Here is a 57,281-nt window from a genome sequence, read left to right on the forward strand (position 1 = left end):
TGCAGGGCTGGACGCCGCCCGGCGTCCAGCCCTGCACGGGCGCCCCCGGCGCGATCGGGATGCCGCCCGGTCCGGGCGTCGTGGTGAGCTGGGCCCGCGCGGCCGTGCCCGGAAGGCCGAGCAGGACGAGACCGGCGGTGAGGCCGATCATGGCGGATCGCCGGCCGGTGGCGGCGGCGGCGATCGTCTCCCGAGCGGTTCTGCGCCGCGTCATCGCCCACCGCGTCATCGTTCCTCGACTCATCGTCTCTCGATTCATCCTGCCCCGGGTGGTCCCTGCCGGCCTGTCGCTCCGCCCGACCGCTTGGTTGACGAAGGTCAATCGCCGGCCGCCGGCCCGGTTCAGGCTGTGGCGGCCGGGCTCCTGTCCCGGTCTCGCGGGAACCGATCATGCCACACGACACCACGGTCCGGCGCATCGTCCTCGCCCTCACGACGAGCCTTTGGCTCGTCGCCGGGCCGGCCATCGCCGGCGACTTCTGGCGCTGCACGGAGGGCCGTTGGACGGCGGTCGGGCAACCGCGGCACCCGATGCCGGAGCATCCCTGCGGCACGCGCCTCGCGGTGCCGCGCGACCGGGCCGGCTGCGAGACCACCGGCGGCCGCTGGGGGCCGGCCGGGATCTTTCCGGCGCCGATCTGCCGGGTGCCGACCCGCGACGGCGGCCGTGTCTGCGCCGACAGCGGGGAATGCGAGGGGGAATGCCTGGCGGCGCCGACGCCGGCCGAGCGCGACAGGCTTCGCTCCGGCCGACCGATCGCCGCGACCGGCACCTGCACGCCGCACGTCCCGGTGTTCGGCTGCCAGGCGCGGGTGGTCGAGGGGGTCGTGCACGGCATCCTCTGCCGGGACTGAGCCGCTGCGCGCGCCTCGCGGCGCAGCGCCGGGCTCACGCCCATTCGGCGCGTGCCTCCGCGACGAGATCGACGCTGCCGCGCACCCCGATGTCATCGAGATGCGCGTCCAAAAACGCGGCGGCGCAGCGCCGGCCCTCGTCGCGCAGGAACTCGAAGAACTCGAAGTCGGTGGACATCCGGCTCGCCGCCGTGAGCTCGTGGCCGATCACGTCGAGGGCGATGCGGTGCAGATTGATCCGGCGATAGGCGCCCGGCCCGGTGCCGTGCGGCAGGCGTCCCTCGTCGATCAGCCGCGCGACGAACTCGATCGCGCGCACCTCCGCCAGGAGAGACGAGTTGAAGTTGATCTCGTTGACGCGATCGAGGATCTCGCGCGACGTCCGCGGCGTCGTCCGCCGTACCAGCGGATTGAGCTGGACGATCAGCACGTCCTCGGTGGCGGTGGTGTGGAAGAACGGGAAGATCGCCGGATTGCCCAGATACCCGCCGTCCCAGTGCGGCACGCCGTCGATCTCGACGGCGCGGAACAGCATCGGCAGGCAGGCGGAGGCGAGGATCACGTCGGCCGTGATCTTGTCGCGCGGGAAGACCTTGAGCCGACCGGTATGGACGTCGGTCGCCGAGACGAAGAGCTGCAGCGGCGCACAGGCCCGCACCGCCTCGAAATCGACGAAGCGCTCGATCAGCTCGCGCAGCGGATTGATGTCGAGCGGCCGCAAGTCGTAGGGCGGAAGGAAGCGGCCCAGCACGTCGAACCACATCCCGATCGGCGACGTCTCCAGCGGAACGAAGGACAGGAGCCGGTCGAGCACGGCCCGCTGCAGGGCCGGCAGGCCGCCGGCCGTGCTGACCGCCCGCCACAGATCGGCGAGCCGACGACGCGCCTCGTCGGGCCCGCCGCGGGCGAGCCCGTCGGCCAACATCACGGCGTTGACGGCGCCGGCCGAGGTGCCGGAGATGCCCTCGATCTGCACGCGGCCGTCGGCGAGCAGGTGGTCGATGACGCCCCAGGTGAAGGCGCCGTGCGCGCCGCCGCCCTGAAGCGCGAGGTTGACGCGCTTGGTCGCGCCGGACGACGCGCCGGCGGGCGGGAAGGCGGGTGATTCGGCCGTCATGCCGGGAGTCTACTCCGCCAGCGCCTCCTTGCGCTTCCTGAAAACGGTTGGCGACAGCAGCACCAGGATCAGCAGGGCGGCGAGGCCGAGCAGCGTGGCGCTGATCGGCCGCTGCACGAACACGGCGAAATCCCCGTCGGACAGCATCATGGCGCGGCGGAAGTTCTCCTCGAGCTGCGGCCCGAGCACGAGGCCGAGCAGCAGCGGCGCCGGCTCCGCCCCAACCTTGATGAAGAAGTAGCCGATCAGCCCGCAGGCCAGCATCAGCCAGATGTTGAAGACGCTGTTGGCGATGCCGTAGGTGCCGATGCAGCACAAGAGCGCGATCGCCGGGAACAGCAGGCGATAGGGGATCTTCAGCATCGACACCCAGATCCCGACCATCGGCAGGTTGATGATCAGCAGCATCAGGTTGCCGACCCACATCGAGGCGATGACGCCCCAGACGAGCTGCGGCTGCTCGGTCATGATCTGCGGACCGGGCTGGATGCCGTGCATCATCAGGGCGCCGATCATCAGGGCCATCAGGGCATTCGCAGGGATGCCCAGCGTGAGGAGCGGAATGAAGCTCGTCTGCGCGCCGGCATTGTTGGCGGCCTCGGGCGCGGCGACGCCCTCGATCGCACCGTGGCCGAACATCGCCTTGTTCTTCGAGATCTTCTTCTCCAGCGCATAGGCCGTGAACGGCGGCAGCGCGGCGCCGCCGCCGGGCAGCACGCCGAGGATCGAGCCGATCAGCGTGCCGCGCGTCATCGCCGGGAACGCCGCCTTCAGGTCGGCGAGGCTAGGGATCAGGTCGCGCACCTTCTGACTGACCACCTGGCGGACCGGCGGGCGCTCCAGATTGGCCATGATCTCGCCGAGGCCGAACAGGCCCATCGCGACCGGCACGAAGTCGATGCCGTCGCCGAGCTCGGCGACCCCGAAGGTCATGCGGGCGGCGCCGGACGAGACGTCGATGCCGATCAGCCCGAGCAGCAGGCCGAGCAGCACCATGGCCAGCGCCTTCATGACCGAGCCGTGAGCGAGAATCACGGCGGCGAGCAGGCCGAGCACCAGGAGCGAGAAGTACTCGACCGCCGTGAACTTCAGCGCCAGCACCGACAGCGGCAGGCTGAGCAGACAGATCACCACGGTGGCGATGGTGCCGGCATAGAACGACGAGATGGCGGCGATGGCCAGCGCCGGTCCGGCGCGGCCGTTCTGCGCCATCTTGTGGCCGTCCAGGCAGGTGACGACCGACGAGGTCTCGCCCGGCACGTTGACCAGGATGGCCGTGGTCGAGCCGCCGTACTGGGCGCCGTAGAAGATGCCGGCCAGCATGATGAAGGCCGAGGTCGGCGCCAGCCCGAACGTGAACGGCAGCAGCAGCGCGACGGTCGGGATCGGGCCGATGCCGGGCAGCACGCCGATGGCGGTGCCGATGACGACACCGATCAGGCAGTAGAGCAGATTGATCGGCTCGACCGCGGTGGCGAGGCCGAGCGCGAGATTGCCGAACAGGTCCATGGCGGTCGTCTCCTCACCAGGGCCAGATCGGCACCGGAAGCTTCAGGGCTTGGACGAACAGCAGCACGGCCCCGACCGCCATGGCGCTGCCGAACAGGATGGTCTCCAGTGGTCGCGTCTCGCGGCTGGCGAAGCCGGCGATCACGATCGTGACGACCGACGCGATCATTAGTCCCGCCGTGGTGACCAGCAGCGCGAAGGCGGCGACCGCCGCGAGGATGAACACGACGGCGCGCGGCTGCGGCGGCGTGATGCCCTTGAACGGCGCGACGAGCCCGCGCACGACGAAGAACAGGCCGAAGCCGAGCACCGCGACGGCGATCGCCCGCGGCATGTAGCCCGGCCCCATGTTGGCCGCCGTGCCGACCCGCAGGCTCCAGGTCGCGACCGCCGTGAACACGGCGACCGCGACCAGGAACAGGCCGAACAGCAGATCCTGCAGATCGATCCGGCGGCCCTCCATGACCGTCACTCGCCCTTGATGCCGTTCTCGCGGACGACGGCGCCGAGCGTCTTCACGTTGTCGGCGAACCAGGTGCGGAACGCCGCCGGGCCGTCGGCCTTCACGGTCCCGCCGAGATCGGCGATCTTCTGGGCGATGTCCGGGCTCGCGAGCATCTTCTTCAGCTCGGTGTCGAGCTTGGCGACGAGCTCGGGCGGCGAGCCGGCCGTCACCATCAGGCCCTGCCAGGTGCCGGCGTCGCCGGCCGGCAGCTTGGCCTCGTCGAAGGTCGGAAGATCCGGCGCCGACTTGAGCCGCTCGGGACCGGAGACCGCGAGACCGACGAGCTGGTTGTTCTTGACGAAGGGCAGCGTCGCCGTGACGCCGTTGAAGATCACCTGGCTCTCGCCCGCCACCACGGCGCGGGTCGCGGCGGCGCCGCCGCGATAGGGCACGTTCTTCCACTCGATGCCGAGCGCCTTGGCGATACGGATCGGGGTGACGTGATTCATGCCGCCGATGCCGGAGTTGGCGACCGCGAGCTTGCCCGGATTGGCCTTGGCGTAGCTGATCAGCTCGGCGACCGACTTGGCCGGCGTCGACGGGCTGACCGCCAGCACATAGGGCGCGAACATGATCATGCCGACCGGCGCCAGATCCTTCTGCGGATCGAAGGTGAGGTCGGGGAACAGGCTCGGCGCCAGCGCCAGCGTGCCGACGTCGAGCAGCAGGAGCGAGTGGCCGTCCTTCGGCGCCTTGGCGACCGCGTCGGCGCCGATGTTGCCGGAGCCGCCCGGCTTGTTCTCGACGACCACGGCTTGGCCGATCGCCTCCTGCAGCTTGGGCGCGATCAGGCGCGCCAGGATGTCGGAGGTGCCGCCGGGCGCGTAGGGCACCACGATGCGCACCGCGCGGCTGAAATTCTGCTGCGCCTCGGCGGGCGCCGGCTGCAGGGCCGCGCCGGCGAGCGCCGCGGCGACGACGAAGCAAATCGATCTGATCATATGCGTCCTCGTGATGGCCGGTCTGGTGGAAGACGGGATCGACGAGCGGGAGCGCGGAACGAAGACGAGCAGAGCCAGGAAAGGAGAACAGGAAAGGCAGGACGTAGGAGGACAGATCTGTCGTCGATCGCGCAGCCGTGTCGAAAGTCGGACGAGTCGAGTCGTTCGGGTCTAGTCCCGGTCAGCGATGTTCGGAATCCGGATGACCGCGTGCGCATGGTCGATTATTCGGCCGGCGAAGTCGATGGCGCAGATGAGACCGCATCTCGTCTCACGTCATACGTCGTATGACGTGAGACGGTCGACCAGCTCACGTGATCGTCCCGATCCACGAGAAGACGCCGGGCGGGCCGCGCAGGTCGCGCAGCGGAAGATGCGGCGCTTCGTCGTCATGATACCGCGGATCGAGGGGCCACTCGCCCGCAGTCGCTTGCGCGGCGGTTGTCGCGACTTCACGGCGGAGCATCGCCACGGGCTGTCGCTGGTCGCCTCCGATCGTGCATGGCGATCCGCAACACGTCGCTCACGAACCGGGCGCGACGGCGGCGGTTGTCCCGGAGAGACACGCCCGCACACCGAGGAGAATCACGATGGCACCGTCCCTGAAATCGGCAGCCCAGCCCCGGCCCGGCGACGAGGCGCCGGACGGCACGCCCGGCACCGGCGAGGCTATCTGCCCGGACTGCGAGGGCAGCGGCAAGCGCGACGGGCGCGCCTGCCCGACCTGCAACGGGACCGGCAAGGTGGTTCAGGGGATCGGTGGCGCCTGAAGGCGCGGCGAGCCACGCACATCGACCGCCGGGACCACGCCAGAGCCCCGCAGTCGCGCGGATCGACGCTTGTGGTCGCGGCGGAGCAGCGTCGCGGACGACAGGAGAAGCGCGGCCAGGATGATGGCCCGCGACCCCGGCCGATGTCAGCTCGACGAAACCAGACGCGATTGCCACGTCACGGCACGGCAAGCCTGGAGATCAGGCGGCCCGGAGGCCGCCAGGCTCGCCGCCGTGCGCAACTCGTCGTGTGCGAATCAGGGCGTCAGGAGCCGGACTTCACCGTGGTGATCTCGGTGCAGTTCACGTTGCCCCAGGCGGTGCGGTTGCACTGGCGGGTGCTGACATACTGGATGCGCGGCGGCTCGGGCTTGGCGGCGACGGCGGGCTCGGCCGCCTTCGGGGCCGGGGCGGCGACCGCGGCGGACACCGGATTCGGCGAGACGGCCAGGGTCTTGGCGCCCGGATAGGGCATCTTGAAGACGGCGACGAGGGTGAGCACCACGACGGCAAGCGCGTAGATGATATTCATCGAACACTCCAAAATCCGAGGCGTCGGCAAATTTCACCGGGCCGGACCCGCGCCGGCCCCCGTTCGAATCGACCGGACCATGTTTCCCTAATCCGGTTTAAGTCATACTAACATACCTCGGACGAAATGGAGAAATCGCCCGTCGCGGCGTTCCGTCGCGGCGGGCGATTCAGTGGTCGCCGGACCGGCGCTTCGGGGCGCCCGGACCGTCAGGCTGACTGTCACAAGGGCGTGAGGCCGGCCTCGATCTCGGCCCGCCGCGGCTCCAGGAACGGCGGCAGCGCGAGGCGCTCGCCCAGGACCTCGAGCGGCTCGTCCACGGCGAAGCCCGGCCCGTCGGTGGCGATCTCGAACAGGATACCGTTCGGCTCGCGGAAATAGAGGCTGCGGAAGTAGTAGCGATCGACCGGGCCGCTGGACGGCACCCGCATGCGGCGCAGCCGCTCGGCCCAGTCCTGATACGCCTCGTCCGGCACCCGGAAGGCGACGTGGTGGACGCCACCCGCGCCCGGGCCGGCGATCGGCTTTCCCGGCTCGACCGCGACATGCAGCTCGGCTGCGGCGCCGCCCGGGCCCATCGCATAGACATGGGTGCGCGAGCCGGGATTGCCGGGCGTCTCGTAGTCGCGCTCCTTCCGCATGTTCATCAGCGCCGTCAGCACCGCGTCGGTGGGGCCGAGATCCGGCACCGAGAGCGTGATCGGCCCGAGCCCGCGGATCTGGTGCGCAGCCGGCACCGGGCTGCCCGCCCAGGCGTGCGCGTCACCAGCGCCGCCGTCGTCGATCAGGCTTAGGCGCTGGCCCTCGTGGTCCTCGAGGTCGAGCGTGGCGCGGCCGTCGCGCAGCACGATGTCGCCATGCGTCACGCCGGCGGCGGCGAGCCGCTCCTTCCACCAGACGAGGCTCGCCTCGCCGGCGACGCGCAGGCCGGTGCCGCTGATGCTGTGGGTGCCGCGCCGCTCGCGCTCCACGGGCCAGTCGAAGAAAGTGATGTCGGAGCCCGGCGAGGCGAGGCCGTCCGCATAGAACAGGTGATAGGCCGAGACGTCGTCCTGGTTCACGGTCTTCTTCACGAGCCGCATGCCGAGCGTGCGCGTATAGAAGGCGTGGTTGCCGGGCGCGTCCGCCGTCACGGCGGTGAGATGGTGGATGCCGGTGAGCTGCATGGGGGGCCTTTCTGATTTGTATGTCGGGGGTGGGCGCGGCTCAGCCGAGCCGCGCCAGGAACTGGGCCGCAAGGGCGAGGTCGGCGCGGCCGAGGCCATGGCCGGCCGGCACGGTGCGCAGCGTCACGTCGGCGCCGGCTGCCGTCAGCGTCGCCGCGAGCTTTTCCGGATCGCCCGGCGGCATGATCGGATCGGCGTCGCCGGCGACGATCAGCACCGGCGTGCCGTCGAGCCCCTGCGCGGCTGGCGACGGGTCGAGCGGCACCATGGCGCGCAACAGCACGGCGCCGGCCAGAACGCCAGGATGGAGCTGCAGGACGGCCGCCGCGATGTTGGCGCCGTTGGAGAAGCCGAGCGCCACGGGCGCGGCGATCCCGTATGTTTCACGCGCTGCGCCGATGAATGCTGCGAGGTCGGCGGCGCGGCGGCGCACGTCGTCCTGGTCGAGCACGCCCTCGGCGAGACGTCGGAAGAAGCGCGGCGCCGCCCCTTCCAGCACGTTGCCACGCGGCGACAGCAGCGCTGCCCCGGGCGCCAACGACTGGCCGAGCCCGATCAGATCGGTCTCGTCGCCGCCGGTCCCGTGCAGCAGCAGCAACGGCGGCCGGCCCGGCTGGGTGGCCGGCACGAAGCGGTGGACGTGCAGATCGAGCGCGGAGGTCTTTTTCGTTGCGACGGACATTTCGGCCTCGGGGGTGAGGGTGACTCAGGGTGAAGTGAAGTGATGTTCCGAACGGGCGCCGTCACCTCTCCCCGCGGGCGGGGAGAGGTCGACGTTCGCGCGATCAGCGCGGACGTCGGGTGAGGGGGCGTCGCCGCGAGTCTGTGCATCAAAGTCTCTGCGTCGAGGCAGCGCCCCCTCACCCGACTCGCCTCTTCGAGTCCCTCTCCCCGCACGGCGGGGAGAGGGACTCGCTGCGACTGCGCCTCACGCCACCTGGGGCAGGACGGCCTCGATGGCGGCGCGGCGGCCCTCGTACTGGGCCGGCAGCTTGAGCGCGGTGCCGAGCGCTGCGACCGGCTCGTCCACGGCGAAGCCGGGCACGTCGGTCGCGATCTCGAACAGCACGCCGCCGGGCTCGCGGAAGTAGACCGAGCGGAAGTAGTTGCGGTCGCGCTGCTCGGTGGTCCGCAGCCCGTGCTCGGCCGCGAGCGTCGCGACCATTGCGGTCTGCGCCGCGTCGTCCGCCGCCCGGAAGGCGACGTGGTGGACCGAGCCGGCGCCGAGCCGGCCGCGGAACGGGGCGCCCGCCCGGTGCAGGTCGACGATGGCGCCAGGCGTGTCGTCGGACGCGTCGGTCGCACGGTAGCGCACCACGTCCTCGTCACGGGCGATCTCCTCGAAGCCCAGCACGTTCGTCAGGATCGCGCCCGTGGGCGCCGTGTCGGCGACCAGTATGCCGACCGAGTGGACACCGCGGATCGCCACCTCGGCCGGGATCTCGGCCGTGCTCCAGGCCGGCTCGCGTTCGATGCCGGGGACGCCGACGAGCGCGAGGCGGGTGCCGTCCGGATCGCGGAAGCGGATCACGGTCTCGCCGAAGCGCTTCGCCGGCGCCTCGTGGCGAAGCCCCGCCTCGACCAGCCGGTGCGTCCAGAACGCGATCGCCGTCTCCGGGATGCGCAGCGCCGTCTCGATCGTCTCACCGACGCCCGACTGGCCGGGCGCCGCGTGCTCCCACGGGAAGAACGTGACGATGGTGCCGGGCCGGCCGGTCTCGTCGCCGTAATAGAAGTGATAGGTGCCGGGATCGTCGAAGTTGACGGTCTTCTTGACCAGCCGCAGGCCCAGCGTCCGCGTGTAGACGTCGAGGTTGCGGTGGGCGCGACCGGCCATGATGGTCACGTGATGGATGCCGTGGGCCATGGGGGTTCTCCAGGTGTTTCCGGAGAGTGTCTCCGGGGTGCCGGGATGTCCCGGCGCGGGTCTCGCCCGCTTCTGTCCCGCCCAAGATGGCAGTCCGGCCACCGTCGCGCCATTGCGTGAGCGCAATCCTTGAAGTGCAGAACCGCCTGCTGTATTGCGACAGCAACAACAGCGAGGCAGCCCCCGATGCCCGATTCACAAAAGCCCCTGGCCTGGGACGATTTTCGCCTGATCAAGGCGATCGCCGACGCCGGCACGCTGCCGGCCGCCGCCGGCCTGCTCGGCATCAACCACTCGACCGTCTTCCGCCGGCTCGGCCAGATCGAGGCGGCGCTCGGCACGCCGCTGTTCGAGCGGCACCGCTCGGGCTACGCCGCGACGGCGGCCGGCGAGGAGATGATCGCGCTCGCCCGCCGCATGGACGAGGATGTCGCGGCGGTCACGCGTCGGCTCGCGGGGCAGGCGGTGACCCCCTCGGGCGAGCTGCGGGTGACGACCAACGACTCGCTGCTCGTCCACCTGCTGACGCCGCTGTTCGCAAAATTCCGCGTCGCCTGCCCGGACGTGCGGCTCGACATCGTGCTGACCAACCAGGCCCTCAACCTCTCCAAGCGCGACGCCGACGTGGCGATCCGGGCGACCGACCAGCCGCCCGAGACGCTGGTCGGCCGCCGCGCCGCGACCATCGCCTGGGCGCTCTACGGCCGCGCCGTCGACTTCCCGGACGGCGCCCCCGCCGACGAGACGTCGCTCCACGGGCGCGACTGGATCGCCCTCGGCGAGCACCTCGCGTCGCTGCAGGCGGTGAAATACGTGCGGGCGAACGTCGCGCCGGAGCGCGTCTCCTACCGGGTCAACTCGGTGCTCGGCCTCGCCGAGGCGGTGGAGAACGGGCTCGGCATCGGCCACCTGCCCTGCCTGATCGGCGATGCCCGCCCGGCGCTCGTGCGGCTCGCGCCGCCCGACCCGGCGCTGGCGGCCGATCTCTGGCTGCTGACCCACCCGGATCTCCGCCATGCCGCCCGCGTGCGGGTGTTCCTCGATTTCCTCGCGGCCGAGATCGCCAAGCTGCGCCGCTTCATCGCCGGCGAGGAGCCGGCCGGGAGGGGGTAGCTTTCGGCGGAGCGGCGCCGCGTCACTCCGCCTTCTCGAACGCGGCGACGATGCGCAGGTCGACCTGGTCGCTCACCACGGGCAGCGCGAACTTCATGCCGAACTCGCTACGCTTGACCGAGGTGGTCGCCTCGAAGCCGATGGTGGCGGCCTTGTTCATCGGGTTGATGCCGGCGCCGGTGAAGCGGGCGTCGAGCACGACCGGACGGGTGACGCCGCGCAGCGTGAGGTCGCCGACGATGCGGGCGCGCTCGCCGTCGACCTCGACGCGGGTGGAGCGGAAGCTCGCCTTGGGGAATTTCGCCGTCTCGAAGAAGTCCGCCGCCTGCAGATGCGCGTCGAGCTCCTTGCTGGTGGTGACGGCGGCGGCGAGCGGGATCTCGATGGTCACCTGCGCCGCGCCGGGCCGCTTCGGATCGAGCGTCAGCGTGCCGGTGCTGCCGCCGAGCAGGCCGAAATAGTCCGTGAAGCCGAAATGATTGACCGTGAAGGCCACCTGGGTGTGGTCCGGGTCGACCTTGTAGGTGCCGCCGGCGACGCGCGACACGTCGACCTTGCCGGGCAGCTCGGCCGGCGCCGTCTGGGCCGTGAGCGGCGTGGCGGCGAGCAGAGCGGCGACCAGGACGGCCGCGCCGGCGGCCCGTATCGATGTCGTCATGGGAGTCTCCAAATTCCTCGCCGCGTCCCTGTCGCAGGCGCGCGCGGCGAAGTTTAGGCGGCCGGGATGGCGGGCCAACGACGCGGCACGGCGCGAGCCGTGGCCGGACGGCGCCGGACCGTGCTCAGCCCGGCCGAGTCGCGATGACGGCGACCGGGCCGCCGCCGTCGGGGCCCTGGTGCTCGGCGCCGCCCGAGACGTAGATCTCGGCGTGGCCGACCAGGCCGGCGAGCGCGCCACACACGAAGGCGCGGGCGTGGCGGGTGGCGGAGATGTCGGAATCGTCCAGCATGGTGTGACGGTGGCCGCGGATTTTTCCGTCGTGGCTCGCCTCGGCCTTGGAGAGCAGCGCGACGAGGCGGCCGCGCTCGGCCGGCGAGAGCTGACCGTCGGCCGCGAAGCCGAGGCGGCGCAGCGCGGCGCGCACCGGCTCGACGTCGATGCCGTCGGCCATCACGGCGTGATCGATCACCAGCGGCCCGGCCCAGGCCGGCGAGGTGCCGAGCACGACGATCTCGTGATCGAGCAGCTCGATGCCGGACGAGCAGGAGGCGCGGCCCGACCACAGCGACCAGTTGGCCGCGATCTTGTCGTCGCTGATCTGATCACGTCCGATCTCGCCGAGCGCGACAGCGACCCCCAGCGCACTGGCAGCGCGCGAAAGCCCCATCGATTTGAGCGTGTCGCGGGTCACGACCGTTTCGCCCTTCGCCTCGGCTTCGCCGATGCGCTGGAGGGTCAGCAGCGGGCACTTGATCTGGACGAAATGCACGTCGGCCGGATCCGTGATGCCGGCATCCGCCATCGCGGCGCGCACGCCATCCGCCACCATGTCGACCTCGGCGACGCGGCCGAGATCGCCGAACGGCAGCACCGGCGTGCGGGTGCGGCCGATGGCGAGCGCGCCCCCGTGCGGCCCGGCGCCCGGCGGCGCCTCGTCGGTGCCGCGCCGCTCGAACACGGTCCAGTGCGGCGACATCCCGCCCTCGGTGCCGCCCGACATCACCAGGCAGACGGCGTGCGCCTCCGCGGCCGACATGTGCCGTTGCAGCATCAGCCCGAGCGACTGGGTCGCGAACCCGCGGGCGAAATCGTTGACGCAGCCATTGCCCTCGGTCTTGCCGAAGATGGCGACGATGCCGGCCGGATCGATGCGGCCATCGGCGATCGCGGCCTCGATGCCGGACACGTCGTCCGGGGCGGCGGCGGCGATGCGGTGGACAGAGGCGCGGCGGGTCATGACGGACTCTCGAAATGATCAGATGGACGGGATCAGGAGCACATGAACGTGTCGGCCGAATAGTGGCCGGCGAGTGCGGCGCGCAGTTCGGGCAGCGCCGCGCGAATCCCCGAGGTGGTGCCGAAGCGCGCCTTCAGGGTCGCCAGCAGCTCCGCCTCCAGGGCCGGCAGGTCGACGCCGGTGACGGCGCCGTCGCGCACCACCTGGCGGCCGGCGACATAGAGGTCCTTGATGTGGCGCCGGCGGGCGCGCGCCAGAAACGTCTCCAAGGGCGGCGCCGTGTCGTCGAGCCGGTCGGCGCTCAACGCCTCCCAGTCGAGCACCAGGAGATCGGCCGGCGCGCCGGGCGCGACCGTGCCGCCGGCGTGCTCGCCCAGCACGGCGAAGCGGCCGTTGCGCAACGCGAACGCCAGGAGATCGTCGCGCGACATCGACGTGGAAAAGCCCTCGCCCTTGTGGAGCAGATAGGCGAGCTGCATCTCGGCGAGCGGATCCTCCTGCTCGTCGAGCGCCACGCCGTCGAGCCCCATGGCGACGCGGCACCCGCGCCTCAGCATCTCGGCGACCGGCGCGACGCCGGAGCGCAGCACCAGATTGGACGAGGTGTTGATCACGACGGTCGCGCCACGCGCCGCGATCAACTCCATCTCGTCGGGACGCAGCCAGGTGCCGTGCGCGAACGAGACTCGTTCGTTGACGAGGCCGAGCGCATCGAGATGGTTCAGCAAACCCTGCGGATAGGTCGCGTCGGCCCAGGCGCGCTGGTAGCGGCTCTCCAGCAGATGCATGTGGACGCGCCGGCCGTGCGCCGCGGCGCTCTCGGCGACGCGGGCGAGCAGATCGTCGCTGCACCACTGGGGGCCGGCCGGCCCGTACTGCACCGTGACGCCGTCGCCCGCGATCGCCTCGGCCGTCGCCTGGACCAGCGCGATCTGCTCGGCCGCCGGCAACGGCGCCCGCGTGAGCTTTTCGGTGACGCAGGCGCAGGCGGAAGGCGAGAGACGCCGCAGCAGATCGCCGTGCGGCCCATAGACCAGCGGATTCCTGTCGCGGCACTGCACCGCGAACGCGATCCGGATGCCGACGTCGCGCGCCGCCTTGGCGACCGCGCGGGCCTCGTCCAGATAGGCGGTGAGGCCCTGGATGCGCGTGTAGTGCGCCATCTCGACCGCGATGCCGGCGCGCGCGCTCCGCCCGAACGCGACCGCCGCGGTGAGCCACGGGTCGACGGCCGGGATGGCGGCGAGATGCGGCAGCCACGCCTCCAGCGCGACGTCGAAATTGCCGATCTGGCTGGAACGCACGACGCGGGCGTGGTCATGCGCATTGCAGAGCGCCGGCATCACCACCCGGCCGCTGCGGGCCGCAGCCGGCAAGGGCGTCATCGCCGCGACGCGCCCGTCCGAGAGCGAGATGGCTCGGTCCGTCAGCGTCGCACCGGCCGGCCCGGCGATCACGACGGCAGCGTCGAGGGTGGTCATGACGAATGCTCCTGCGTGGCGCGGTCGCGCCTCACCCCATCGCGAACTCGGTCTTGCGGTGGGCCCAGCCGGTAATCCGGCCCTCGATCAGCGAGAAGATGCCGTAGAGGATCACGCCGAGGGCGGCCAGGATGAACAGGCCGGCGAAGACGAGCGGCACGTCGAAGGACGACGAGGCGATCATCATCATGTTGCCAATGCCGCGGTTCGACGCCACCGTCTCGGAGATCACCGAGCCGACGAAGGCGAGCGTGACGGCGACCTTCAGCGAGGCGAAGAAGTAGGGCATCGCCCGCGGCAGGCCGACGTTCCACAGAATGTCGAACTTGGTCGCGCGCAGCGTCTTCATCACGTCCTCGAGCTCCGGCTCGGTGGTCGCGAGCCCCGTCGCGACGTTCACGACGACGGGGAAGATGCTCATGATCAGCGCGGTGAGCACGGCCGGCACCGTGCCGGCGCCGAAATAGAGGACGAAGATCGGTACCACGGCGACCTTCGGGATCGACGAGAAGCCGACGAGGAGCGGATAGGCGACGTCGTAGGCGAGCTTCGACCAGCCGATCAGCACACCGATGACGATGCCGATGCCGACGCCCATCACGAAGCCGAGCAGCGTCGTGTAGAGGGTCTGCAACGTGTGCGGCCACAGCGCCGGGAAGCGCTGCCACAGCGTCGCGAAAATCTGGCTCGGCCGCGGCAGCACCGTGTCGCTCACCCCGAAGGCGAGGCACAGCACCTCCCATACGACGAACAGGCCGACGATCAGGACGGCGGAGGCGACTTTTCGTTGGAGGTTGGAGTTCATCGCGTCGCCTTCGGTGAGCTGAGCCGGTCGGCAGTCTTCCGAGCCGTCATGCCCGCGCTTGTCGCGGGTATCCACGCTCTTTCAGCCTCGGCAGAGGAACGATCGTGGATGGCCGGGACGAGCCCGGCCATGACGAAGGGCACGGTTCGGATCATGGGGTCGTCTCCGCCGGCTCGTCCGTGCGTGCCTCGACGATCAGCTCGCGCAGGCGCTGGGTCATGGCGACGAAGTCGGGCTCGTAGGTCATGGCGAGGGTGCGCGGGCGCGGCGCCTCGAACACCTTGTCGTCGATGATGCGGCCGGGGCGCGCGCTCATCACGCAGATGCGGTTGGCGAGATAGCCGGCCTCGCGCAGATCGTGCGTCACCAAGAGCACGGTCGGCCGCCGCGTGATCCAGAGCTGCTGCATGATCGACCACAGCTCCTCGCGGGTGAACTGGTCGAGCGCGCCGAACGGCTCGTCGAGCAGCAGGAGCTGCGGATCGTGCACGAGCGCCCGGCACAGCGAGGCGCGCTGCAGCATGCCGCCCGAGAGCTGCCAGGGATGCTTGTCGCCGAAGCCCTTGAGGCCGACCTGCGCGAGCAGCGCCTCGACGCGGTCGCGGAACTCGCCCTTGCGCTTCCTGCGGTACTCGGCCCGGAACGGCGGCACGATCTTCAGCGGCATCATCACGTTGTCGCGGATCGTCAGCCACGGCAGCATGGTCGGGTTCTGGAACGCCATGCCGATGCGCACCGGCTCGGCCTCGACCTCGCGGCCCGCGACATAGACGTAGCCGGACGACGCCCGCAGAATCCCGCCCACCAGCTTCAGGATGGTCGACTTGCCGCAACCGCTCGGACCGACCAGCGCGACGAAGTCGCCCTTGGCGATCCGGAGATTCGTCTCCGCCAGTGCGTGCACGACATTGGGTGTGCGGCCATACGTGACGGTGGTGCGCTCGAGCTCCACGTAGGAATCGAGATGGATCGGCTCGGCGGCAGGACCCTCCACGAGCGACGGCGGAGCGGCCGGCTGCGGACCGAGCGGAACGACGGTGGCGCTCATGCGGCGGCTCCGGTCGCGGCGTCGCCGCGCGAAGAGGCCGGAATCTTGACGATCTCGGTCATGGCGGCATCGGGATTGGCGACGCGCGGCGCCGGCATGTCCTGGACCGTGTGGACGGAGCGGCCGGTGCCACGCGCACTTTCGACCAGCGTGCGGTCCTTCATCACGAAGCGGCCGCGCACCAGCGTGTGGACCGGCAGGCCCGTGACGGCGCGCCCGTGCCACGGCGTGATCTTTGCGCGCGATTGGAGCTTCTGATCGTCGATCGTCCAGGCGCGCTTCAGATCGACGATGGCGATGTCGGCGTGCGCGCCCGGCTGCAGGATGCCCTTGTGCGGATAGAGTCCCCACGCTTTCGCCGGGTTGACGGCGCTCCACCGCACATAGTCGCTGATCGACATGCGGCCCGCCGCGACCTCGGTCAGCATCAGCGGCATCTGCGTCTCGACGCCCGGAAAACCGCAGTCGACCGTGAAGATGTCGTCACGCACCTTCTCGTCCGGGATGTGCGGGGCGTGATCGGTGGCGATCATGTCGACCACGCCGCTCTTCAGCGCTGCCCACAGCGGCGCCTGGTTGCGGGCCTCGCGCACCGGCGGGTTGACGCGGATCACCGGGCCGATGCGGCCGTAGTCCTCGGCGCCGAGCAGCAGATATTGCGGACAGGTCTCGCCCGTCACGTCGACGCCGCGCGCCTTCGCTTCGGCGAGCGGCCGCAGCTCTTCGGCGGAAGAAATGTGCAGGACGTGAATCCGGCAGCCAGTCCATTCGGAGAGCACCGCTGCGCGAGACACCGCCTCGACGGCGACGACGGCGGGCCGCGCCGCGAGATGCGCCAGCGGATCCTTTCGGCCCGCCGCGCGAAGTCGTGATTCACGTCGTGCCATGATCGACGCGGTCTCGGCGTGCAGCGAGACGCGCTTGGCCGTAGGCGCGACGACCTCGAACGCCTCCAGCATGCCGCCCGTGGTGGGCGACGGGATGTTGCCGAAGGTGTTGCCCATGTAGAGCTTGAAGCCGATCACCCCGCTGGCGACGAGGTCCGGCACATGCGCGATCGTGTCCTCGCCGAGCAGGCCGTAGAGGCCGTAATCGACATAGGCCTTCTCCGAGGCGAGCTTGTGCTTGGCCGCCAGCGCCTCGGCCGTGCCGGTCGGCGGGATCACGTTCGGCATGTCGAACACGGTCGTCACGCCGCCGAATGCGGCCGCGGCCGTGCCGGTGCCGAAGTCCTCCTTGTGGGTGTAGCCGGGCTCGCGGAAGTGCACGTGCACGTCGATGGCGCCGGGCAGGATGTGCAGGCCGGTGGCGTCGAGCGTCTCGGCCGCGTCCGGCATCGCCTCGCGCGCGCCGATCGAGAGGACGCGGCCGTCCTTGATCGCGACGCTCGCCGGAAACGTCGTCGTGTCGGTGACCACGGTGCCGCCGTGGATGACGAGATCGGCTGTCATGATGGTCTCCTTCAGGCGCCGCGCCGACGAATGTGTTTCACCTCGTCCTGAGGAGGCCGCGCAGCGGCCGTCTCGAAGGACGCGGCCCCCGCTCGGGTGGCCACATGGTTCGAGACGCGCTCCTGCGGAGCGCTCCTCACCATGAGGGGAAGGGTGGGCATATTGCTACCGTGACTCATGTGCGCGCTCACAGCATCGCCCAGCCGCCGTCGACCGGCAGGTCGACGCCGGTGATCTGGCGGGACACGTCGCTCGCCAGGAACAGGCAGGCATTGGCGACGTCCTGGTCGGTCGAGACGCGCTTCAGCGCATAATCCTCGGCGTGGCGCTTCGCCGCCTCCTCGACCGAGATGCCGAGCTTCCTGGCCATGTTGGCGCACACCTTCTCACGGAAGCGTGGGCCTTCGACCATGCCGGGAGCGACGCAGTTGACGTTGATGTTATGAGGACCCGCCTCGAGCGCGAAGCTCTTGGTGATGCCGCGCAGGCCCCACTTCGAGGCCGAGTAGGCGAGCCGGCCGGCCCGGCCGCGCAGCCCGAACGTGCCGCCCACGTTGACGATCTTGCCGGAGCGCCGCGCCATCATGCCGGGCAGCACGGCGCGGATGGTGTTGAAGCAGCCGCCCATGTTGAGCTTCACGATCTCGTCGAACTCTTCCGGCGTCGTCTGCGCGCCGGTCTTGCCGATCGGCCCGGAGCCGCCGGCGACGTTCACCAGGATGTCGACTTGGCCGAAGGTCTCGGTCGCTTTCGCCACCGCCGCATCACACTGCGCCGCATCGGTGATGTCGCAGGCGATCACGATCGCGTCGGCGCCGCGCGCCTTCGCCTCGGCGGCGACCGGGGCGATCGCGGCGGTGTCGCGGCCGACCAGCGCGAGCCGACAGCCTTCGTCCGCGAAGGCGAGCGAGATGGCGGCGCCCATCCCCTTGGCGGGTCCGGTGACCAGGACGACACGGCCGGCGAGATCGAGATTCATCAGGGTTCTTCTTGTTGTCGAGCGGTTGCGTTCAGCGAGTCCGAGCCTCGTGCCCCGGACGGCGGCGCGCTGCGCCGTCGAGCCGGGGCCCAGAGTCACGAGGTCTGGGCCCCTGGGTCCCGGGTCGGCCGTGCATCACGTCGCTACGCGTCGTGCTGCACGGCGCCCGGGACACGAGCGTCGTGTGCGAGGCTCTCAGAACAGCTTCTTCGGCAGGTCGGCCGCCGGCGGGAGGAACGACGGGTCGAAGATCTCGCTCGTCGCCGGGGTGCGCGGCAGGCCGTTCGCGTCGACCAGGATGTCGATCGCGGTCTTCAGGCGCGCCGTGTCGATGCTGCCGAGCCCGATCCTGGCGATCTCCGGGTGGTTCATCTCGTCCTTCACGGTGGCGTCGAAGCGCTCCAGCTCGACGTCCGTCTTGATCAGCGGCTCGCGCTTGGCGACGCTCTCGACCGAGGCCTTCGGGTCCTTCAGCGACTCGATCACGCCCTTGTTGAGCGCGCGCAAGAAGCCCTTCACGGCCTCCGGGTTCTCCTTGACCAGCTTCTTCGAGACGATGATGGCGTTGGAGTAGAGATCCATGCCGTAATCGCCGTAGTTGATGAAGCGAATCTGGTCGTCCTTCACGCCGATCAGCTTGGCCGAGAACCGGATCGTGTTGACGTAGCCGAACACGCCGTCGACCTGGCCGCGCATCAGCATCTGCTCGCGCAGGTTCGGCGCCATGTTGGTGATGTTCACCTTGGCGCAGTCGATCTTGGCGGACTTGCACAGCGCCGGGAACAGCTTGAGCGCGCCGTCGTTGGCCGCGCCGCCGAGCGTCTTGCCCTCGAAGTCCTTCGGGGTCTTGATCGGAGAATCGGCCTTCACGGCGACCGTGAAGGGCGGCCGGTTGAACATCACATAGACGGCGACCGGCGCTTCCTCGGGCTTCTTCGCGGCGAACTCGATCAGCGCATTGAGGTCGCCGAAGCCGATGTCGTAGGCGCCGCTCGCCACCTTCGGCACGGCGGCGGCCGAGCCGTCGCCCTGGTCGATCGTCACGTCGAGGCCCTCGGCCTTGAAGTATCCCTTGTCCTGGGCGACGAAGAAGAAGCCCTGCGGCCCCTGGTACTTCCAGTTCAGCACCATCTTCAGCTTGGTCTCCGCCGAGGCGGCGGAGGACAGCGCCGCGGCGGCGAGCGCGGCGGCCGCCATCAGGGCGGTGCGCAGGGAGGCGAGCCTCATCGAGAAGTCTCCTGTGAGGTGGGGGAAGCAGAGGGGCCGGGCGAAGCAGAAGGCGTGCCATCGAGCGCGGCGACCAGCGCGGCGCCGGTCGCGACCGTGCCGTAGAGCAGGTCGACGAGCTCGAGGATCATGTCGCTGACGCCGGGACGCGCCACGGTGGCGCAGAGGTCGGCGAGCAGCACGCAGTCGTAGCCGCGGAAGCTCGCGTCGGTCAGCGTCGCGAACACGCAGCGGTCGGTGTTGATGCCGGCGAAGAGCAGCGTCGTCACGTCGCGCCCGCGCAGAATCGAGTCGAGCTCGTTGTCGTGAAAACCCGAGTAGCGGTGCTTGTGGACGACGAGGTCGCCGGCCTCGACCGGCAGCGCGTCGATCGTCGCGGCGCCCCAGTCGCCCTGAACCAGGATGCAGCCCTGGCCGCTCGGCGCCGGCTCGGCATAGCCGGGCCGGGTGCCGCCGCGCCGCCCCTTGTCGAGCAGCGAAGCGGAGAGGTTCGCCACGTCGGCCCGCACGCCCCAGTTGACGAAGATCACCGGTGCGCCGGCGCGGCGCAGCGCGGTGGCGAGCGCGACCATGCCGGGCACGATCGAGAGCGCCGGCGCCGTGTCGATGCCGGCCCGCGGGAACCAGCCGTCTGGGTGCAGGAAGTCGTTCTGCATGTCGACGACGACGAGCGCGGTGCGGCCGAGGTCGATCTCCACGGTGCCGCCGGCCGACGCCGGAAAGCGGACGATGCGCTCCGGGCGCCGCGGCCGCACCAGGGAGGTGTGGGAAGCGCCGGCGGTCGGACTGGAGGCGGGGGACGGCATCGGCGGGGCACTCTCGGGGGTTCGGAAGACGCTGTTTCGTGAGGCTTCAGAACAACTTAGAGGCGTCATTCGGGCCGCGACAGGACCGGAGGCCGGCCCGGACGGGGTCCGGCCCGATCACGCTAGCCAAAGCCGGCGTTGACTTCTGCCGCTGATTTTTTGCTCTATCGTTGCCGAAAAGGCTTCACTCCGGTTCGTCACCTCCCCCGGGCTTCGTCATGGCCGGGCTCGTCCCGGCCATCCACGCAGCAACCGTCGCGGCGTCGAAGACGTGGATGCCCGGCACGAGGCCGGGCATGACGGGCTCGGGGCCAGGGGCTCGCCCGCGCTCCGAAGCGACAGGCGGCAGCACGTCGCACGCAAAGAAAGAACCCCATGCGCCATCTCCGCCTGCTGCGTTACGTCGACGAGGTCGCCCGCGCCGGGTCGATCCGGAAGGCGGCCGAGCGGCTCGCCGTCACGGCCTCGGCCGTCAACCGGCGGATCATGGATCTGGAGGAGGAGCTCGGCGCCGCGCTGTTCGAGCGCAAGCCGCGCGGCGTGCGCCTCACCGCGGCCGGCGAGGTGTTCGTGCGCTACGTGCGCGAGCAGGCTGCGGACGTCGAGCGGATGAAGTCGCAGATCGAAGATCTGCGCGGCCTCAAGCGCGGCAGCGTCAGCATCGCCTGCAGCCAGGCGCTCGCCTACGACTTCCTGCCGCGCGAGATCGCGACCTACCAGGCCCGCCACCCCTATGTGACGTTCGATGTGCGGGTCGCCGACCACGACCAGGCGATGGCGCTGCTCGAGGCCTACGAGGTCGATCTGGTCGCCGTCTACCGACCGTCGTTTCACGCGAGCTTCCGGCCGCTGATGACGGTGGAGCAGCGTCTCGTCGCGCTGATGCCGGCCGATCATCCGCTCGCCGCGCAGACGACGCTGCGGCTGCGCGACTGCGCCGGCCACCCGTGTGCGCTCGCCGACCGTTCGCTCGGCGGCCGCCAGCTCCTCGACGCGGCCTGCGCCCGCACCGGCGTCGCTCTCCGCGTCGTCGCCGAGTCGAACTCGTTCGAGATGCTGCGCGGCCTGGTGCGGCGCGACCGCGTGCTCTCCTTCCAGGTGGAGATCGGCGCCGACCTCGACACCGACGGCGCCGATCCCGGCGCGACGCCCGGCGTCGTCGCCCGCCCGCTCGATCCGCGCGACGTGCCGACCGCGGCGCTGGTCGTCGGCCAGCTGCGCAACCGCAACCTGCCGATCCCGGCCGCCGTGTTCGTCGAGCAGCTCGTCCGCGCCATTGATGCCATGCGGGCGTGAGGACCCGGACGTGAGATGGCGCTTGCGCCGGTGCGTCTGAACGTCCGCTCATCTCTGCGGCGCGGCCGTCATGCAAAGAGCGCGGCGGCACCATGGTCCGGTCATGCGTCCGCCCGCGACCGGTGCGATGGAACCTGGATGCCGGCCGGAGATTGGTCCGGAAGGTTCGAACCGTCACCAAGGTGGATACCATCACCACGCATCAGACGAGTCGCCGCGACCTCCTGGCCGGGTCGGTGGCGCTGCCCTTCGTGCTGGCCGGCGCCGCGACGCCGCTGCTCGCGCAGAATTCACGCGCACAGGACAAGGGCCAGCCGAAAGCACCCGAGACGCCGTTCGACGCCAATGTCGTGCGCCGGACAGCGCGGGCGCTCGCCGAGAAGCCGTTCCAGGCGCCCGACGCCGGCCTGCCGCCGAGCCTGACCGATCTCGACTACGACAAGTACCGCACCATCCGGTTCAAGCCTGACCGCGCGCTGTGGCGCGGCGAGGGCCTGCCGTTCGAGGCGCAGTTCTTTCATCGCGGCTTCCTGTTCACCGACCGCGTCGCGCTGTCCGAGGTGGTGGACGGCAAGGCGCGTCCGATCGCCTACGCGGCCGACCTGTTCGACTTCGGCGCCGTGACGCCGCCGCCGGCCGATGCGCAGATCGGCTTCGCCGGATTCCGCCTGCACGCGCCGATCAACCGGTCCGACTATTACGACGAGGTCGCCGTCTTCCTCGGCGCCAGCTACTTCCGGGCGGTCGCCAAGGGTCAGACCTACGGGCTCTCGGCGCGCGGCCTGTCGATCGCCACGGCCGACCCGAAGGGCGAGGAGTTCCCAGCCTTTCGGGCCTTCTGGCTGGAGAAGCCGCCGGCCCAGACCGGCTCGATGGTGGTCCACGCGCTGCTCGACTCCAAGAGCGCTGCGGCCGCCTACCGGTTCACCATCAGGCCCGGTGAGACGACCGTGTTCGACGTCGAGATGACGCTCTATCCGCGCGCCGAGATCGCGCTGCCCGGCATCGGCACCGGCACCAGCATGTTCTTCTTCGGGCCGAACGACCGCGTCGGCGTCGACGACTTCCGTCCCTCCGTGCACGATTCCGACGGGCTCGCGATCCGCAACGGCCGCGGCGAGGAGATCTGGCGGCCGCTGCACAACCCGGCCGACCTGCAGGTCTCGACCTTCCAGGACACCAATCCGCGCGGCTTCGGGCTGCTGCAGCGGGCCCGCGACTTCCACGCCTACGAGGATCTGGAGTCGCGCTTCGAGACGCGGCCGAGCCTGTGGGTCGAGCCGATCGGCGATTGGGGCGCGGGCGCTATCCAGCTTGTCGAGATCCCGACCAAGGAAGAGATCCACGACAACATCGTCGCGTTCTGGCGGCCGAAGGACCCGCTCGCCGCCAAGGGCGAGTACTGGTTCACGTACCGGCTGCACTGGGGCGCCAACAAGCCGGGCGCGCCGCCGCTCGCCGTGTTCGCCCGCACCCGCGCGGGCGCCGGCCCCGAGAGCACGCGCCTGTTCGTGCTGGACATCACGGGCGACAAGCTGAAAGGCTTCGATCCGGCGGCGGTGCGGGCCGTCGTCGAGGCCGACAAGGGGAAGGTGCGCAACGCCGTGGCGCGGCCGAACCCGATCGACGGCGGCTGGCGGCTCGCCTTCGAGCTCGCGCCCGAGCGCGAGACGGCGATCGAGCTGCGCGCCCTGCTGCTGCGCGGCGACGAGCCGCTGACCGAAACGTGGCTCTATCGCTGGACGGCCTGATCATGCACGAGGCGGTCGCCCTGCGCAGCGTGACGCCCTCCCCCGGCCTTCCGCCGGAGCGGCCGCTCCCCATGCCGGAGCAGTCGCTGTGGCGCCCGACCGGCACGGCCGCGCCCGCGACCCGTCCCCGCACCGGGCTGCGGCGGCTCCTGGTGTTCGGCGCGACGGCCGCGCTCACCGCCGGCGGCGCTTACGAGATGTATCAGGTGCTGCAGGTGCAGGGCCTGACCGTGCCCGAGGCGACGGTGCTCGGCCTGTTCGTGTCGCTGTTCGCCTGGATCGCCTTCTCGCTGGTGTCGAGCCTGATCGGCTTCGTCGCGATCCTGGCCGGCCCCGACCACGCCCTCGGCATCGACACCACGGCGCCGCTGCCGGAGCTGTCGACCCGCACCGCCGTGCTGCTGCCGACCTACAACGAGGACCCGCACCGGGTGATGTCGCGCCTGCAGGCGATCGTCGAGTCGATCGCCGCGACGGGCCGTGGTAGCCACTTCGATTACTTCGTGCTGAGCGACACGACAGATCCCGAGGTCTGGGTGCGCGAGGAGGCCGCCTATCTGGCGCTGCTCGAACGCACGGGATCGAAGAGCATCTACTATCGCCATCGTCGCGAGAACGTCGCGCGAAAAGCCGGCAACATCGCCGAGTGGACGACGCGCTTCGGCGGCGCCTATGCGCACATGCTGGTGCTCGACGCCGACAGCCTGATGACCGGCGACACCGTGGTGCGGCTCGCCGGGGCGATGGAACGGCACAAGGGCGCCGGCCTGATCCAGACGTTTCCGGTGGTACTGAACGGCACGACCCTGTTCGCCCGCATCCAGCAGTTCGCCGGCCGCGTCTACGGCCCGCTGATCGCCCGCGGCATCGCCTGGTGGCACGGCGCCGAGAGCAACTACTGGGGCCACAACGCCATCATCAGGGTCGAAGCCTTCGCCGGGCAGGCCGGACTTCCGTTGCTGCCCGGGCCGAAACCGTTCGGCGGCCACATCCTCAGCCACGACTTCGTCGAGGCGGCGCTGATGCGGCGCGCCGGCTGGGGCGTCCACATGGCGCCGTCGCTCGGCGGCAGCTTCGAGGAGTGCCCGCCCTCGCTCACCGAATACGCGATCCGCGACCGACGCTGGTGTCAGGGCAACCTGCAGCATCTCGGCGTGCTGCCGGCGCGCGGCCTGCACTGGGTGTCGCGGCTGCATCTGCTCACCGGCATCGGCTCCTACATCACCTCGCCCCTGTGGCTTGTGTTCCTCCTGGTCGGGCTGCTGATCGCCCTACAGGCGCAGTTCGTGAAGCCGGAATACTTCCCCTCCGGCTTCTCGCTGTTCCCGCAATGGCCGGCCCAGGACCCCATCCGCGCCGCCTGGGTATTCGGCGGCACCATGGGGATTCTGATCGTCCCCAAGGTGCTCGGCTGGTTCGCCGCGATGACGCAGACGACCGAGCGGCGCGGCACCGGCGGCGTGATCAGGTCGTTCGCCAGCGTGATCCTGGAGATCGTCGTCACCAGCCTGATCGCGCCGATCATGATGCTGCTGCAGTCGCGCGCCGTGGCCGAGATCCTGCTCGGCCGCGACGCCGGCTGGCAGGCCCAGCAGCGCGACGCCGGGCAGACCGACATCCGGTTGCTGACGCGGCTCTACGGCCCCCACGTGGCGCTCGGCGTGATCCTCGGCGGGTCCGCCTATGCGGTGTCGGCGCCGCTGCTTCTGTGGATGACGCCGGTGGTGGCCGGCCTCGTGCTGGCGATCCCGACCGTCGCCGTCACGTCGAGCGAGCGGGTCGGCCGCGCGCTGCGCCGCGCCGGTCTGCTGCTGATCCCCGAGGAGCGCGAGCCGCCCGCCGTGCTATTGCGTGCGCAGGCGCTCGCCGCGGAGCTGCCGGCCGCCGCGGAGCCGGCGCTGGTGCGCCTCGCCGCCGACGCGGGCTTGTGCGACGCGCATCTCGCGATGCTCGAGGAAAAGCCGGCCCGCCGGAAAGGCGACGTCGACGTGGCGCTGGTCGTCGCCCGCGCCCGCGCCGCCGAGGCCGACACGATCGGCGAAGCCGCCGCGCTGCTGACCGTGAAAGAGACGTTCGCCATCCTGGCGGACCGTGAGGCGCTCGCCGACGTGATCAGAAAGCCGCGCGGTTGATGCGGTCGGCGCCATCACGGGCGTAGCCCGCATGGAGCGTCAGCGGAATGCGGGGTCGGGCGGTCATGGCGCGGATGGCGCCGGATGTCGCCGCGCTCCGACCGGTCTACGAGCGAACGCGGTTCGCCGTGTCGAAGGCTACCGCAACGCCCCGACCAGGAACTCGATCATCTGAGGGACCTTCGGATCCTCGAAGTCCGCGCATTCCACCATCAGGCGCGGATGCGAGTAGCGGATCATCGCCGTGTGCAGGCAACGCGCCGCCCGCGCCGGATCGCCCGCCCGGAACTCGCCGCGGTTCATCCCGTCGGCGATGATGCGGGCGATCACCTCGTCCATCCGCTCGACATAGTCGAACACGATCTGCCAGTTCTCGGTCAGGGCGAGCGCGACGAGGTCGTGCAGCTTCTTCTCGACCGTGAAGCGCTCGGTGTTCATCCGCTCGACCGTCGTGAACAGCGCGTGCAGACGCTCCGCCGCCGGGCCGTCGCGGCCGGCGATCTCCAGTCCGGCCGCGAGCACCTCGCCGAGGAGCTGGCGGCCGACCGCCTCGTTGATCTCGTCCTTCGAGCGGAAGAACCGGTAGACATTGGCCGGCGACATGCCGAGCTCGCGGGCGATGTCGGCGACCGTGGTCTTCTGAAAGCCGATCTGCCGGTACAGCCGGTCCGCCGTGGTGATGATGCGGGTTCGGGTGTCGACCTCCCGTGCCTCGGCCCGCGTCGCGTCGCTCACCTTCCCGCCTCCCTCGCGCGGCGGTCGCCCGCCCGCCTCGGGACACAGCTTATCGAAAACCTTGCGCAGATGTCTCATGGTTCTTGCGGATGCCCGCCCGGCACCGCGGGGGCGAGCCGCGGCGCATCGTGGGTGACCGGCCCAACGTGTGCCTCGCTCTCCGCCTCCACCTCGTCCGGGAGCCCCGGGCCGCGCTCGCCGAGCGAGCGGCGGAACCACAGGGCGTAGAGGGCGGGCAGGAACAGCAGCGTCAGCGCGGTGGCGACCAGCAGGCCGCCCATGATGGTGACGGCCATCGGCCCCCAGAAGCCGGAGCGCGACAGCGGGATCATGGCCAGCACGGCGGCGAGCGCGGTGAGCACCACGGGCCGGGCGCGCCTCACCGTGGCGTCGACGATCGCCTCGCCGCGCGTGTGCCCGGCGGCGACGTCCTGCTCGATCTGGTCGACCAGGATGACGGTGTTGCGGATGATCATGCCGGCGAGCGCGATCAGGCCGAGGAGCGCCACGAAACCGAACGGCATGCCCGACACCAGAAGCCCGACAGTCGCCCCGATCAAGCCCAGCGGCGCGGTGAGCAGCACCAGCCACAGCCGCGAAAAGCTCTGGAGCTGCACCATCAGGATGGTCAGCATGGCGACCAGCATGAACGGGAAGACGGCGAACAGCGAGGCGTTGGCCTTCGACGACTCCTCGATGGCGCCGCCCATCTCGATCCGGTAGCCGGCCGGAAGGCTGCCGCGCAGCTCGGCGAGCTTGTTCCACATCGCGGTCGACACGTCCGGCGCCTGGACACCGTCGCGGATGTCGGTGCGCACCGTGATCACCATGTCGCGGCTGCGCCGCCACAGGATCGCCTCCTCGTGCCCCTGCTCGATGCGGGCGACCTGGGAGAGCGGCACCGGCACGCCGCCCCGCGACATCACGGTGAGATCGCCGATGGCGCCGAGATCGCCGCGCTGCGGCGCGATGGCGCGCGCCACCACGGCGACCTTCTCGGTGCGGTCCCGCACCGTCGTCACGGTGAGGCCGGTGACCAGCGTCTGGAGCGTCTGCGCGACGGTCTGCGGGTCGAGGCCGAGCGCGCGGGCGCGATCCTGGTCGAGCACCAGACGCACCGACGGCATCTGCTCGTTCCAGTCGAGCTGCGGATCGAGCGCGTCCGGGTTCGTCCGCATGATGTCGCGGACCTGATAGGCGATCGAGCGCACCGCGTTCGGATCCGTGCCGATCACCCGGAACTGCACCGGGAAGCCGACCGGCGGGCCGAAGTCGAGCCGGCTCACGCGCACGCGGGCCGCGGCGAGCGCACCCTTGGCGAGGGCGTCGTCGAACTTCGCCTTCAGCCGCTCGCGGGCCGGCACGTCCTTGGCGATGACGACGAGCTCGGCATACGCCTCGTTGGGCAGCGCCGGGCTGATGCCGAGCCAGAAGCGGGGCGGCCCCTGGCCCACATAGGTGGTGACGGTCGCGACGTCCTGATCGCCGTCGATCAGGCGCTCCGCCTCGCGGGCGGCGTCGAGTGTCGTCGCGATCGCGGTTCCCTCGGGCATGCGGATCTCGACGAACAATTCGGTGCGGTCGGACAACGGGAAGAACTGCTGCGAGACCTTGCCGAAGCCGAGCACCGCGACGACGAACAGCACGGCCGTGACGGCGACGACGAGCCCGCGTCGGCGCACGCACCAGCCGACCACGGCGCGCAGGCGGCGATAGATCGGCCCCTGATAGACGGCGTTCAGGTCGCCGTCGTGATGCACGGCTATGGTCGGCAGCAGCTTGACGCCGAGATAGGGCGTGAACAGCACCGCGACGACCCACGATGCGAGCAGCGCGATCGACACCACCCAGAAGATGCCGCCCGCGTACTCGCCCGTCGACGACGCGGCAAAGCCGACCGGCAGGAAGCCGGCCGCCGTCACCAATGTACCGGTGAGCATCGGGAAGGCCGTCGAGGTCCAGGCGAAGGAGGCGGCGCGGGCGCGGTCCCAGCCCTGCTCCATCTTCACCACCATCATCTCGACCGCGATGATGGCGTCGTCGACGAGGAGACCGAGCGCGATGATCAAGGCCCCGAGCGTGACGCGGTGCAGGTCGAGCCCCATCGTCAGCATGATGCCGAACACGATGGCGAGCACCAACGGCACCGAGAGCGCGACGACGATGCCGGTGCGCCAGCCGAGCGACAGGAACGACACGGCGAGCACGATGGCCAGCGCCTCGACGAAGGAGCGCATGAAGTCGCCGACCGCCTCCTCGACGATCTTCGGCTGGTTGGCGATGCGCTCGTAGACGAAGCCGACCGGCGTCGCGCGCTCGACCTCGGCCATCGCGGCGTCGACGGCCTCGCCGAGGTGCAGGATGTTGGCGCCCTTCTGCATGACGACGCCGATGGCAAGCGCCGGCGCACCGCGCTGGCGCACCAGATAATCGGGCGGATCGACGTAACCGCGCGTCACCGTGGCGATGTCGCCGAGCCGGACCACGGTGCCGTTCGAGGCCGCGACCGGCGTCTCCTTGACGGTCTCGACGCCGTCGAAGGCGCCGGTGACGCGCAGCGGGATGCGGGCTGTCGACTGCACGGTGCCGGCCGGCGCGAGGTCGTTCTGCTTGGCGAGGCTGTCGAAGATCGCCTGCGCCGAAATGCCGAGATTGGCGAGCTTGACGTGGTCGAAGTCGACGAAGATGCGCTCCTCCTGGGTGCCGTAGATCGTCACCTTGGTGACGTCCTTCACCTTGAGGAGGCGCTGGCGCATCGATTCGGCGATGCGCTTCATCTGGGCGTAGTCGGCGCCGTCGGAGCGCAGCGTGTAGAGGATCGAGTCGACGTCGCCGTACTCGTCGTTGATGTTCGGGCCGATCACGCCGGTCGGCAGGTCGGGTTTCAGATCCGCCATTTTGCGGCGGACCAGATAGAACAGATACGGCACCTGCCCGGGCGGCGTGGTGTCGCGGAACTCCATCAGGGCCGCGACGAAGCCGGGCTTCGAGTAGGTCGTCACCTTCTCAAAGAAGGGCAGCTCCTGCAGCTTCTTCTCGATGCGGTCGGCGACCTGATACTGCATCTCCTCGGTGGTCGCGCCCGGCCACGCCGCCGTCACCACGGCGATCTTGATGGTGAAGGAGGGATCCTCGTCGCGCCCGAGCTTCAGGTACGACATCACCCCGATCGCGCCGAGCATGATGATCAGGAACAGGACGAGGGTCGGATGGGCGACCGCCCAGGCCGAGACGTTGAAGCGGCGCATCGGATGCTCCGGTCAGAACGCCAGCGCGACGACCGGGCGGACGATCAGGCCGGGATCGAGCTTCTGGACGCCGAGCGTCACAACGGTCTCGCCCTCCTTCACGCCGGAGGCGATCAGCACGTTCTTGCCCTCGTAACGGGCGATCTCGACCGGGCGAGGCTCGAGCTTGCCGTCGCGGCCGACCACCCAGACGATCGGGCCGTGGCCCTGGTTGAGCAGCGCGGTGAGCGGCAGGCGGGCCGCCTGCGTGCCGGTGCCTTCGCGCAGCGTCAGCGTCGCGCTCATGCCGAGCCGGGTCGCCTCGTCGGCCTTCGGAATCGCGTAGCGGGCCGCATAGGTGCGGGTCGCGGCGTCGGCGGCCGGCGACAGCTCGCGCAGCCGGACCTCGTAGGTGCGGTCGGGCAGCGACCACAGCGTCAGGGTTCCGGTCGCCTGGCGGGCACGCTCGACGAAGGTCTCGGGCAGGGCGACCAGCGCCTCCACCTCGGCGAGCCGGGCGAGCCGCACCGCCGCCTGGCCGGAGGCGACGACCTGGCCGGGCTCGACCGGCGTCGCCGTGATGACGCCGTCGGCGTCGGCCTCGAGCGTCGCATAATCGAGCGAGTTCTTGGCGAGATCGAGCGAGCGCTGGGCGCGTGTCAGGCGCCCGCGCGCCTCCTCGGCGGTGGCGCGCGACTTCTCGAGCGTCGCGGCGGCCGTCCAGCCCTTCTTCTGCAGCTCGGTGGCGCGGCTCTCGTCGGCCTCGGCCTGCACCAGGTTGGTGCGGGCGGCCCGCACCTCGGCCTCGGCCTGCTGGAGCTGCAGCTCGAGATCGTTGGTGTCGAGCACCAGGAGCGGCTGGCCCTTGGCGACGCGGTCGCCGTTCTGCACGAGACGCTTCGCCACCTTGCCGTTCACCCGGAAGCCGAGATCGCTCTCGATGCGGGGCTTGATGGTCGCCGCGAAGGTGCGGGTCTCGGTCAGGTCCTCGTAATGGACCGTCTCGCTGAGCACCGGGCGGTCGAGCACCCGGGCGTCCTTGCCGGTGCTGCCGTTGCTCGCGTCGCAGCCGGCGAGCCCGAAGGCGCCGGCGAGCACGAAGAGGAGAGGCACCACCGCCGCCGCCCGCGCGCAAAACGAGCCACGACGGCCCTCCAATCACTCCGGCAAGTCCTTGGGTGGTAAACGGATTCTACACGGGACCGGGCGACTTGGCGGAACCGCCGTCACGCCGGCACGCTGGCCGTCGGAGCCCGAGCGCCACGCTCGGCGGTGTTCCCCGTTGGCCAGCCGGTACGGACCCCACCACGAGCCATGCAGGGCGGGCGTGTGCGACATGCCGCTGCAGGCCGGCTCCGGCGGCCGAGCACGGCGGGTCCGCGCAGAACGGGGGACCGCCTGAAATGGCAACATGATAGGGGGCACGCGTGGATCACCGGCGCGGTGCCGCCCTGCCCTCGTCGAAGATTTGCGCCGCAAAATCAGGCAGCTGCTTAGATTCTGGACGGACCCTTCGATTGACAATGCTTCGGGCAGTGTCCCTAATCGTGTGCACTCGACAGCTTGCGACCCTCGCAAGCCGCGTCATCCGGGGCATGCGGCACACCGCATGTCGGTCGCGCCCGGCCTTTCACGGCAAGCGGCGCTGGCGGGATGGCAAGGATGCGCGGATCGTCGAGCCGGGTGCAACGCACGTCCAGAAACGCCGCCAGCTCACGTCACGTCGTCACGTCGGAAAGCCCGTCGCCGCAACGCCCGCAATTTGCCGATCGCCGTCGCCAGCCATAATCGCCACCCGGTGTCGCCACCCGACATCCGCCACAGGATGAGGTCTCCATGCTTGATTTCGCGCGCCCGTATGCCGTTCTCGCCTGCCTCGCCGGCACGGCCGCCGTCGCGCTCGGCGCCGCCCCGGCGCGGGCCGAGGACAAGGTCACCATGCTCACGAGCTGGTATGCCCAGGCCGAGCACGGCGGCTTCTATCAGGCGGTCGCCACCGGCATCTACAAGAAGCACGGGCTCGACGTGACGATCCGGATGGGCGGTCCGCAGGTCAACGGCATGCAGATCCTCGGCGCCGGCCAGACCGAGTTCCTGATGAGCTACGACTTCTCGGTATACAAGGCGCTGGAGCAGGGCGTGCCCGCCGTCACGGTCGCGACCTCGTTCCAGTCCGACCTGCAGGGGTTGATGACGCATCCGGACGTGAAGAGCCTCGCCGACCTGAAGGGCAAGACCATCTACGTCGCCACCGCCGGCCGCTCCAACTGGTGGCCGTGGATGAAGACCAAGTTCGGCTACACGGACGACCAGACCCGCACCTACACGTTCAACCTCCAGCCCTTCCTGGCCGATCCGAACGCCGCCATGCAGGCCTACATGTCGTCGGAGCCGTTCGCCGCGCAGCAGGCCGGCGCCAAGGTCAACTTCTTCCTCTTCGCTAACGACGGCTATCCGCCCTACGGCACCACGATCGTGACGCTGAAGAAGATCGCCGACGAGAAGCCCGACATGGTGCAGCGTTTCGTCAAGGCGTCGATGGAGGGCTGGAAGAGCTATCTCTATGGCGATCCGTCGCCCGCGAACGCGCTCATCAAGAAGGACAACCCGAAGATGAGCGACGAGCAGATCGCCTACGCGATCGGCAAGCTGCGCGAGAGCAAGGTGCTGGTCGGCGGCGACGCCGCGACGCAGGGCATCGGCATTATGACCGACGCGCGCTGGAAGGCGACCTACGACTTCATGGTTCAGGAGAAGCTCCTGAAGCCCGAGGTCGACATGAAGTCCGCCTACACGCTGAAGTTCGTGAAAGACCTCAAGATCATGCCGTGAGCCGATAGCGGGCGGCGATGCCGCCCGCCCGGCCGACCTGCGAGGACACCTCGCGCGCGCGGGTCCGCGGTCGCCGCGGGCCCGTCGCAACCGGAAACCGCTTCATGACCACCGTTCAGGCCCTGCGAGCCGACGTGACCGACGCAACGCTCGCCCCCGCCGGCCCGCCCGCCATCGAGGTACTGGGCGCCGACAAGGTGTTCAGCACCGGCGTGCGGGCGTTGACGCCGATCGACCTCACCGTGAACCAGGGCGAGTTCGTCACCCTGCTCGGCCCGTCGGGCTGCGGGAAGTCGACGCTCCTGAAGATGGTCGCCAACCTGATCGAGCCGACCTCGGGCGGCCTGATGTGGTGGGGCCGCGACTACGATCACGTCGGCGAGCCGGGCAAGAAGCTCGTCTTCGTGTTCCAGGATCCGACCCTGATGCCGTGGTCCCGGGTGCGCGCCAATGTGCGGCTGCCGCTCGATCTCGCCGGCGTGCCGAAGGCGGAGGGCAACAGCCGCGTCGATCGCGCGCTCGCCATGGTCGGCCTGGACAAGTTCGACGCGAGCTATCCGCGCCAGCTCTCCGGCGGCATGCAGATGCGCGTCTCGATCGCCCGCGCGCTGGTCACCGAGCCGAACCTCCTCTTGATGGACGAGCCGTTCGGCGCGCTGGACGAGATCACCCGCAACAAGCTCGACCAGGATCTGCTCGACCTGTGGTTCGAGAAAAAGCTCACGGTGGTGTTCGTCACCCACTCGATCTACGAGTCGGTGTTCCTCTCCACCCGCGTCGTCGTGATGGCGGCGCGGCCGGGCCGCGTGCTGCGCGAGGTCGTCATCGACGAGCCCTATCCGCGCGACGACGCCTGGCGGGTGTCGCAGAGGTTCGCGGCTTATGCGCGCGACCTGCAGGTCCTGCTCGCCGAGGCGAGCCGCGCCGGCGCGGCGCATCCGTGAGACGGCATCGCGCGTCCGGCCCGACCTTCGACCTCATGGTGAGGTGCTCGGCCGCAGGCCGAGCCTCGAACCATGAGGTCTCCCACGTGACCGCCCGCGCGGCCGCCCCCGCCCTTCGAGACGGCCGCTTCGTGGCCTCCTCAGGACGAGGTCGGGGAAGCGCTTCCATCCATTCGCCCTGAGGCCCACCATGGCACTCGATCCCAACAACAAGACTCTCGGCGTCGTCCTGCCCGTGCTGGTCGGCGTGATCATGCTGGTCGTCTGGCAGGGCGCCGTCTGGTGGTTCCAGGTGCCCAAATATCTGGTGCCCTCGCCGATCCTGGTCGCCCAGACGCTGTGGGACCAGGGGCCGATGCTGCTCGCCTCGCTGCTCGTCACCCTGAAGGTGACGTTCATGGCGTTCTTCTTCGCCGTCGTGATCGGCACGCTGATCGCCTTCGCGTTCGCGCAGAGCAAGCTGATCGAGATGTCGTTCTTCCCCTATGCGGTGCTCCTGCAGGTGACGCCCGTGGTCGCCATCGCGCCGCTGATCATCATCTGGGTGAAGGAGCCGACCGCCGCGCTCGTCGTCTGCGCCACCATCGTGGCGCTGTTCCCGATCATCTCGAACACGATTCTGGGACTTCGCAGCGTCAATCCGGGACTCCTCAATCTGTTCAGGATGAACAAGGCGACGCGGTTTCAGGAGCTGGTGCGGCTGCGCATCCCGAGCGCGGCGCCCTACTTCTTCGGCGGACTGCGCATCTCGTCCGGTCTCGCGCTGATCGGCGCCGTCGTCGCCGAATTCGTCGCCGGCACGGGCGGCACCTCGGCCGGCCTCGCCTATCAGATCCTCCAGGCCGGCTTCCAGCTCGACATCCCGCTCCTGTTCGCGGCGCTGCTGCTGATCACGCTGACCGGCGTCGCGCTGTTCCTCCTCATGGTCACGCTCTCCAAGCTGGCGCTCGGCGACTGGCACGAGAGCGAGCTCGTTCCGGAGACCTGATGGACCTCCTCATCCGCAACGCCACCGCGATCATGACCGGTGGCGCGGGGTCGGCCGCCCGCGCGGCAGGCCCCGACATCCGCCTGCGCGGCAGCCGCATCGCGGCGATCGGCGCGCTCGCGCCGGAGCCCGGCGAGCGCGTGCTCGACGCCACCGACTGCGTCGTCTATCCGGGCTGGATCAACACCCATCATCATCTCTTCCAGTCGCTGATGAAGGGGATTCCCGCCGGCATAAACCTGCAGCTCGCGCCCTGGCTCTCGGCCGTGCCGGTCGCCTATCGGCGCTTCGTCGACGCCGAGACGCTGCGCATCGCGGCGACGATCGGCATCGCCGAGCTGGTGCTGTCCGGCTGCACCACCATCGCCGACCATCACTACGCCTACTGGCCCGGCATGGGCTTCGACGGCTCGGCCCTGCTGTTCGAGCTCGCCGAACAGTTCGGCGTTCGCTTCGTGCTGATGCGCGGCGGCGCCACCAAGGTGCGCGAGATCGACCTGAACCCGCCGCCCGAGGCACGGCCCGAGACCCTCGACGACATGCTGGCGAGCGTGTCGCACGACGTCGGCCGCTTCCACCAGACGGGCGGCGACGCGATGCGCAAAGTGATCCTCGCGCCGACCACGCCGACCTGGTCCGTGCACGCACACGAGCTGCCGGAGTTCGCGGCGGCGGCGCGGAAGATGGGGATCGGGCTGCACAGCCATCTCTCCGAGTCGCTCGACTACGTGCATTTCTGCCGCGACGTGCACGGCTGCACGCCGCTCGAATTCGTGCAGCGGCACGACTGGCTCGGGCCCGACGTGTTCTTCGCCCATCTGTGCCACATGCAGCCTGAAGAAATCCGGCTGATGGCCGAGACCGGCACCGGCATCGCGCACTGCCCGCAGTCGAATTGCCGGCTCGGCTCCGGCATCGCGCCGGCGCCGGCGCTGGCGCGGCTCGGCGGCCGCGTCTCGCTCGGCGTCGACGGCGCAGGATCGAACGAAGCCGCCGACATGATCAACGAGAGCCACATGGCGTGGCTGGTCCACCGCGCCCGCGACGGCGCCGCGAGCGTCACGGTCGAGGACGTGATCAGTTGGGGCACGGCCGGCGGCGCCACGGTGCTGGGCCTCTCGGAGACCGGCACGTTGGCACCCGGCATGGCGGCCGACCTGATGGTCTACTCGCTCGACCACCCGCGCTACGCCGGCCTGCACGATCCCGCCATCGCGCCGGTCGCCGGCGGCGGCCAGGCCCACGTGAAATGGGGCTTTTGCAACGGCCGCCTGATCGTCGAGGACGGGCGCATTCCGGGGCTCGACCTGCCGGGGCTGTTCTCGGAAGCGCGGCGGGCCGTGGGCCGGATGGTGATCTGACGACTTCGTCATGGCCGGGCTTGTCCCGGCCATCCACGATCTTCGACGTCGCATCGCTGTAAGGACGTGGATGCCCGGCACAAGGCCGGGCATGACGAGTCATACCAGGGGCCCTGTACCTCGACCCGTCATCCTGAGGTGCTCGCCGCAGGCGAGCCTCGAAGGATACGGCCCGGGCCGTCGCCCTTCGAGGCTCGGGCTTCGCCCGAGCACCTCAGGGTGACGGTGAGAGTCAGGGGCGGAGGCCGCTGGTATCAGAGCTTGTAGACGCTCACAAGCCCCTTAAAAACTCCGGGCGCAGCACCGGGGCGCCTTTGCGGGCGGCCGACACGATCTGCAGGAGCTGATTACGATCGCCGGGCAGCGTGCCGGCGAGCGGAAGGCAGTTGGAGGCGTGGTTGGAGCGAAACACCACGGGCGCCGGCGGATCGAGCGCGGCGAGCAGCGCCTCCTGCTCTTCCAGCACACCGGCATCGTCCTGCCATTCGAACGGCGTACCGTCGCGCTGGAAGCGGCCGACGAACTCCTCCACCTCGTCCTCGCCGAGACGGAGCTGCAGCGTCGAGAGATAGGCGGGCGGCGCCGCGTTGATCACGGCCGCCGTGCCCGCGACATGCTCGCGCCAGAGATGCTTGCCGCCGACGCCGAGGATCACGGTCGCCGACACGGCGATGCCGGCGTCTCTCGCGCGGTTCATCGCCTCGGCGATGCGCTCCGGCGTCGCGCCCTTCCTGATCCGCGACAGGATCGCGGGAGCCCCGGACTCGACCCCGACATAGACGAGCGTCAGCCCCTTCTCACGCAGCAGCCGCAGCTCGTCCGGCGTCTTCTGCGTCAGATTGATGGGGGTCGCGTAGGACGACACCCGCTCCAGCTTCGGGAACGTCGCGGCGAGCCGTTCGAGGATTCGTTCCAGCGTCTCGGTCGGCAGCACCAGCGCGTCGCCGTCGGCGAGGAAGATGCGGCCGGCGTCCGGCCACCAGCGCGCCGCGGCGGCGATGTCGTCGCAAACGTCGGCGAGCGGGCGGGCGTGGAAGTGCTTCGTCTTGTACATCGCGCAGAAGGTGCAGCGATTGAACGAGCAACCGATCGTCGCCTGGATGATCAGGTTGCGGCCCTCGCTCGGGGGCCGGTACAGCGGCTCGTCGTACTGCAGGGGCGCGAAGCTCATCGTGCAGTCGCCTTGGCGCGGCGTTCGATGCGAACGGACGGCGCGATCATAGCGCGAGCGCGCCCGAAACGCACGCGGCCGGCGCTGGGCCGGCCGCGGATCACGAAACGCTGGTGCCGCGCGCGGGCGGCTCAGTGGCCGAGCGCGTCCTTCAGGACTTCCAGCTGGGCGAGGCGCTCGGTCGCCTTGTCGCGGGTGCGGTCGTCCTTGGCGTCGGCGACGTCTTCCTTGGCGTCGTCGATCGCCTGGCGGATCACGTCGGGCTGGATCTCGTCGACCGGCACGACCTCCTGGGCCAGCACGGTGAGGCCGTTCGGCCCGACCTCGGCGAAACCGCCGCGCACCACGATCATCTTCGGCGCGTTCTCGCCGTAGACGGTGAGCACGCCGGGCCGCAGCGTCGCGACGAACGGCGCGTGGCCGGCCATCACGCCGAAGTCGCCCTCCTCGCCCGGCACGTCCACCTGGGTGACCTCGCCGGAGAACATCAGCTTCTCGGGCGACACGAGCTCGAAATGGAAGGTGGACATGGTTCAATTTAGCGAATGGCGAATGGCGAGTAGCGAATAGTTCCAGAGACCATCCGCTGTCGCCGTTCCCGCTTCGCTACTCCCTGTTCGCTGTTCGCTCTGAAGCCGCGTCTTACGCGGCTTCAGCCGCGAGCCGCTTGCCCTTCTCGACCGCCGCCTCGATGGTGCCGACCATGTAGAAGGCGGCCTCCGGCAGGTGGTCGTACTTGCCCTCGCACAGGCCCTTGAAGCCGCGGATCGTGTCGGCGAGATCGACGAACACGCCCGGCGTACCGGTGAACACCTCGGCGACGTGGAACGGCTGCGACAGGAAGCGCTCGATTTTTCGCGCGCGCGCCACCGTCAGCTTGTCCTCTTCCGAAAGCTCGTCCATGCCCAGGATCGCGATGATGTCCTGGAGCGCCTTATAGCGCTGCAGCACCTGCTGCACCTGGCGGGCGACCGCGTAGTGCTCCTCGCCGACGACCCGCGGGTCGAGCATGCGCGAGGTCGAGTCGAGCGGGTCGACGGCCGGGTAGATGCCCTTCTCGGCGATCGAGCGCGACAGCACCGTGGTCGCGTCCAGATGCGCGAACGAGGTCGCCGGCGCCGGGTCGGTGAGGTCGTCGGCCGGCACGTAGATGGCCTGCACCGAGGTGACCGAGCCCTTGGTGGTCGTGGTGATGCGCTCCTGCAGGGCGCCCATGTCGGTCGCCAGCGTCGGCTGATAGCCCACCGCCGACGGGATGCGGCCGAGCAGCGCCGACACCTCCGAGCCCGCCTGCGTGAAGCGGAAGATGTTGTCGACGAAGAACAGCACGTCCTGGCCCTGGTCGCGGAAGTACTCGGCGAGCGTCAGGCCGGTGAGGCCGACGCGGGCGCGGGCGCCGGGCGGCTCGTTCATCTGGCCGAACACCAGGGCGCACTTGGAGCCCTTGGTGTCGCCCTTGGTCTCGTGCGGGTCCTTGTTGACGCCCGACTCGATGAACTCGTGATAGAGGTCGTTGCCCTCGCGGGTGCGCTCGCCGACGCCGGCGAACACCGAGTAGCCGCCGTGCGCCTTGGCGATGTTGTTGATCAGCTCCTGGATGATCACGGTCTTGCCGACGCCGGCGCCGCCGAACAGGCCGACCTTGCCGCCCTTGGAGTAGGGCGCGAGGAGATCGACCACCTTGATGCCGGTGACGAGGATCTGCGACTCGGTCGACTGCTCGGTGTAGGGCGGCGCCTCGGCGTGGATCGGGCGGCGCTCGGTGGCGGCGATCGGGCCGGCCTCGTCGACCGGCTCGCCGACCACGTTGATGATGCGGCCGAGCGTGCCCTCGCCGACCGGCACGGCGATCGGCAGGCCGGTGTCGGTGACCGACTGGCCGCGGACCAGGCCCTCGGTCGTGTCCATGGCGATGGTGCGCACCGTCGACTCGCCGAGATGCTGCGCGACCTCGAGCACCAGCCGGTTGCCCTGGTTGTCGGTCTCGAGCGCGTTCAGGATCGCCGGCAGGTGACCCTCGAACTGCACGTCGACGACGGCACCGATGACCTGGGTGACTTTACCGACCGATGGGGCTTGGGTGGCCATGGATGTCTCCTTGCGACTCGAACCGCGGCACGACCCGGCCCGAGCAAAACGCGAATGATGCTCAGACGACGGTCAGCGTGACCGGCACGTTGTTGCGGGTGGCACGGGAATACGGGCAGATGCGGTGGGCGTCCTCGACCAGCGCACGGACCTTGTCCTTGTCGGCGCCCGGGATCGACACCTTGATGTCGGCCGTCAGCGCGAAGCTCACGTCGTCCTTGTCGATGCCGATCGACACCGTGACCTTGGCGGCCTGGCCGTCGACGCCGTGGTTCTTGGCGAGCGCCAGGATCGCCTGGCCGAAGCAGGACGACCAGCCGAGCGCGAAGAGCTGCTCCGGATTGTGGCCGTCACCGTTGCCGCCCAGCTCCTTGGGGAACGACATGGCGAGGCCGAGGCCGCCGTTCTCCAGCACCGCGCGGCCGTTGCGGCCGCCGCTCGTCGTCGCCGTCGTCTTGTAGGCCATGGGGGTCTCCCGTTCGACTGTGCGGTGTTGCGTCGGTGCGCGTCAGAGCGCCTCGGCGCCGGAGATGATCTCGATCAGCTCCTTGGTGATCATCGCCTGGCGGGTGCGGTTGTACTTCAGCGTCTGCTTGCGGATCATCTCGCCGGCATTGCGCGTGGCGTTGTCCATCGCGGTCATCTGGGCGCCGTAGAACGACGCCGCGTTCTCCAGCAGCGCCTTGAAGATCTGCACCGAGATGTTGAGCGGCAGCAGCTCCGCGAGGATCTGCTCCTCGTCGGGCTCGTACTCGTAGACGGGCGCCGGGCCGTTGGCGGGCGCGCCCTCGAACACGGCCGGGACGATCTGCTGCGCGGTCGGAACCTGCGCGATCACCGACTTGAAGCGCGAGTAGAACAGCGTGCAGACGTCGAAGGCACCCTGCTCGTAGAGCGAGATCACCCGCTGGCCGATCTCGTGGGCGTTCTCGAAGCGGATCTGGCGCACGGCGCGCAGATCGATCACGTCGATGATCTCGTCCTCGAACAGCCGCTTGAGCTGGTCGTAGCCCTTGCGGCCGACGCACAGGATCTTGATCGTCTTGCCTTCGGCGAGCAGCGCATTGGCGCGGTCGCGGGCGAGCCGCACGATCGCCGAGTTGAACGGGCCGCACAGGCCGCGCTCGCCCGTGCAGACGAGCAGCAGATGCACCTGGTCACGGCCGGTCCCGGCGAGCAGCTTCGGCCCCTCGGGGTTGTTCTGCACCGAGGCGGCGATGTTGCCGAGCGTGCGCTGCATGCGCTCCGAATAGGGCCGCGCCGCCTCGGCGGCCGCCTGGGCGCGCCGCAGCTTGGACGCGGCGACCATCTGCATGGCCTTGGTGATCTTCTGCGTCGCCTTGGTCGCGGCGATCCGGTTTCGCAGGTCTTTCAGGCTCGGCATTCCGTGGTCACCTTTGCGCCCGGTCCGGCTTCGGTCTCGTCATGCCCGGCCTCGTGCCGGGCATCCACGCGCGTCGCTCCCCCACGCTCCTGGACGTGGATGGCCGGGACGAGCCCGGCCATCCCGCCCGAGATCACGCGAAGGTCTTGGCGTACTCGTCGACGATCGACTTCACCTTGGCGGCGGTCGCGTCGTCGAGATCGCGCTTGTCGCGGATCGTGTTCAGCACGTCCTCGTACTTGGTGCGGAACAGCGACAGCAGGCCCTGCTCGAAGGACTTCACGCTCGCCACCGGCAGCGGGTCGAGGTAGCCGTTGACGCCCGCATAGATGACGACGACCTGCTCCTCCATCTTCAGCGGGGAGAACTGCGCCTGCTTGAGGAGCTCGGTGAGGCGCGAGCCGCGATTGAGCAGGCGCTGCGTCGTCGCGTCGAGGTCGGAGCCGAACTGCGCGAACGCCGCCATCTCGCGATACTGCGCGAGCTCGCCCTTGATCTTGCCGGCGACCTTCTTCATCGCCTTGGTCTGCGCCGACGAACCGACGCGCGACACCGAGAGGCCGACGTTCACGGCGGGGCGGATGCCCTGGTAGAACAGGTCGGTCTCCAGGAAGATCTGGCCGTCCGTGATCGAGATGACGTTGGTCGGGATGTAGGCCGACACGTCGTTGGCCTGCGTCTCGATGACCGGGAGCGCGGTGAGCGAGCCCGAGCCGTTCTCGTCGTTCATCTTCGCGGCGCGCTCGAGCAGGCGCGAGTGGAGATAGAACACGTCGCCCGGATAGGCCTCGCGGCCGGGCGGACGGCGCAGCAGCAGCGACATCTGACGATAGGCGACGGCCTGCTTGGACAGGTCGTCGTAGAAGATCACGGCGTGCATGCCGTTGTCGCGGAAGTACTCGCCCATGGTGCAGCCGGCGAACGGCGCCAGGTACTGCATCGGGGCCGGATCGGAGGCCGTGGCGGCGACGACGATCGAGTACTCGAGCGCGCCGTTCTCTTCCAGCGCCTTCACGAACTGCGCGACGGTCGAGCGCTTCTGGCCCACCGCGACATAGACGCAGTAGAGCTTGATCTTCTCGTCGCCGGTGGCGTTGAGCGGCTTCTGATTGAGGATGGTGTCGAGGACGATCGCGGTCTTGCCGGTCTGGCGGTCGCCGATGACTAGCTCGCGCTGGCCGCGGCCGATCGGGATCAGCGCGTCGATGGCCTTGAGGCCGGTCGCCATCGGCTCGTGCACGGACTTGCGCGGAATGATGCCGGGCGCTTTCACGTCGACGCGGCGGCGCTCGGTCGCCTCGATCGGGCCCTTGCCGTCGATCGGGTTGCCGAGCGCATCGACGACGCGGCCGAGCAGGCCCTTGCCGACTGGCACGTCCACGATGGCGCGGGTGCGCTTGACGGTCTGGCCTTCCTTGATCTCGCGGTCGTTGCCGAAGATCACGATGCCGACATTGTCGATCTCGAGGTTCAGGGCCATGCCCCGCACGCCGTTCTCGAACTCGACCATCTCACCGGCCTGGACGTTGTCGAGACCGTAGACGCGGGCGATGCCGTCGCCGACGGAGAGGACCTGGCCGACTTCGGAGACCTCGGCTTCCTGGCCGAAGGTCTTGATCTGCTCCTTGAGGATCGCAGAAATCTCTGCGGCGCGGATGTCCATCAGCCGACCTCTTTCATCGCGTGCTTGATTGCATTCAGCTTGGTCCGGAGCGAGCCGTCGACCATCCGGCTGCCGACCTTCACCACGAGCCCGCCGATGATGGCGGGATCGACCTGCACTTCAATCTTGACGTTCTTGCCCGTGACGGCGTCGAGCGCCTTCTTGATCTCCGCCTTGTGGGCGTCGGCGAGCGGCTCGGCGACCGTGACGGTCGCCGTGACCTCGCCGCGGTGGCGGGCGAGCAGCTCACGGAAGTCGCGGATCATGTCGCGCACGCCGAACAGGCGGCGATTGTGGGCGACGAGGCGCAGGAAGTTCGCCGCGGTGCCGCCGATCTTGGCCTTGGCGAGCACCGCCGTGACGGCCCGGGTCTGCTCCTCGGCCGTGAAGGCCGGGCTGCGGACCAGACGGAGGAGATCGGGGCTGCCGTCGAGCAGCCGCTCGAAGCTGTCGAGGTCGCGGCTCACCGCGTCGAGCGTGCCCGTCTCGGAGGCGAGCTCGAACAGGGCGGTCGCGTAACGCCCTGCCATTCCGGCCACGATCGGATCGTCTGCTGCCACGGCGCTCTCTTTCGGCGTTCAGGCATCCAGGATCCCGCCGCGCCCTCCGCGGAAAGCGCGCAAGCCCCTGGAATGTCAGCGGGACCAGGATTGATTGGGGCGTCCGGAGCGGCCCACGCTCCGTTGAAAAACCGCCGGTTTGCTAACACAGGCCTGGGGGCGGTGCAATACGGCGAACGGCCCGCGAGAGCGCCCGAACGGCCGCCGCCCCGGCGGTCGCGGAGTCCGCCGGGGCGCGGCCGGCGGCGGCCGCGCCGGGTCGCCGAGACGCCGCCCCGGTTCCCTGTCAGCACCTTATCCTATATGGAGGCGGCGCGACGCCGCGAGCGCCGCCTCGTGCGCTCATCTCGATCATGTCACCGGTCCCGTCCTCCCCGCCACCGCTGTTCGTCGATCTCACCACCGCGTTCCAGGAGCGCGGCCGCATCGCCCATGGCACCGTGCGGGTCGAGCGCGAGCTGGTCGGAGCGCTCGCCGAGCGGGCGATCGCCGGCCGCGACGATCTCCGCTTCTGCCGCTTCGACCCGGCCGCCCACCGCTTCGTCGCGCTGACCGCCGCCGAGGCGCTCGCCGTGGTCCGCGCCCCGACCGAGCCGGAGCGTCGCCGAAAGCCGCGCCCGGCCTGGCGGTCGCATCCGCTGATGCAGCTCGGCCGCCGGCTCGAGCGCTTCGTGCGCACCGAGATCCGCGACCACTTCCGGCGCCGTCGCCGCGCCGTAGTCGAGGCCGTGGTGGCCCCGATCGGCGGGGCGGCGGAGATGTTTCCGGAGGGCGCCTGGCTGCTGCTGCCCGGCGAGCTGCAGCGGCACGACTTCGCCCACCTGATCGACCTGCGCCGCCGGCGCGGGCTGCGGCTCGCCATGCTGTTCTACGATCTGCTCGGCACCCTGCCGCCGGGCGATCCGCGCGCCGACGACCCGGACGCCGCCGACATTCCGTCGAGCGAGTTCATCCTGCGGCATGCCGCCCTCGTCCTGTCGATCTCGCGGTTCAGCGCCGATGCGCTCGCGGCCCATGCGGCGGAGCGCGGCACCGCGATGCCGCCCCTCACCGTGATCCGGCTCGGTCACCGGCTCGGCCCGGCCGCGCCGGACCTGCCGCCGGTCGACGGCCTCGCGCCGGGCGGCTTCGTGCTCACCGTCGGCGACGTCACGGGGCGCAAGAACCAGCGGCTGCTCACCGACTTGTGGGGCGATCTGGCGCGGGCGCGCGGCGGGCGAGTGCCGCCGCTGGTGATCGCCGGCCGGATCGGCCACGACGGCGCGCCGCTGGTCGCCGCCGTGACGGCCGATCGCGACGCTGCGCCCGTGGTCCGCTTCCTGAGCAATGTCGACGACGGCCAGCTCCGCTGGCTGTACGCCAACTGCCGGTTCACGGCGTTCCCGTCCTTGTCCGAGGGCTTCGGCCTGCCGGTGGTCGAGAGCCTGGCGCTCGGCAAGACCTGCATCGCCTCCACGGCGACGGCGATTCCCGAGGCGAGCCAAGGCGCCGCCCTGCATCTCGACCCGGCCGAAACGGCGGCCTGGCGACACGCGATCGAGACGCTGCTCGACGACGACGCGGCACTGGCGCGGGCCGAGGCGGCGATCGCCGACAAATTCCGGCTGGTCGGCTGGGACGACACCGCCGCCGACGCCCTCGCCGCCGCCGACGCGGCACGGGCGGCGAGAAGCACCTAGAGCGGCCATAACGACGCACCGAAGGACAAAAATCGTCGAAAAAATTGCAGAAGTGGATTTTGGAGCTTAACTTTCGGTCTCTTCCGGGAGATCGAAGACGTGCTGTACCGTCTGGAGATTGCCAACTTCTACTCGGTGCGCGACCGGCAGGTGATCGATCTGCGAATCGGTGACTCCGTGCCCGACGTGCCTGGTCGGTTCGACCCTCTGTTCCCTGGATCAAAGGAACGCGCGCCCCGTGTCGTGGCCTTTTTCGGGCCGAACGCTTCGGGGAAATCGACAGTCCTAAAGGCCCTTGCGTTCGTTCTGTGGTTCGTTCGGGATTCCTTCCAGCGACAGCCGAACGTCGGCATCCCGTGCGAGTGCTTCAACGATACGGCAGCACAAGCCGAGCCGGTGCGGTTAGCGATCGAGTTCGGCGGGCCGCTCGACCCTGCCGTCGAGCCGGGCTCAGCCCCCATTGCCTATGGCACGTGGCGCTATGAACTGGCCCTGTTCATGTCGGATGGACGCTTCATCGTTACAGAAGAAAACCTTCATCAGAGAGCCAATGGGCGAGGCAGGTGGACTCGGGTTTTCGAACGCGAGAACGACCAAGTCAGTGCTGGTAAAGTGTTTGCACTTTCAGGATACTCGAAGGTGATCGACAAGGTGCGCGACAATGCCAGTCTCATCTCTACTCTGGCGCAATTCGATCATGTGCCGTCGTTGCGCCTGAGCGAAGCCGCGCGATCGGTCGTTGCCAACATCCTGGCGGATCGAACTGAGGTCGGGGACGATGCCGCGATCAAATACTACGCGGCAGATACCGCCGCCATGGAGGAGCTTAACCGAGACATCCAGCGGATCGACCTCGGCATAAAGAAAATGATCATCGTTCAAGGCCAAGCGGGACCACTTGCTTTGTTCGAGCACGAAGGACTGGAGCGTCCGATGCCCTGGGCGCTCGAAAGTCACGGAACTCGGACATTTATCCGCAACCTGCCCCTGCTGCAGATTGCGCTCGCCAGGGGGAGCATGTCCATTGTCGACGAGATCGATCTCGCGATTCACCCACTCGTCCTGCCCGAGATCATACGTTGGTTTCATGATCCCGAACGAAACCCGCAACGGGCCCAGCTCTGGATGAGTTGCCACGCGGCAACTCTTCTCGAAGACCTTCAGAAGGAGGAGGTCTTCTTCTGCGAGAAGGACACGCGCGGTCGCACAAAGGTGTACGGGCTCCAGGACATTCGAAACGCGAGGCGTGCGGACAACCGCTATCGCAGGTATATGTCGGGCATGTACGGAGCAATCCCTCAGATCGGATGAAACGCCGACCGGCCTTCATTCCTCAACGCCGCCCGATCTTTCTCGGCTGCGAGGGGCCGAGCGAAGTGGGTTACGGCGCCCTGTTGAATCGATTTGCGCGCGATAAAGACGTTCACATCCACATTCATGTCGAACCGCTCCAACCGGGCGCAGGCGACCCCTTCGAGCTTGTTCGACGCGCCGTTCAGCGCGTCGGGGACATCGAACGACGGCGGGAGTCATTCGCCTGCAAGGCCTTGCTTATCGACATCGGCGAGCCCGACAAGATGGCCGCTGCGACCCGGCTCGCCAGCCAAGCAGGGATTTCGCATCTGATATGGCAGGTTCCGGATCACGAAGCCCTTCTCCTGCGACACTTCGATGGGTGCCAGGACCATCGCCCCCCGAAGGGAGAGTCGATGGCTGCACTCCGTCGACGATGGCCCGAGTACCGGAAAGGTAGCAGTGCTTCTCAGCTCTCGGAGCGGATTCCCTTCGAGTCCCTGGTCCGGGTTTGTGCGGTCGAGGCACGCTTGCGGGATTTCGTCATCGCGATTGGCCTGCTTTCACCTTGACTGGTCTGCACCCCTCTGATCACTCCTTCCCGAGCCGCGGGCGGAGTAGCATCGGGCCGTAGACGGCGCAGAAGCCCCCGAAGGCGGCGACCCAGGCGAGCGCCGCGGCCCACAGGAGCGGCGTCGCCAGCTCGGGAACCAGCGCGGCGAGGAGACGCAGGCCGGCCGCGGTGACGACCGCGCCATAGACGGCGCGGGTGGACGGCGGCGCCTCGAGGGCGCGGCCGGTGTGGCCGCGCGTCGCCCGGGTCATCACGGCGAGCGTCATCACCCCGACGGCGCCGACCGACCAGGCATGGATGCCGGCGGCCTCCGGAACGACGGGCCACAGCGCGGCCGCGGCCAGCAGGAGGAAACCGAGCGGGATGAAGGCGTAGCCGAGGTGCAGGATCAGCACGAGGGCGTCGCGCCCGGTGCGATCGCCGGCCCAGCGCGCGAGCCGCACCGCCTGGACGGCCCCGGCGAGTCCGAGGAGCGCCGCCGTGATCCATCCGGTCGGCGCCACGAGCCAGGCGGCCAGCGCCGGCACCGACACGCCGATCGCCACCGCGTCGAGCCGCCCGAACGGCGCCGGCAGCCGGCCCGGATTGGCCTTGACGAGCCAGTTGCGGGTGAAGCTCGGGACGATGCGGCCGCCGATCAGCACGATCAGCATGACGATCGCGGCGAGCGCCAGCCGCCGCCCGAGCACGGCCTCGCCACGGACATGCGCCTCGACATGGACCACGACGTCGGCGGCGGCGAACACGCCGACGATCACCAGGACGCGGAGGTTGCGCCAGTTCTTCCCGGCGATCACCTCGCGGCCGGCGGCGGCGAGCACCAGCAGCAGGAAGGCGACGTCGATCACGGCGACGGCCACCCAGCCGAGCGCCCCGCCGAACGACACGGCGACCCGGCCGGCGAGCCAGGCCAGCACCAGCACCAGCAGCGGCGTGCCGGCGAGCGGCAGCCGGCCGGTCCAGTTGGGGATCGCGGTCAAGAGGAAGCCGGTCACCACGGCGGCGACATAGCCGAACAGGAGCTCGTGGGCGTGCCAGTCGATCGGCGCGAACACCGTGTCGAGGGCGATGCGGCCCTCGTAGACCGGCATCCACACGAGCACGGCGAGGCCGGCGAACAGCGCGCCGGCGAGGAAGAACGGACGAAAGCCGTAGCTCAGCAGGGCCGGGCCGGAATAGGGAGCGACGCGCGGGACGGGGGTCATGCGACCTCCAGGCAGGAGGGGATCACGATCGGAACCGGGCGAACCCCGCCCGGTTCCTCCCTTCACCCATGCGCCGTCCGCGACCGCGGCGGAACCAGCGTCTTCAGAGCCGCTTGATTTTCGTCAAGCTTCTGGTCTTTTGCTGGCCGGCCCTTCGTCTTGTGGCCGGATCCCGCAGCCGGCCGGCTCGTCGGATCGTCCGTTTGGAACCAGGAGGGAAGAAGGCACGATGATCACCAAAGCGTTCGTTATCGCATTCGCCTTGGCGGCCACCACCGGGATCGCCGCCGCCCAGGACGTCGCGGCCGGCGCCGTGTCGTTCCGCAAGTGCACGCCCTGCCACAACATCGGCGAAGGCGCGACCAACAAGGTCGGCCCGGTGCTCAACGGCCTCGAGGGCCGCAAGAGCGGGCAGATCCCGGGCTTCAACTACTCCGAAGCCAACAAGAACTCGGGTCTCACCTGGGACAAGGCGACGTTCAAGTCCTACATCGCCGATCCGCGCGCCAAGATCCCGGGCACCAAGATGGTCTTCGCCGGCATCAAGAACGACAAGGAGCAGGACGACCTGTGGGCGTTCCTGATCCAGTACGGGCCGGACGGAAAGAAGAAGTAGTCGATCGACCACGCTTCGGTCGTTCGACCCGATCGGATCGCGTCATCGCGCGCCGTGGCTCCGCCTCGGCGCGCTTTCTTTTTTGAGCAACGGTCCGAGCGGGCCGACCCACCCGGTCGGATGATCCCCCTCGGGCAGGTGCCGCGGCGAGGCGCCCCCGCCGCACACAGAATCCAAGCTCGACAGGATCGACCGAATCTTACGCTGTAATTTTAAGAAATACTTCGTGATGCAGCGCGGGATCGCTGCCATCTTGTGCGCACAATTCCCCGATTAAACGCGGTCTTCACGCAACAACATGGGGACTATACAGCGCATGGCGATGAACTTTGTACGGTATCTCGCAGTATTGATCGCACTATTCGCTGTCGTGAATTTTTCGACTCGCGCCGAGGCCTTCACCCAGTCGGGCATTGCTTCGGTCTATTCGGGCGGCAGGACCGCCAATGGCGAGCGCGCGCATGCCGGAGGCATGACGGCCGCCCACAAGCATCTCCCCTTCGGGACGCGGGTGCTGGTCACCCACCGCCGGACCGGCAAGTCGGTGGTCGTCCGCATCAACGACCGCGGCCCGTTCGTGCGCGGCCGGGTGATCGACCTGACGCCCGCCGCGGCGCGGTCGATCGGTCTGGGTTACGGCCTCGCGCCGGTGTCGATCGCGGTGCTCGGCCGCGACTGATCCGTCGCCGGGCCGATCCGCATCGAGGGGCGCCGCGCCGCGGCGCCCCTTTTTCGTTGCGCCCGCAGCATGTCGCCGCTGCACTGCATCAACAAGGACGACCGACGCTACAGCGCCCCGTACGGCGTCGCACCGCGCTGCGGCGACACGGCCGCGCAGCCGCGAAGAGACCTTTGCGCGGCGGACCGATAGTGTGCGACAAAGGAGTCCGGGTGCGCGCGCGCCGCTTTGGGTGCAGCGCATTCCTGGCGACTGCGCGAGAGGGGGCCGGCCCGATGCTTCGATCCGCGACGCTTCGATCGTCCAGAGAGCAACGGCCGCCCGCGCCCCGCCAGGGCCGCAGCACAGGCCCAGCCCGAAGCCCGGTTTCGACCCGCACCGTCCAACCATCGCCGGCGCCGCGGCGGCCAACCTCCGGTCGCCGCTCCGACCGTCGACCGCGCCTGCTGCCGTCGCGCGCCGCGTGACGGTTGCCGACGACCGGCCGAATCCGACCGTTTCCGAAGCCCATTCTCGCGGAGCTGCAATGATCGAGGTCGCGCGCTATCTGTCCGTCAACCGCATCGCCTACTTCTCGATGGAGGTCGGGATCCGGCAGGAGATGCACACCTATTCGGGCGGCCTCGGGCTGCTCGCCGGCGACGCGGCGCGCTCCGCCGCCGACCTCGACCTGCCGATGGTGTTCGTGACGCTGGCTTCGCGCGAGGGCTCGATCAAGCAGGAGATCGACGCCGAGGGCCACCAGATCGACGGCCCCGATCCGTGGAACCCGGAGGACTGGGCGACCCCGATCGGCGCCATGGTGGCGGTCACGATCGAGGGCCGGCAGGTGTGGATCCGGCCCTGGCTCTACGAGCTCAAGTCGCCGCGCGGCTTCCAGATCCCGGTGCTACTGCTCGACACCAACGTGCCGGAGAACGAGCCGCGCGACCGCATCATCACCAACCGGCTGTACTTCGGCGACGAGAAGGACCGCATCAAGCAGGAGGTGGTGCTCGGCATCGGCGGCGTGCGGGTGCTGCGCGCCCTCGGCTTCACCATCGACACCTATCATCTCAACGAGGGCCACGCGGCGTTCCTGTCGCTCGCCCTGCTCGACCAGCACCGCATCAACCGCATTCCCGGGATCCCCGAGCCGTTCAGCTACGACGTCCACGCGGTGCGCGAGAAGTGCGTGTTCACCACCCACACGCCCGTCGAGGCCGGCCACGACCGGTTCTCCTACGAGGACGTGCGGTCGATCGTCGGCGACCTGATCGAGTTCGACCAGCTCAAGCTCTTGGCCGGTCCGGACCATCTCAACATGTCGCAGCTCGCGCTCAACCTGTCGCGCTACGCCAACGGCGTCGCCCGGCGTCACGCCGAGACGGCGCAGAAGATGTTCCCGGCCTACAAGATCCGCACCGTCACCAACGGTGCGCACGTGCCGATGTGGATGCATCCGGCGATCGCCGACCTGTTCAAGACGATCGCGCCGCACTGGGCCTACGAGCTCGAGGATTTGCTCAAGGCCGACCAGGTGCCGCCCGACGCTCTGTGGGACGCCCACCAGCGCGCCAAGCACGAGCTGATCGACTACGTGAAGACGACCACCGGGGTCGAGATGGACCCCGACGTGCCGCTGATCGGCTTCGCCCGCCGGATGACCGGCTACAAGCGGCCCGACCTCCTGTTCCACGACGTGGAACGGCTCCAGGCGATCGCCGGCGGGCGCCGGTTCCAGGTGGTGATGGCCGGCAAGGCGCATCCGCGCGACTTCGAGGGCAAGGCGCGCATCCGGGCAATCCACCAGCACATGAGATCGATCAAAGACATTCCGATGGCGTTTCTGCCAAACTACAGCATCGCCATCGCCATGAAGCTCGTCTCCGGCTGCGACGTATGGCTGAACAATCCGGTGCCCCCGCTCGAGGCTTCGGGGACGAGCGGCATGAAGGCGGCGTTCAACGGCGTCCTGAACTTCAGCGTGCTGGACGGATGGTGGCTCGAGGGCTGGGAGGAAGGCGTGACCGGCTGGGCGATCGGCAGCGACGGCAGCGACCCGTCCCCCGAGGCGCACGCCGCCGCCATGTACGACAAGCTCGAGTCGACCGTGCTGCCGCTCTATCACGACGATCGGGCGCGGTGGATCTGGATGATGCAGCAGACCATCGCCAAGATCGGCGCGGTGTTCAACTCGGCCCGCATGATGCGGCGCTACGCGACGGAGGCCTATCTGCGCTCCTAGTCGACGGATGCGCCGGCGCCGGCCCTGCCGGCGCCGGCGACGCGACACCGGAGGCGCCGCGCGGGCGAGGCCTGCGCGGGCGACCCGGCCGGGAGATTTCGACGATGCGTTTCGCAACCTGAACGAGGCAATTCCGTGCCGATTGTACATTCCACGCCGGGGCCGCTCGCCCGTTCCGCCATGGCCTATGTGCTGGCCGGCGGCCGCGGCAGCCGGCTGCACGAGCTGTGCGACAACCGCGCCAAGCCGGCGGTCTATTTCGGCGGCAAGTCCCGGATCATCGACTTCACGCTGTCCAACGCCCTCAACTCGGGCATCCGCCGCATCGCGGTGGCGACCCAGTACAAGGCGCACAGCCTGATCCGCCACATGCAGCGCGGCTGGAACTTCTTCCGCCCCGAGCGAAACGAGAGCTTCGACATCCTGCCGGCCAGCCAGCGCATCGCCGGCGCGAGCTGGTATGCCGGCACGGCCGATGCCGTCTACCAGAACCTCGACATCATCGAGAGCTACAATCCCGAGTTCATCGTCCTGCTCGCCGGCGACCACATCTACAAGATGGACTACGAGCCGATGCTCCAGCAGCACGTGGAGCAGAAGGCCGACATCACCATCGCGACCATCGAGGTGCCGCTCAAGCAGGCGATCCATTTCGGCGTCGTGCATGTCGACGAGAACGACGTCGTCGTCGACTTCGTCGAGAAGCCGCCGAAGCCGCCGCACATGCCGGGCAACCCGGAGCTGGCGCTGGCCAGCATGGGCATCTACGTCTTCAACACCAAGTTCCTGATCGACCAGGTCCGCCGCGACGCCCAGGACCCGCACTCGACACACGACTTCGGCAAGGACATCGTCCCCTATCTGGTCAAGTACGGGAAGGCGGTGGCGCACCCGTTCTCGCGCTCCTGCGTGCGCTCGCGCGAGGAGGCGGCCGTCTACTGGCGCGACGTCGGCACCATCGGGGCCTACTGGGAGGCGAACATCGACCTCACCGCCGTGGTGCCGCAGCTCGACCTGTTCGACCACAACTGGCCGATCTGGACCTATGCCGAGATCACCCCGCCGGCCAAGTTCGTGCACGACGAGCAGGGCCGCCGCGGCACCGCGATCGCCTCGCTGGTCGCCGGGGGCTGCATCGTGTCGGGCGCCTCGATCCGCCGCTCGCTGGTCGGCACCGGGGCGCGCGTGCACTCCTACGCCTTCGTCGAGAACTCGGTGATCCTGCCGCAGGTCGACATCGGGCGCGGCGCGCGGCTGCGCAACGTCGTGATCGACAAGGGCACCGTGATCCCGCCGAAGCTCGTGGTCGGCGAGGACCCGGAAGTCGACGCCGACAGGTTCCGCCGCACCGAGGACGGGATCTGTCTCATCACCCAGCAGATGATCGATCGGTTGTGATCGCAGCGACGCCGATCCACGTCCTGTCCGTCGTCTCCGAGATTTTCCCCTTCGTGAAGACCGGGGGTCTCGCCGACGTCGCCGGCGCGCTGCCGGCGGCGCTCGCCCCCGAGAACGTCCGCACCGTCACGCTGATCCCCGGCTATCCGGACGTGATGGCGGCGCTGCGCGACGCGAGCCCGATCCTCGCCGTCGACGACCTGTTCGGCGGCCCGGGCCGTCTCCTCCACGGTCGCGCCAAGAACCTCGAGCTGATCGTCATCGACGCGCCGCATCTCTACGACCGGCCCGGCAATCCCTACATGGCGGCCGACGGCCGCGACTGGCCCGACAACGCGATCCGGTTCGGGGCGCTCGGCCTGATGGCGGCGCGGCTCGGCGCCGGCGAGGTGCCGGCCTTCCGGCCCGACGTGCTGCACGCCCACGACTGGCAGGCCGGCCTCTCGGCCGCCTATCTGCGCTACCGCTTCGAGCGCCGCCCCCGCACCGTGATGACGGTGCACAACCTCGCCTTCCAGGGCCTGTTCCCGGCCTCGCTCCTGTCCGCCCTGGCGCTGCCGCCGGCGGCGTTCTCGATCAACGGGGTCGAGTTCCACGGCGAGATCGGCTTCCTCAAGGCCGGCCTCGCCCTGTCCGACTGGATCACCACGGTGTCGCCGACCTACGCGGCCGAGATCCGCACCCGCGAGTTCGGCATGGGGCTCGACGGGCTCCTGCGCGGCCGCACCGAGCGGCTCTCCGGCATCCTCAACGGCATCGACGACACGGTTTGGAATCCGGGTCGCGATCCGCTGATCGCCGCCAATTTCGACGCCCGCCGCATCGCCCCGCGCATCGCCAACAAGGCGGTGCTGAAGCGGCGCATGGGGCTCGCCACCGACGACGCGCTGCTGTTCGGCGTGGTCAGCCGGCTGACCTGGCAGAAGGGCCTCGACATGCTGGTCGAGGTGCTGCCGACCCTGCTCGCCACCGGCTCGCAGCTCGTCGTGCTCGGCTCCGGCGAGCGCAACCTGCAGCAGGCGTTCATGGACGCCGCCCGCATCCATCCGGGCCGCGTCGCCTGCGTGATCGGCTACGACGAGGAGCTCGCCCATCTGATCCAGGCCGGCGCGGACGCCCTCCTGATGCCGTCGCGCTACGAGCCGTGCGGCCTGTCGCAGATGTGCGCGCTGCGCTACGGCACCGTGCCGGTGGTCAGCCATGTCGGCGGGCTCGCCGACACGGTGATCGACTGCAACGACATGGCGATCGCCGAAGGCGTCGGCACCGGCATCCAGTTCCGTCCGACCATCGGCATGCTGGAGGCGGCGGTCCTGCGCGCCACCGCGCTGTGGCGCAACGGCAAGGTCTGGCGCCGCGTCCAGCGCAACGCCATGCGGGCCGACGTCTCCTGGCGCCGCTCCGCCCGGCGCTACGCCACCCTCTACCGCACCCTGATGGCCGAGCGGCGAAAGTAGGTCTTCGACCCTCCGCCCGCATCGGACCGTGAAGGCCCCTCCCGAGCCTTCCCCGAAACGCATGGCGGCCGCCGCAGGACGGCCATGCCGGCGCGATTCACGGTTCGGCGACATCCTTGGTGTAGACAGGGGCTCCTGGACGAGCACACGACGTCGCCTGATTATTCGATCGGACCCGCACGCGCTCGACGATCCGGCCTCCGGCCGGCCCACGCGCGAAGAAACGGGCTCTCCGATGCAAGACCTCGGCCTCACCCTCTTCAACGTCGTCGCCTCCAACCCGCTGCCCGCCGGCGCGGTCCTCGGCTCGTCGCTGCTGACGCTGCTGGCCTTCGTCTATCCGCGGTCTGGGCTGAACTGAGAGCGCCGGTCGCCACCGGTCGTTCCCTTATTGTTCTTGCCGAGCCACCGGCCTCCTGCTACCCTGGCGCGCAATCCAGGTTCTGGGGCGGCGGCATGGTGCAGCGGGTGACGACCGTGGCGTTCGAGGGCATCGAGGCGCGGGCCGTCGACGTCCAGGTTCAGGTCGCGCCCGGGCTGCCCGCCTTCAATGTGGTCGGCCTTCCGGACAAGGCGGTGTCGGAGGCGCGCGAAAGGGTGCGGGCGGCGCTGGTCGCCTCGGGGCTGGCGCTGCCGGCGCGGCGCATCACCGTCAACCTCGCCCCGGCCGACCTCCCCAAGGAGGGCAGCCACTACGACCTTCCCATCGCGCTCGGCCTGATGGGCGCCATCGGGGCGATCCCGCCCGACGCGCTCGACGGCTGCACGGTGCTGGGCGAGCTCGGGCTCGACGGCTCGATCGCCGCGGTCGCCGGCGTGCTGCCGACCGCGATCGCCGCCAACGGGCGCGGCGACGCGCTGATCTGCCCGGCCGCCTGCGGCCCGGAGGCCGCCTGGGCGAGCCCCGACATGGCGATCGTCGCGGCCGGCTCGCTGATCCAATTGGCCAACCACTTCAAGGGCACGCAGGTGCTCTCGCGGCCGCAGCCGCGGATCCGCGCCGCATCGGGTGCGCTGCCCGACCTCGCCGACATCAAGGGCCAGGAGAGCGCCAAGCGCGCTCTGGAGATCGCCGCGGCCGGCGGCCACAACATGCTGATGATCGGCCCGCCGGGCGCCGGCAAGTCGATGCTCGCCGCACGCCTGCCGTCGATCCTGCCGCCGCTGTCGCCCTCCGAGCTCCTGGAGGTGTCGATGATCGCCTCGGTCGCGGGCGAGATCCGGGACGGGGCGCTGAGCAACCGGCGGCCGTTCCGCAGCCCGCACCACTCCGCCTCGATGCCGGCCCTGGTCGGCGGCGGCCTGAAGGCGCGGCCCGGCGAGATCTCGCTCGCCCACAACGGCGTCCTGTTCCTCGACGAGCTGCCCGAGTTCGAGCCGCGGGTGCTCGAGTCGCTGCGCCAGCCGCTGGAGACCGGCGAGGTGGCGATCGCCCGGGTCAACCACCGGGTCACCTATCCGGCCCGCTTCATGCTGGTCGCCGCCATGAACCCGTGCAAATGCGGCCGCGCCAGCGAGCCCGGCTTCGCCTGCCGGCGCGGGCCGATCGCCCGCTGCACGGCCGAGTATCAGGGCCGCCTCTCCGGCCCGCTGCTCGACCGCATCGACCTGCATGTCGACATCGCCGCGGTGAGCGCCGCCGATCTCGTGCTGCCGCCGGCCGCCGAGGGCAGCGCCGCGGTCGCGGCCCGGGTGGCGCAGGCGCGCGACCTGCAGGCGCGCCGCTACGAGGCGCTCGGCTTTCCGCATGTGCGCACCAATGCGCAGGCGCAGGGCGGCCTGCTGGAGGAGGTCGCCACCCCCGACAAGGCCGGGCTGGCGCTGATCCGCGAGGCCGCCGACGCGATGCGGCTCTCGGCGCGCGGCTATCACCGGGTGCTCCGGGTCGCCCGCACGCTCGCCGACCTCGCCGGAGCCGAGCGGGTCGGCCGCGTCCATGTCGCCGAGGCGCTCGCCTATCGCACCCGCCTCGACGAGGTGCGCCGCGCCGCCTGAGGCTCGGGATGCCGCGACCGTGCGGCGATCGCCGGTCCCCGCCCGGGGGGCTGGGCTCGCGAGTGCGGCCGAGCGACGTGGTCGGCGGCGCGCGACGGCCTCGGCCGGCCGGCCGCGTCATACACCGTTTCGACTAGATCGATCTCTCACCCGTTCGGGCTGTAACAGGCGTATTGACCGCCATCCCTGGTTTAATCGAATCTTTTCGCTTCCCTGCCAGAATGATCGATGGGGGCAGGGACGTCGGGGACGCAGAATGCTGGACCGCAGCGAGCCGAACTCATCGCAGGCCGAGGCCGAGCCGAACGCCGCCGCGGGACCGCCCATTCCGTCGCTGCTGGTGATCGACGACGACACCGTTCATCGCATGATCATCGGCCGGGTGGCGCAGCGGGCCGGCTACGAGGTCGTCGAAGCCGCGTCCTACGAGCAGGCCGTCGCGCTGCTGGAGCAGCGCGCCTACACGCTGATCAGCCTCGACCTGACGCTCGGCGGCCACGGCGGCGCCGAGGTGCTGCATGCCGTCGCCGCCATGGACCTGAAGACCCCGATCGTCATCGTGTCGAGCTCCAACGAGACGATCCGTCGCGAGACCGCCGCGATGGCGAATCTGCTCAGCCTCAACGTCTGCCGCACGCTGCCGAAGCCCGTCGACCTCGCCCAGCTCCGCGCGCTCCTCGTGGAGATCCGCCAGCGCGACGCCGTCGGCCTCGGGCCGGCGGGCTGGTCGGCGTGAGCACGTCGGACCAGAGCTCCAGCCATCGGAGCGGCCGGGCCGCGACGCGCGGCGGCAGCGCCGGCGGAACCAGAATCTCACGTCCCTATGCCGGCCTGATCGCCGGCGCCGTGTTCATGATCGCGACCATCGTCGGCATGAACGCGCTGGTGCTCGGCAATCTGCGCGAGAGCGCCCTCGCCGCCGCCGAGCAATCGCTCGTGCAGCGCAGCGCCATCATGGCCGAGCAGGCCGATCGCGCGCTGCAGTCGATCGACCTGATCCTCAGCGCGCTGCTCGAGCACGTTCCCGACGCGGTGTCGAACGACCGAGCCGAGTTCGTCCGGCGGCTGTCCGGCCTGCCGATCCACACGGTGCTGCGCGACAAGGCGACCGTGGTGCCGCAGCTCGAGGCGCTGTCGCTGTTCGACAGCAGCGGCGCGCTGGTCAACTTCTCGCGCTTCTGGCCGACTCCGGCCGTGTCGATCGCCGACCGCGAGCACTTCCTGCGCCTGCAGACCGAGCGCCTCGCGCACTCGATCGTCGGCGCCCCGGTGCGGAGCCGCGTCACCGGCGATTGGGTGGTCGGTCTCCACCGCCGGCTCGACGCCTACGACGGCAGCTTCATGGGCATCATGTCGGCGACCCTGTCGCTCGACCATTTCGAGGCGCTCTATCGCGCCGTGTCGCTCTCCGAGCACGACTCGATGTCGCTGATGACGCGCGAAGGCACCCTGCTGATGCGGCACCCCCGCGTGCCGCTGATCGGCCGCACCTTCGCGATCCGCGACGGCGGCGAGCGGCCCTACACGGAGCATCTCGTCAGCCCGCTCGACGGACAGGAGCGGGTCGTCGCGGTGCGGCCGCTGAAGAGCTATCCGCTGGTGATGGTCGCGACCACCACGAAGGGTCACGCGCTCGCCGGCTGGCACGCCGTGGTGCGCCTGTCGGTGTTCCTCTCGGTGATCGGCGCCGTGATCGTCGTCGTCGCGGCGCTGTCGATCGCGCTGTGGTGGAGCGAGCAGACGCGCGCCGTGAAGGCCCGCACCGACCACATGGCGGCCGAGAACGCCCGCGCCCGCGCCGAGGCCGAGCTGATGCGCGAGCGCGAGAAAACGGCCGAGGCGGCGAACCGGGCGAAGTCGGAATTCCTGGCCACCATGAGCCACGAGATCCGCACGCCCATGAACGCCCTGCTGGGGCTCGCTGCGACGCTGATGGAGAGCGACCTCGACGCCGAG

At 69.7% G+C, this 57,281-nt stretch carries 51 protein-coding genes (1 of these 51 running past the window's edge); 22 read left to right on the forward strand and 29 right to left on the reverse strand.

Features of this window, described 5'->3' with window-relative positions:
• The first annotated feature begins 390 nt into the window (after positions 1–390).
• Positions 391–855: a hypothetical protein gene (locus tag CCR97_RS06080; RefSeq protein ID WP_201159380.1), complete on the forward strand. Its 465-nt coding sequence runs from the start codon at positions 391–393 to the stop codon at positions 853–855.
• A 34-nt stretch (positions 856–889) separates the two neighbouring features.
• On the opposite strand, the gene CCR97_RS06085 is transcribed toward CCR97_RS06080, so the two are convergent.
• The 5 genes from CCR97_RS06085 to CCR97_RS06105 all read right to left on the reverse strand — a co-directional run bounded on the left by CCR97_RS06085 (position 890) and on the right by CCR97_RS06105 (position 5,399).
• Positions 890–1,972, reverse strand: a complete 1,083-nt coding sequence (locus CCR97_RS06085; RefSeq protein WP_111359079.1) for a patatin-like phospholipase family protein — start codon at positions 1,970–1,972, stop codon at positions 890–892.
• Between the two features lie 9 nt (positions 1,973–1,981).
• Positions 1,982–3,481: a tripartite tricarboxylate transporter permease gene (locus CCR97_RS06090; protein ID WP_111359078.1), complete on the reverse strand. Its 1,500-nt coding sequence runs from the start codon at positions 3,479–3,481 to the stop codon at positions 1,982–1,984.
• A gap of 13 nt (positions 3,482–3,494) precedes the next feature.
• Complete coding sequence (locus tag CCR97_RS06095; protein WP_111359077.1) at positions 3,495–3,944, reverse strand: tripartite tricarboxylate transporter TctB family protein; 450 nt, start codon at positions 3,942–3,944, stop codon at positions 3,495–3,497.
• A 5-nt stretch (positions 3,945–3,949) separates the two neighbouring features.
• The gene (locus CCR97_RS06100; protein ID WP_111359076.1) at positions 3,950–4,927 is read right to left on the reverse strand and encodes a Bug family tripartite tricarboxylate transporter substrate binding protein; all 978 of its coding nucleotides are present in this window, start codon (positions 4,925–4,927) and stop codon (positions 3,950–3,952) included.
• Between the two features lie 310 nt (positions 4,928–5,237).
• Positions 5,238–5,399: a hypothetical protein gene (locus CCR97_RS06105; protein WP_170145978.1), complete on the reverse strand. Its 162-nt coding sequence runs from the start codon at positions 5,397–5,399 to the stop codon at positions 5,238–5,240.
• A gap of 118 nt (positions 5,400–5,517) precedes the next feature.
• Between CCR97_RS06105 and CCR97_RS06110 the strand changes: the two genes are divergently transcribed.
• The gene (locus tag CCR97_RS06110; RefSeq protein ID WP_111359075.1) at positions 5,518–5,697 is read left to right on the forward strand and encodes a hypothetical protein; all 180 of its coding nucleotides are present in this window, start codon (positions 5,518–5,520) and stop codon (positions 5,695–5,697) included.
• Between the two features lie 265 nt (positions 5,698–5,962).
• On the opposite strand, the gene CCR97_RS06115 is transcribed toward CCR97_RS06110, so the two are convergent.
• From CCR97_RS06115 to CCR97_RS06130, 4 genes are all read right to left on the reverse strand, one after another.
• Positions 5,963–6,229, reverse strand: a complete 267-nt coding sequence (locus tag CCR97_RS06115; protein ID WP_111359074.1) for a hypothetical protein — start codon at positions 6,227–6,229, stop codon at positions 5,963–5,965.
• 221 nt (positions 6,230–6,450) lie between these two features.
• Entirely contained in the window at positions 6,451–7,395 is a 945-nt protein-coding gene (locus tag CCR97_RS06120) for a ring-cleaving dioxygenase (protein ID WP_111359073.1), read from the reverse strand.
• A gap of 40 nt (positions 7,396–7,435) precedes the next feature.
• Positions 7,436–8,077: an alpha/beta hydrolase gene (locus tag CCR97_RS06125; RefSeq protein ID WP_111360773.1), complete on the reverse strand. Its 642-nt coding sequence runs from the start codon at positions 8,075–8,077 to the stop codon at positions 7,436–7,438.
• A 246-nt stretch (positions 8,078–8,323) separates the two neighbouring features.
• Positions 8,324–9,262: a ring-cleaving dioxygenase gene (locus tag CCR97_RS06130; RefSeq protein ID WP_111355838.1), complete on the reverse strand. Its 939-nt coding sequence runs from the start codon at positions 9,260–9,262 to the stop codon at positions 8,324–8,326.
• Positions 9,263–9,448: 186 nt separating this feature from the next.
• Here CCR97_RS06130 and CCR97_RS06135 point away from each other — a divergent pair, with 186 nt between their 5' ends.
• Entirely contained in the window at positions 9,449–10,375 is a 927-nt protein-coding gene (locus CCR97_RS06135; RefSeq protein ID WP_111355836.1) for a LysR family transcriptional regulator, read from the forward strand.
• A 22-nt stretch (positions 10,376–10,397) separates the two neighbouring features.
• Here CCR97_RS06135 and CCR97_RS06140 read toward each other — a convergent pair whose 3' ends face one another.
• The 9 genes from CCR97_RS06140 to CCR97_RS06180 all read right to left on the reverse strand — a co-directional run bounded on the left by CCR97_RS06140 (position 10,398) and on the right by CCR97_RS06180 (position 20,070).
• Positions 10,398–11,033 carry a YceI family protein gene (locus CCR97_RS06140; protein ID WP_111355834.1) on the reverse strand — a complete coding sequence of 212 codons (636 nt, stop codon included), beginning with the start codon at positions 11,031–11,033 and terminating at the stop codon, positions 10,398–10,400.
• Between the two features lie 124 nt (positions 11,034–11,157).
• Positions 11,158–12,273: a cyanuric acid amidohydrolase gene (gene atzD, locus CCR97_RS06145; protein WP_111355832.1), complete on the reverse strand. Its 1,116-nt coding sequence runs from the start codon at positions 12,271–12,273 to the stop codon at positions 11,158–11,160.
• Positions 12,274–12,305: 32 nt separating this feature from the next.
• Entirely contained in the window at positions 12,306–13,754 is a 1,449-nt protein-coding gene (locus CCR97_RS06150; protein WP_111355831.1) for an amidohydrolase family protein, read from the reverse strand.
• 31 nt (positions 13,755–13,785) lie between these two features.
• On the reverse strand, positions 13,786–14,559 hold the full coding sequence (locus CCR97_RS06155; RefSeq protein ID WP_111355829.1) for an ABC transporter permease: 774 nt from the start codon (positions 14,557–14,559) through the stop codon (positions 13,786–13,788).
• A gap of 151 nt (positions 14,560–14,710) precedes the next feature.
• Complete coding sequence (locus CCR97_RS06160; protein WP_111355827.1) at positions 14,711–15,607, reverse strand: ABC transporter ATP-binding protein; 897 nt, start codon at positions 15,605–15,607, stop codon at positions 14,711–14,713.
• On the reverse strand, positions 15,604–17,058 hold the full coding sequence (gene allB / locus CCR97_RS06165) for an allantoinase AllB (protein ID WP_111355826.1): 1,455 nt from the start codon (positions 17,056–17,058) through the stop codon (positions 15,604–15,606). The genes CCR97_RS06160 and allB overlap by 4 nt, the downstream gene beginning before the upstream one ends.
• 187 nt (positions 17,059–17,245) lie before the next feature.
• Positions 17,246–18,037 carry an SDR family NAD(P)-dependent oxidoreductase gene (locus CCR97_RS06170; protein WP_111355825.1) on the reverse strand — a complete coding sequence of 264 codons (792 nt, stop codon included), beginning with the start codon at positions 18,035–18,037 and terminating at the stop codon, positions 17,246–17,248.
• Between the two features lie 195 nt (positions 18,038–18,232).
• The gene (locus CCR97_RS06175) at positions 18,233–19,264 is read right to left on the reverse strand and encodes an ABC transporter substrate-binding protein (protein WP_111355824.1); all 1,032 of its coding nucleotides are present in this window, start codon (positions 19,262–19,264) and stop codon (positions 18,233–18,235) included.
• Positions 19,261–20,070: a cysteine hydrolase family protein gene (locus CCR97_RS06180; RefSeq protein WP_170145707.1), complete on the reverse strand. Its 810-nt coding sequence runs from the start codon at positions 20,068–20,070 to the stop codon at positions 19,261–19,263. The genes CCR97_RS06175 and CCR97_RS06180 overlap by 4 nt, the downstream gene beginning before the upstream one ends.
• Before the next feature lie 375 nt (positions 20,071–20,445).
• Between CCR97_RS06180 and CCR97_RS06185 the strand changes: the two genes are divergently transcribed.
• The 3 genes from CCR97_RS06185 (at position 20,446) to mdoH (ending at position 25,249) form a co-directional block, all read left to right on the forward strand.
• The gene (locus tag CCR97_RS06185) at positions 20,446–21,366 is read left to right on the forward strand and encodes a LysR family transcriptional regulator (protein WP_111355822.1); all 921 of its coding nucleotides are present in this window, start codon (positions 20,446–20,448) and stop codon (positions 21,364–21,366) included.
• Positions 21,367–21,557: 191 nt separating this feature from the next.
• Positions 21,558–23,117, forward strand: a complete 1,560-nt coding sequence (locus CCR97_RS06190; protein ID WP_420826063.1) for an OpgD/OpgG family glucan biosynthesis protein — start codon at positions 21,558–21,560, stop codon at positions 23,115–23,117.
• 2 nt (positions 23,118–23,119) lie between these two features.
• Entirely contained in the window at positions 23,120–25,249 is a 2,130-nt protein-coding gene (mdoH, locus tag CCR97_RS06195; protein ID WP_111355820.1) for a glucans biosynthesis glucosyltransferase MdoH, read from the forward strand.
• A 138-nt stretch (positions 25,250–25,387) separates the two neighbouring features.
• Here the strand turns inward: mdoH and CCR97_RS06200 are convergent, their stop codons facing one another.
• From CCR97_RS06200 to CCR97_RS06210, 3 genes are all read right to left on the reverse strand, one after another.
• Entirely contained in the window at positions 25,388–25,984 is a 597-nt protein-coding gene (locus CCR97_RS06200; protein ID WP_245428737.1) for a TetR/AcrR family transcriptional regulator, read from the reverse strand.
• 74 nt (positions 25,985–26,058) lie between these two features.
• Entirely contained in the window at positions 26,059–29,232 is a 3,174-nt protein-coding gene (locus CCR97_RS06205) for an efflux RND transporter permease subunit (RefSeq protein ID WP_111355818.1), read from the reverse strand.
• 12 nt (positions 29,233–29,244) lie between these two features.
• Entirely contained in the window at positions 29,245–30,324 is a 1,080-nt protein-coding gene (locus CCR97_RS06210) for an efflux RND transporter periplasmic adaptor subunit (protein ID WP_245428736.1), read from the reverse strand.
• 723 nt (positions 30,325–31,047) lie between these two features.
• Between CCR97_RS06210 and CCR97_RS06215 the strand changes: the two genes are divergently transcribed.
• The 4 genes from CCR97_RS06215 (at position 31,048) to CCR97_RS06230 (ending at position 35,336) form a co-directional block, all read left to right on the forward strand.
• On the forward strand, positions 31,048–32,043 hold the full coding sequence (locus tag CCR97_RS06215) for an ABC transporter substrate-binding protein (RefSeq protein WP_111355816.1): 996 nt from the start codon (positions 31,048–31,050) through the stop codon (positions 32,041–32,043).
• Positions 32,044–32,147: 104 nt separating this feature from the next.
• Positions 32,148–32,987: an ABC transporter ATP-binding protein gene (locus tag CCR97_RS06220; RefSeq protein ID WP_201159382.1), complete on the forward strand. Its 840-nt coding sequence runs from the start codon at positions 32,148–32,150 to the stop codon at positions 32,985–32,987.
• A 190-nt stretch (positions 32,988–33,177) separates the two neighbouring features.
• Positions 33,178–33,975: an ABC transporter permease gene (locus CCR97_RS06225; RefSeq protein WP_111355815.1), complete on the forward strand. Its 798-nt coding sequence runs from the start codon at positions 33,178–33,180 to the stop codon at positions 33,973–33,975.
• A complete protein-coding gene (locus CCR97_RS06230) occupies positions 33,975–35,336 on the forward strand; it encodes an amidohydrolase family protein (protein WP_111355814.1) in 1,362 nt (453 codons plus the stop codon). The genes CCR97_RS06225 and CCR97_RS06230 overlap by 1 nt, the downstream gene beginning before the upstream one ends.
• A gap of 271 nt (positions 35,337–35,607) precedes the next feature.
• Here CCR97_RS06230 and CCR97_RS06235 read toward each other — a convergent pair whose 3' ends face one another.
• From CCR97_RS06235 to CCR97_RS06265, 7 genes are all read right to left on the reverse strand, one after another.
• A complete protein-coding gene (locus CCR97_RS06235; protein ID WP_111359115.1) occupies positions 35,608–36,507 on the reverse strand; it encodes a radical SAM protein in 900 nt (299 codons plus the stop codon).
• A 131-nt stretch (positions 36,508–36,638) separates the two neighbouring features.
• Complete coding sequence (locus CCR97_RS06240; protein WP_111359114.1) at positions 36,639–37,037, reverse strand: F0F1 ATP synthase subunit epsilon; 399 nt, start codon at positions 37,035–37,037, stop codon at positions 36,639–36,641.
• Positions 37,038–37,149: 112 nt separating this feature from the next.
• A complete protein-coding gene (atpD, locus tag CCR97_RS06245) occupies positions 37,150–38,595 on the reverse strand; it encodes a F0F1 ATP synthase subunit beta (RefSeq protein ID WP_111359113.1) in 1,446 nt (481 codons plus the stop codon).
• Between the two features lie 61 nt (positions 38,596–38,656).
• Entirely contained in the window at positions 38,657–39,061 is a 405-nt protein-coding gene (locus CCR97_RS06250; protein ID WP_111359112.1) for an organic hydroperoxide resistance protein, read from the reverse strand.
• A 42-nt stretch (positions 39,062–39,103) separates the two neighbouring features.
• Positions 39,104–39,979: a F0F1 ATP synthase subunit gamma gene (locus CCR97_RS06255; RefSeq protein WP_111359111.1), complete on the reverse strand. Its 876-nt coding sequence runs from the start codon at positions 39,977–39,979 to the stop codon at positions 39,104–39,106.
• Between the two features lie 133 nt (positions 39,980–40,112).
• On the reverse strand, positions 40,113–41,642 hold the full coding sequence (atpA, locus tag CCR97_RS06260) for a F0F1 ATP synthase subunit alpha (protein WP_111359110.1): 1,530 nt from the start codon (positions 41,640–41,642) through the stop codon (positions 40,113–40,115).
• A complete protein-coding gene (locus tag CCR97_RS06265) occupies positions 41,642–42,202 on the reverse strand; it encodes a F0F1 ATP synthase subunit delta (RefSeq protein ID WP_111359109.1) in 561 nt (186 codons plus the stop codon). The genes atpA and CCR97_RS06265 overlap by 1 nt, the downstream gene beginning before the upstream one ends.
• A 353-nt stretch (positions 42,203–42,555) precedes the next feature.
• Here CCR97_RS06265 and CCR97_RS06270 point away from each other — a divergent pair, with 353 nt between their 5' ends.
• The 3 genes from CCR97_RS06270 to CCR97_RS06280 all read left to right on the forward strand — a co-directional run bounded on the left by CCR97_RS06270 (position 42,556) and on the right by CCR97_RS06280 (position 45,746).
• Positions 42,556–43,881: a glycosyltransferase gene (locus tag CCR97_RS06270; RefSeq protein ID WP_111359410.1), complete on the forward strand. Its 1,326-nt coding sequence runs from the start codon at positions 42,556–42,558 to the stop codon at positions 43,879–43,881.
• Positions 43,882–43,980: 99 nt separating this feature from the next.
• Positions 43,981–45,192 (forward strand): AAA family ATPase, encoded by a 1,212-nt coding sequence (locus tag CCR97_RS06275; protein ID WP_111359409.1) that lies wholly within the window; start codon positions 43,981–43,983, stop codon positions 45,190–45,192.
• Positions 45,189–45,746, forward strand: a complete 558-nt coding sequence (locus CCR97_RS06280; protein WP_146618877.1) for a hypothetical protein — start codon at positions 45,189–45,191, stop codon at positions 45,744–45,746. The genes CCR97_RS06275 and CCR97_RS06280 overlap by 4 nt, the downstream gene beginning before the upstream one ends.
• A gap of 19 nt (positions 45,747–45,765) precedes the next feature.
• On the opposite strand, the gene CCR97_RS06285 is transcribed toward CCR97_RS06280, so the two are convergent.
• Positions 45,766–46,953, reverse strand: coding sequence for an NnrS family protein (locus CCR97_RS06285; RefSeq protein WP_111359407.1), 1,188 nt, complete (start codon positions 46,951–46,953; stop codon positions 45,766–45,768).
• Between the two features lie 229 nt (positions 46,954–47,182).
• Between CCR97_RS06285 and CCR97_RS06290 the strand changes: the two genes are divergently transcribed.
• From CCR97_RS06290 to CCR97_RS32250, 9 genes are all read left to right on the forward strand, one after another.
• Complete coding sequence (locus tag CCR97_RS06290) at positions 47,183–47,569, forward strand: c-type cytochrome (protein WP_111359406.1); 387 nt, start codon at positions 47,183–47,185, stop codon at positions 47,567–47,569.
• A gap of 370 nt (positions 47,570–47,939) precedes the next feature.
• On the forward strand, positions 47,940–48,248 hold the full coding sequence (locus CCR97_RS06295) for a septal ring lytic transglycosylase RlpA family protein (RefSeq protein WP_245429118.1): 309 nt from the start codon (positions 47,940–47,942) through the stop codon (positions 48,246–48,248).
• A 526-nt stretch (positions 48,249–48,774) separates the two neighbouring features.
• A complete protein-coding gene (glgP, locus tag CCR97_RS06300) occupies positions 48,775–50,475 on the forward strand; it encodes an alpha-glucan family phosphorylase (RefSeq protein WP_111360486.1) in 1,701 nt (566 codons plus the stop codon).
• A gap of 141 nt (positions 50,476–50,616) precedes the next feature.
• Positions 50,617–51,873 (forward strand): glucose-1-phosphate adenylyltransferase, encoded by a 1,257-nt coding sequence (gene glgC / locus CCR97_RS06305; RefSeq protein ID WP_276330206.1) that lies wholly within the window; start codon positions 50,617–50,619, stop codon positions 51,871–51,873.
• Positions 51,870–53,330, forward strand: coding sequence for a glycogen synthase GlgA (gene glgA, locus CCR97_RS06310; RefSeq protein WP_111356151.1), 1,461 nt, complete (start codon positions 51,870–51,872; stop codon positions 53,328–53,330). The genes glgC and glgA overlap by 4 nt, the downstream gene beginning before the upstream one ends.
• 235 nt (positions 53,331–53,565) lie before the next feature.
• Complete coding sequence (locus CCR97_RS32015; protein ID WP_274611490.1) at positions 53,566–53,691, forward strand: hypothetical protein; 126 nt, start codon at positions 53,566–53,568, stop codon at positions 53,689–53,691.
• 95 nt (positions 53,692–53,786) lie between these two features.
• Positions 53,787–55,325: a YifB family Mg chelatase-like AAA ATPase gene (locus CCR97_RS06315; RefSeq protein ID WP_111356152.1), complete on the forward strand. Its 1,539-nt coding sequence runs from the start codon at positions 53,787–53,789 to the stop codon at positions 55,323–55,325.
• 256 nt (positions 55,326–55,581) lie between these two features.
• Positions 55,582–56,061, forward strand: coding sequence for a response regulator (locus CCR97_RS06320; RefSeq protein WP_170145722.1), 480 nt, complete (start codon positions 55,582–55,584; stop codon positions 56,059–56,061).
• Positions 56,058–57,281: the 5' end (the start) of an ATP-binding protein gene (locus CCR97_RS32250; RefSeq protein ID WP_201159383.1), read on the forward strand. 1,515 nt of this gene lie beyond the right edge of the window; 1,224 of the gene's 2,739 nt are visible here — the first part of the coding sequence; the start codon lies at positions 56,058–56,060; the stop codon falls past the right edge of the window. Before CCR97_RS06320 ends, CCR97_RS32250 begins: the two co-directional genes overlap by 4 nt.

Origin of the sequence: Rhodoplanes elegans (genome assembly GCF_016653355.1) — a bacterium.
Classification (GTDB): Bacteria; Pseudomonadota; Alphaproteobacteria; order Rhizobiales; family Xanthobacteraceae; genus Rhodoplanes; species Rhodoplanes elegans.

Bases quoted from the DNA above. Each gene is read 5' to 3' on its own strand.
- CCR97_RS06100 (WP_111359076.1), bottom strand. From the start codon at position 4,927: ATGATCAGATCGATTTGCTTCGTCGTCGCCGCGGCGCTCGCCGGCGCG.
- CCR97_RS06250 (WP_111359112.1), bottom strand. From the start codon at position 39,061: ATGGCCTACAAGACGACGGCGACGACGAGCGGCGGCCGCAACGGCCGC.
- CCR97_RS06270 (WP_111359410.1), top strand. From the start codon at position 42,556: ATGTCACCGGTCCCGTCCTCCCCGCCACCGCTGTTCGTCGATCTCACC.
- CCR97_RS06155 (WP_111355829.1), bottom strand. From the start codon at position 14,559: ATGAACTCCAACCTCCAACGAAAAGTCGCCTCCGCCGTCCTGATCGTC.
- atzD (WP_111355832.1), bottom strand. From the start codon at position 12,273: ATGACCCGCCGCGCCTCTGTCCACCGCATCGCCGCCGCCGCCCCGGAC.
- CCR97_RS06160 (WP_111355827.1), bottom strand. From the start codon at position 15,607: ATGAGCGCCACCGTCGTTCCGCTCGGTCCGCAGCCGGCCGCTCCGCCG.
- CCR97_RS06140 (WP_111355834.1), bottom strand. From the start codon at position 11,033: ATGACGACATCGATACGGGCCGCCGGCGCGGCCGTCCTGGTCGCCGCT.
- mdoH (WP_111355820.1), top strand. From the start codon at position 23,120: ATGCACGAGGCGGTCGCCCTGCGCAGCGTGACGCCCTCCCCCGGCCTT.
- CCR97_RS06285 (WP_111359407.1), bottom strand. From the start codon at position 46,953: ATGACCCCCGTCCCGCGCGTCGCTCCCTATTCCGGCCCGGCCCTGCTG.
- CCR97_RS06135 (WP_111355836.1), top strand. From the start codon at position 9,449: ATGCCCGATTCACAAAAGCCCCTGGCCTGGGACGATTTTCGCCTGATC.
- CCR97_RS32015 (WP_274611490.1), top strand. From the start codon at position 53,566: ATGCAAGACCTCGGCCTCACCCTCTTCAACGTCGTCGCCTCCAACCCG.
- CCR97_RS06185 (WP_111355822.1), top strand. From the start codon at position 20,446: ATGCGCCATCTCCGCCTGCTGCGTTACGTCGACGAGGTCGCCCGCGCC.
- allB (WP_111355826.1), bottom strand. From the start codon at position 17,058: ATGACAGCCGATCTCGTCATCCACGGCGGCACCGTGGTCACCGACACG.
- CCR97_RS06280 (WP_146618877.1), top strand. From the start codon at position 45,189: ATGAAACGCCGACCGGCCTTCATTCCTCAACGCCGCCCGATCTTTCTC.
- CCR97_RS06125 (WP_111360773.1), bottom strand. From the start codon at position 8,077: ATGTCCGTCGCAACGAAAAAGACCTCCGCGCTCGATCTGCACGTCCAC.
- CCR97_RS06315 (WP_111356152.1), top strand. From the start codon at position 53,787: ATGGTGCAGCGGGTGACGACCGTGGCGTTCGAGGGCATCGAGGCGCGG.
- CCR97_RS06170 (WP_111355825.1), bottom strand. From the start codon at position 18,037: ATGAATCTCGATCTCGCCGGCCGTGTCGTCCTGGTCACCGGACCCGCC.
- CCR97_RS06320 (WP_170145722.1), top strand. From the start codon at position 55,582: ATGCTGGACCGCAGCGAGCCGAACTCATCGCAGGCCGAGGCCGAGCCG.
- CCR97_RS06255 (WP_111359111.1), bottom strand. From the start codon at position 39,979: ATGCCGAGCCTGAAAGACCTGCGAAACCGGATCGCCGCGACCAAGGCG.
- CCR97_RS06205 (WP_111355818.1), bottom strand. From the start codon at position 29,232: ATGCGCCGCTTCAACGTCTCGGCCTGGGCGGTCGCCCATCCGACCCTC.
- CCR97_RS06175 (WP_111355824.1), bottom strand. From the start codon at position 19,264: ATGAGGCTCGCCTCCCTGCGCACCGCCCTGATGGCGGCCGCCGCGCTC.
- CCR97_RS06215 (WP_111355816.1), top strand. From the start codon at position 31,048: ATGCTTGATTTCGCGCGCCCGTATGCCGTTCTCGCCTGCCTCGCCGGC.
- CCR97_RS06220 (WP_201159382.1), top strand. From the start codon at position 32,148: ATGACCACCGTTCAGGCCCTGCGAGCCGACGTGACCGACGCAACGCTC.
- CCR97_RS06235 (WP_111359115.1), bottom strand. From the start codon at position 36,507: ATGAGCTTCGCGCCCCTGCAGTACGACGAGCCGCTGTACCGGCCCCCG.
- glgP (WP_111360486.1), top strand. From the start codon at position 48,775: ATGATCGAGGTCGCGCGCTATCTGTCCGTCAACCGCATCGCCTACTTC.
- CCR97_RS06110 (WP_111359075.1), top strand. From the start codon at position 5,518: ATGGCACCGTCCCTGAAATCGGCAGCCCAGCCCCGGCCCGGCGACGAG.
- CCR97_RS06080 (WP_201159380.1), top strand. From the start codon at position 391: ATGCCACACGACACCACGGTCCGGCGCATCGTCCTCGCCCTCACGACG.
- CCR97_RS06150 (WP_111355831.1), bottom strand. From the start codon at position 13,754: ATGACCACCCTCGACGCTGCCGTCGTGATCGCCGGGCCGGCCGGTGCG.
- atpA (WP_111359110.1), bottom strand. From the start codon at position 41,642: ATGGACATCCGCGCCGCAGAGATTTCTGCGATCCTCAAGGAGCAGATC.
- CCR97_RS06120 (WP_111359073.1), bottom strand. From the start codon at position 7,395: ATGCAGCTCACCGGCATCCACCATCTCACCGCCGTGACGGCGGACGCG.
- CCR97_RS06130 (WP_111355838.1), bottom strand. From the start codon at position 9,262: ATGGCCCACGGCATCCATCACGTGACCATCATGGCCGGTCGCGCCCAC.
- atpD (WP_111359113.1), bottom strand. From the start codon at position 38,595: ATGGCCACCCAAGCCCCATCGGTCGGTAAAGTCACCCAGGTCATCGGT.
- CCR97_RS06090 (WP_111359078.1), bottom strand. From the start codon at position 3,481: ATGGACCTGTTCGGCAATCTCGCGCTCGGCCTCGCCACCGCGGTCGAG.
- CCR97_RS06115 (WP_111359074.1), bottom strand. From the start codon at position 6,229: ATGAATATCATCTACGCGCTTGCCGTCGTGGTGCTCACCCTCGTCGCC.
- CCR97_RS06225 (WP_111355815.1), top strand. From the start codon at position 33,178: ATGGCACTCGATCCCAACAACAAGACTCTCGGCGTCGTCCTGCCCGTG.
- CCR97_RS06230 (WP_111355814.1), top strand. From the start codon at position 33,975: ATGGACCTCCTCATCCGCAACGCCACCGCGATCATGACCGGTGGCGCG.
- CCR97_RS06085 (WP_111359079.1), bottom strand. From the start codon at position 1,972: ATGACGGCCGAATCACCCGCCTTCCCGCCCGCCGGCGCGTCGTCCGGC.
- CCR97_RS06180 (WP_170145707.1), bottom strand. From the start codon at position 20,070: ATGCCGTCCCCCGCCTCCAGTCCGACCGCCGGCGCTTCCCACACCTCC.
- CCR97_RS06290 (WP_111359406.1), top strand. From the start codon at position 47,183: ATGATCACCAAAGCGTTCGTTATCGCATTCGCCTTGGCGGCCACCACC.
- CCR97_RS06240 (WP_111359114.1), bottom strand. From the start codon at position 37,037: ATGTCCACCTTCCATTTCGAGCTCGTGTCGCCCGAGAAGCTGATGTTC.
- CCR97_RS06095 (WP_111359077.1), bottom strand. From the start codon at position 3,944: ATGGAGGGCCGCCGGATCGATCTGCAGGATCTGCTGTTCGGCCTGTTC.